The organism is Chelatococcus sp. XZ-Ab1, from assembly GCF_029309855.1.
GTDB classification, from domain to species: Bacteria; Pseudomonadota; Alphaproteobacteria; order Rhizobiales; family Beijerinckiaceae; genus Chelatococcus_A; species Chelatococcus_A sambhunathii.
Genome location: NZ_JARKII010000004.1, coordinates 169,941 through 227,042 on the forward strand (window position 1 = coordinate 169,941; position 57,102 = coordinate 227,042).

At 67.0% G+C, this 57,102-nt stretch carries 47 protein-coding genes, 1 tRNA gene and 1 pseudogene (2 of these 49 running past the window's edge); 33 read left to right on the top strand and 16 right to left on the bottom strand.

The window, feature by feature from the left end:
- The 9 genes from mfd to P2T65_RS08600 form a co-directional block, all read left to right on the top strand.
- Positions 1-1,389, top strand: partial view of a transcription-repair coupling factor gene (gene mfd / locus P2T65_RS08560; protein WP_276199587.1) — the final stretch only. Its footprint begins 2,133 nt before the window's first position; the window shows 1,389 of its 3,522 coding nt (coding positions 2,134-3,522); its start codon lies off the left edge, out of view; its stop codon occupies positions 1,387-1,389.
- Positions 1,390-1,700: 311 nt separating this feature from the next.
- The gene (locus P2T65_RS08565; protein WP_055458226.1) at positions 1,701-2,957 is read left to right on the top strand and encodes an ROK family protein; all 1,257 of its coding nucleotides are present in this window, start codon (positions 1,701-1,703) and stop codon (positions 2,955-2,957) included.
- The gene (locus P2T65_RS08570) at positions 2,944-4,476 is read left to right on the top strand and encodes a sugar ABC transporter ATP-binding protein (protein ID WP_055458225.1); all 1,533 of its coding nucleotides are present in this window, start codon (positions 2,944-2,946) and stop codon (positions 4,474-4,476) included. Before P2T65_RS08565 ends, P2T65_RS08570 begins: the two co-directional genes overlap by 14 nt.
- Positions 4,477-4,502: 26 nt before the next feature.
- Positions 4,503-5,519 (top strand): ribose ABC transporter permease, encoded by a 1,017-nt coding sequence (locus P2T65_RS08575; RefSeq protein WP_096335198.1) that lies wholly within the window; start codon positions 4,503-4,505, stop codon positions 5,517-5,519.
- A gap of 80 nt (positions 5,520-5,599) precedes the next feature.
- The gene (locus P2T65_RS08580; RefSeq protein WP_055458223.1) at positions 5,600-6,532 is read left to right on the top strand and encodes an ABC transporter substrate-binding protein; all 933 of its coding nucleotides are present in this window, start codon (positions 5,600-5,602) and stop codon (positions 6,530-6,532) included.
- 64 nt (positions 6,533-6,596) lie between these two features.
- On the top strand, positions 6,597-7,553 hold the full coding sequence (locus P2T65_RS08585; protein ID WP_055458222.1) for a carbohydrate kinase: 957 nt from the start codon (positions 6,597-6,599) through the stop codon (positions 7,551-7,553).
- The gene (gene zwf / locus P2T65_RS08590) at positions 7,550-9,031 is read left to right on the top strand and encodes a glucose-6-phosphate dehydrogenase (protein WP_276199588.1); all 1,482 of its coding nucleotides are present in this window, start codon (positions 7,550-7,552) and stop codon (positions 9,029-9,031) included. The genes P2T65_RS08585 and zwf overlap by 4 nt, the downstream gene beginning before the upstream one ends.
- Before the next feature lie 25 nt (positions 9,032-9,056).
- On the top strand, positions 9,057-10,877 hold the full coding sequence (gene edd, locus P2T65_RS08595) for a phosphogluconate dehydratase (protein WP_276199589.1): 1,821 nt from the start codon (positions 9,057-9,059) through the stop codon (positions 10,875-10,877).
- A gap of 55 nt (positions 10,878-10,932) precedes the next feature.
- The gene (locus P2T65_RS08600; RefSeq protein WP_245280469.1) at positions 10,933-11,649 is read left to right on the top strand and encodes a DUF1003 domain-containing protein; all 717 of its coding nucleotides are present in this window, start codon (positions 10,933-10,935) and stop codon (positions 11,647-11,649) included.
- Between the two features lie 55 nt (positions 11,650-11,704).
- On the opposite strand, the gene xylB is transcribed toward P2T65_RS08600, so the two are convergent.
- The 5 genes from xylB to eda form a co-directional block, all read right to left on the bottom strand.
- Positions 11,705-13,174: a xylulokinase gene (gene xylB, locus P2T65_RS08605; RefSeq protein ID WP_276199590.1), complete on the bottom strand. Its 1,470-nt coding sequence runs from the start codon at positions 13,172-13,174 to the stop codon at positions 11,705-11,707.
- 45 nt (positions 13,175-13,219) lie between these two features.
- Positions 13,220-13,711 (bottom strand): DUF192 domain-containing protein, encoded by a 492-nt coding sequence (locus P2T65_RS08610; protein ID WP_063186446.1) that lies wholly within the window; start codon positions 13,709-13,711, stop codon positions 13,220-13,222.
- Positions 13,692-14,306, bottom strand: coding sequence for a cold-shock protein (locus P2T65_RS08615; protein WP_055458217.1), 615 nt, complete (start codon positions 14,304-14,306; stop codon positions 13,692-13,694). The genes P2T65_RS08610 and P2T65_RS08615 overlap by 20 nt, the downstream gene beginning before the upstream one ends.
- Before the next feature lie 76 nt (positions 14,307-14,382).
- A complete protein-coding gene (locus tag P2T65_RS08620; protein ID WP_276199591.1) occupies positions 14,383-15,186 on the bottom strand; it encodes a Sir2 family NAD-dependent protein deacetylase in 804 nt (267 codons plus the stop codon).
- Between the two features lie 65 nt (positions 15,187-15,251).
- Positions 15,252-15,896: a bifunctional 4-hydroxy-2-oxoglutarate aldolase/2-dehydro-3-deoxy-phosphogluconate aldolase gene (gene eda / locus P2T65_RS08625; RefSeq protein ID WP_055458215.1), complete on the bottom strand. Its 645-nt coding sequence runs from the start codon at positions 15,894-15,896 to the stop codon at positions 15,252-15,254.
- Positions 15,897-16,091: 195 nt separating this feature from the next.
- Here eda and P2T65_RS08630 point away from each other — a divergent pair, with 195 nt between their 5' ends.
- The gene (locus P2T65_RS08630) at positions 16,092-17,105 is read left to right on the top strand and encodes a heparan-alpha-glucosaminide N-acetyltransferase (protein ID WP_082464729.1); all 1,014 of its coding nucleotides are present in this window, start codon (positions 16,092-16,094) and stop codon (positions 17,103-17,105) included.
- Between the two features lie 62 nt (positions 17,106-17,167).
- Here the strand turns inward: P2T65_RS08630 and P2T65_RS08635 are convergent, their stop codons facing one another.
- Positions 17,168-19,573 (bottom strand): ribonuclease E/G, encoded by a 2,406-nt coding sequence (locus P2T65_RS08635; protein WP_071923815.1) that lies wholly within the window; start codon positions 19,571-19,573, stop codon positions 17,168-17,170.
- A gap of 692 nt (positions 19,574-20,265) precedes the next feature.
- Between P2T65_RS08635 and P2T65_RS08640 the strand changes: the two genes are divergently transcribed.
- The 3 genes from P2T65_RS08640 (at position 20,266) to prfB (ending at position 25,370) form a co-directional block, all read left to right on the top strand.
- The gene (locus P2T65_RS08640; RefSeq protein WP_055458484.1) at positions 20,266-21,531 is read left to right on the top strand and encodes an N-acetylmuramoyl-L-alanine amidase; all 1,266 of its coding nucleotides are present in this window, start codon (positions 20,266-20,268) and stop codon (positions 21,529-21,531) included.
- Between the two features lie 169 nt (positions 21,532-21,700).
- On the top strand, positions 21,701-24,115 hold the full coding sequence (locus P2T65_RS08645) for a penicillin-binding protein 1A (protein WP_055458212.1): 2,415 nt from the start codon (positions 21,701-21,703) through the stop codon (positions 24,113-24,115).
- 126 nt (positions 24,116-24,241) lie between these two features.
- Positions 24,242-25,370 (top strand): peptide chain release factor 2 gene (gene prfB / locus P2T65_RS08650; RefSeq protein WP_276199592.1). Its coding sequence is split into 2 segments (ribosomal slippage): positions 24,242-24,310 and positions 24,312-25,370, totalling 1,128 coding nucleotides; the frame shifts between segments, so codons are not numbered across the junction.
- Here the strand turns inward: prfB and P2T65_RS08655 are convergent.
- Positions 25,334-26,449: a peptidoglycan DD-metalloendopeptidase family protein gene (locus tag P2T65_RS08655; RefSeq protein WP_276199593.1), complete on the bottom strand. Its 1,116-nt coding sequence runs from the start codon at positions 26,447-26,449 to the stop codon at positions 25,334-25,336. The two genes, prfB and P2T65_RS08655, sit on opposite strands and share 37 nt — an antisense overlap.
- 212 nt (positions 26,450-26,661) lie before the next feature.
- Positions 26,662-27,123 carry a thioredoxin-dependent thiol peroxidase gene (gene bcp / locus P2T65_RS08660; protein ID WP_055458209.1) on the bottom strand — a complete coding sequence of 154 codons (462 nt, stop codon included), beginning with the start codon at positions 27,121-27,123 and terminating at the stop codon, positions 26,662-26,664.
- Between the two features lie 254 nt (positions 27,124-27,377).
- Here bcp and P2T65_RS08665 point away from each other — a divergent pair, with 254 nt between their 5' ends.
- On the top strand, positions 27,378-30,818 hold the full coding sequence (locus tag P2T65_RS08665) for a DUF3971 domain-containing protein (RefSeq protein WP_063186456.1): 3,441 nt from the start codon (positions 27,378-27,380) through the stop codon (positions 30,816-30,818).
- 126 nt (positions 30,819-30,944) lie between these two features.
- Here P2T65_RS08665 and tyrS read toward each other — a convergent pair whose 3' ends face one another.
- Both tyrS and P2T65_RS08675 read right to left on the bottom strand, forming a co-directional pair.
- The gene (tyrS, locus tag P2T65_RS08670; RefSeq protein WP_276199594.1) at positions 30,945-32,198 is read right to left on the bottom strand and encodes a tyrosine--tRNA ligase; all 1,254 of its coding nucleotides are present in this window, start codon (positions 32,196-32,198) and stop codon (positions 30,945-30,947) included.
- Positions 32,199-32,275: 77 nt separating this feature from the next.
- Complete coding sequence (locus P2T65_RS08675; protein WP_055458206.1) at positions 32,276-32,935, bottom strand: alpha/beta hydrolase; 660 nt, start codon at positions 32,933-32,935, stop codon at positions 32,276-32,278.
- Positions 32,936-33,194: 259 nt separating this feature from the next.
- On the opposite strand from P2T65_RS08675, the gene P2T65_RS08680 reads away from it, so the two are divergent.
- The 9 genes from P2T65_RS08680 (at position 33,195) to P2T65_RS08720 (ending at position 41,109) form a co-directional block, all read left to right on the top strand.
- A complete protein-coding gene (locus P2T65_RS08680) occupies positions 33,195-34,379 on the top strand; it encodes a cysteine desulfurase family protein (protein ID WP_276199595.1) in 1,185 nt (394 codons plus the stop codon).
- 54 nt (positions 34,380-34,433) lie between these two features.
- Positions 34,434-35,909, top strand: coding sequence for a Fe-S cluster assembly protein SufB (sufB, locus tag P2T65_RS08685; RefSeq protein WP_055458204.1), 1,476 nt, complete (start codon positions 34,434-34,436; stop codon positions 35,907-35,909).
- A gap of 94 nt (positions 35,910-36,003) precedes the next feature.
- Positions 36,004-36,753, top strand: a complete 750-nt coding sequence (sufC, locus tag P2T65_RS08690) for a Fe-S cluster assembly ATPase SufC (RefSeq protein WP_055458203.1) — start codon at positions 36,004-36,006, stop codon at positions 36,751-36,753.
- Between the two features lie 10 nt (positions 36,754-36,763).
- Positions 36,764-38,086: a Fe-S cluster assembly protein SufD gene (sufD, locus tag P2T65_RS08695; RefSeq protein ID WP_055458202.1), complete on the top strand. Its 1,323-nt coding sequence runs from the start codon at positions 36,764-36,766 to the stop codon at positions 38,084-38,086.
- An 87-nt stretch (positions 38,087-38,173) separates the two neighbouring features.
- Positions 38,174-39,418 carry a cysteine desulfurase gene (locus tag P2T65_RS08700; RefSeq protein ID WP_276199596.1) on the top strand — a complete coding sequence of 415 codons (1,245 nt, stop codon included), beginning with the start codon at positions 38,174-38,176 and terminating at the stop codon, positions 39,416-39,418.
- Between the two features lie 55 nt (positions 39,419-39,473).
- Entirely contained in the window at positions 39,474-39,812 is a 339-nt protein-coding gene (locus tag P2T65_RS08705; protein WP_055458483.1) for an SUF system Fe-S cluster assembly protein, read from the top strand.
- 7 nt (positions 39,813-39,819) lie between these two features.
- Positions 39,820-40,248: a VOC family protein gene (locus P2T65_RS08710; protein ID WP_063186471.1), complete on the top strand. Its 429-nt coding sequence runs from the start codon at positions 39,820-39,822 to the stop codon at positions 40,246-40,248.
- Positions 40,249-40,407: 159 nt separating this feature from the next.
- Entirely contained in the window at positions 40,408-40,788 is a 381-nt protein-coding gene (locus P2T65_RS08715; protein WP_186437973.1) for an iron-sulfur cluster assembly accessory protein, read from the top strand.
- Positions 40,789-41,109 (top strand): TfoX/Sxy family protein, encoded by a 321-nt coding sequence (locus P2T65_RS08720; protein ID WP_071923821.1) that lies wholly within the window; start codon positions 40,789-40,791, stop codon positions 41,107-41,109.
- 860 nt (positions 41,110-41,969) lie between these two features.
- Here P2T65_RS08720 and P2T65_RS08725 read toward each other — a convergent pair.
- A pseudogene (locus tag P2T65_RS08725) lies at positions 41,970-43,394 on the bottom strand (DEAD/DEAH box helicase); the annotation flags it as partial.
- Positions 43,395-43,526: 132 nt separating this feature from the next.
- Here P2T65_RS08725 and P2T65_RS08730 point away from each other — a divergent pair.
- A complete protein-coding gene (locus tag P2T65_RS08730) occupies positions 43,527-44,264 on the top strand; it encodes an alpha/beta fold hydrolase (protein ID WP_055458199.1) in 738 nt (245 codons plus the stop codon).
- 11 nt (positions 44,265-44,275) lie between these two features.
- On the opposite strand, the gene parE is transcribed toward P2T65_RS08730, so the two are convergent.
- On the bottom strand, positions 44,276-46,336 hold the full coding sequence (parE, locus tag P2T65_RS08735; RefSeq protein ID WP_055458198.1) for a DNA topoisomerase IV subunit B: 2,061 nt from the start codon (positions 46,334-46,336) through the stop codon (positions 44,276-44,278).
- 152 nt (positions 46,337-46,488) lie between these two features.
- On the bottom strand, positions 46,489-46,908 hold the full coding sequence (locus tag P2T65_RS08740; protein ID WP_063186483.1) for a hypothetical protein: 420 nt from the start codon (positions 46,906-46,908) through the stop codon (positions 46,489-46,491).
- A gap of 132 nt (positions 46,909-47,040) precedes the next feature.
- Between P2T65_RS08740 and P2T65_RS08745 the strand changes: the two genes are divergently transcribed.
- Positions 47,041-47,265 (top strand): hypothetical protein, encoded by a 225-nt coding sequence (locus P2T65_RS08745; RefSeq protein WP_055458196.1) that lies wholly within the window; start codon positions 47,041-47,043, stop codon positions 47,263-47,265.
- Between the two features lie 28 nt (positions 47,266-47,293).
- Here the strand turns inward: P2T65_RS08745 and P2T65_RS08750 are convergent, their stop codons facing one another.
- Complete coding sequence (locus P2T65_RS08750; RefSeq protein ID WP_276199597.1) at positions 47,294-47,893, bottom strand: class I SAM-dependent methyltransferase; 600 nt, start codon at positions 47,891-47,893, stop codon at positions 47,294-47,296.
- A gap of 130 nt (positions 47,894-48,023) precedes the next feature.
- On the opposite strand from P2T65_RS08750, the gene P2T65_RS08755 reads away from it, so the two are divergent.
- Positions 48,024-48,113 (top strand) — tRNA-Ser (locus tag P2T65_RS08755).
- A gap of 993 nt (positions 48,114-49,106) precedes the next feature.
- Here the strand turns inward: P2T65_RS08755 and P2T65_RS08760 are convergent.
- Complete coding sequence (locus P2T65_RS08760; protein ID WP_276199598.1) at positions 49,107-49,811, bottom strand: glutathione S-transferase family protein; 705 nt, start codon at positions 49,809-49,811, stop codon at positions 49,107-49,109.
- Between the two features lie 107 nt (positions 49,812-49,918).
- Here P2T65_RS08760 and P2T65_RS08765 point away from each other — a divergent pair, with 107 nt between their 5' ends.
- The 5 genes from P2T65_RS08765 to rimO all read left to right on the top strand — a co-directional run bounded on the left by P2T65_RS08765 (position 49,919) and on the right by rimO (position 54,514).
- Positions 49,919-50,287 (top strand): helix-turn-helix domain-containing protein, encoded by a 369-nt coding sequence (locus P2T65_RS08765; RefSeq protein ID WP_055458193.1) that lies wholly within the window; start codon positions 49,919-49,921, stop codon positions 50,285-50,287.
- A 133-nt stretch (positions 50,288-50,420) separates the two neighbouring features.
- Entirely contained in the window at positions 50,421-50,774 is a 354-nt protein-coding gene (locus P2T65_RS08770) for a DUF1428 family protein (protein ID WP_063185286.1), read from the top strand.
- Positions 50,775-50,966: 192 nt separating this feature from the next.
- On the top strand, positions 50,967-51,899 hold the full coding sequence (locus P2T65_RS08775) for an SMP-30/gluconolactonase/LRE family protein (protein WP_055458479.1): 933 nt from the start codon (positions 50,967-50,969) through the stop codon (positions 51,897-51,899).
- Between the two features lie 19 nt (positions 51,900-51,918).
- Entirely contained in the window at positions 51,919-52,746 is an 828-nt protein-coding gene (locus tag P2T65_RS08780) for a glucose 1-dehydrogenase (protein ID WP_071923824.1), read from the top strand.
- Between the two features lie 451 nt (positions 52,747-53,197).
- Positions 53,198-54,514, top strand: coding sequence for a 30S ribosomal protein S12 methylthiotransferase RimO (gene rimO / locus P2T65_RS08785; protein ID WP_276199599.1), 1,317 nt, complete (start codon positions 53,198-53,200; stop codon positions 54,512-54,514).
- Between the two features lie 6 nt (positions 54,515-54,520).
- On the opposite strand, the gene P2T65_RS08790 is transcribed toward rimO, so the two are convergent.
- Positions 54,521-55,132, bottom strand: coding sequence for a pyridoxamine 5'-phosphate oxidase family protein (locus P2T65_RS08790; protein ID WP_055458190.1), 612 nt, complete (start codon positions 55,130-55,132; stop codon positions 54,521-54,523).
- Between the two features lie 504 nt (positions 55,133-55,636).
- Here P2T65_RS08790 and P2T65_RS08795 point away from each other — a divergent pair.
- Both P2T65_RS08795 and P2T65_RS08800 read left to right on the top strand, forming a co-directional pair.
- Entirely contained in the window at positions 55,637-56,677 is a 1,041-nt protein-coding gene (locus P2T65_RS08795; RefSeq protein WP_276199600.1) for a septal ring lytic transglycosylase RlpA family protein, read from the top strand.
- Between the two features lie 79 nt (positions 56,678-56,756).
- Positions 56,757-57,102, top strand: the 5' portion of a protein-coding gene (locus P2T65_RS08800; RefSeq protein WP_276199638.1) for a D-alanyl-D-alanine carboxypeptidase family protein. The gene runs 860 nt beyond the window's last position; 346 of the gene's 1,206 nt are visible here — the first part of the coding sequence; its start codon is at positions 56,757-56,759; its stop codon lies beyond the right edge, outside the window.

Here is a 57,102-nt window from a genome sequence, read left to right on the forward strand (position 1 = left end):
GGCGAGATGAAGAAGGTCAAGGAGGGGCTCGCCGATGGCACCGTCGACATCGTCGTCGGCACCCATGCCCTGCTCGGCAAGGCCATCCGCTTCAAGGACCTCGGCCTCATCGTCGTCGACGAGGAGCAGCACTTCGGCGTCGCCCACAAGGAGCGGCTGAAGGAGTTGCGCACCGAGGTGCACGTGCTGACTCTGTCGGCGACGCCCATTCCGCGCACGCTGCAACTCGCACTCACCGGCGTGCGTGAACTGTCGCTCATCGCGACGCCGCCGGTCGATCGCCTCGCCGTGCGCACCTTCATCACGCCCTTCGATCCGCTCGTCATCCGAGAGGCGCTGCTGCGCGAGCGCTACCGCGGCGGCCAGGCCTTCTACGTCTGCCCGCGCATCGAGGACCTCGCGGAGGTGAAGGCCTTCCTCGACGCCGAGGTGCCGGAGGCGCGCGTCGTCGTCGCCCACGGGCAGATGCCCGCCGGCCAGCTCGAAGACGCCATGACGGCCTTCTACGAGGGCAAGTTCGACATCCTGCTCTCGACGACCATCGTCGAATCGGGCCTCGACATTCCGCGCGCCAACACGCTCATCGTGCACCGGGCGGACATGTTCGGCCTTGCCCAGCTCTACCAGCTGCGCGGACGCGTTGGCCGCTCGAAGACGCGGGCCTATGCGCTCTTCACCGTGCCGGCCAACCGCTCGCTGACGGCCACGGCCGAGCGCCGGCTCAAGGTGCTGCAGTCGCTCGACACGCTCGGGGCCGGCTTCCAGCTTGCCAGCCACGACCTCGACATCCGCGGCGCGGGCAACCTCCTCGGCGAGGAGCAGTCGGGCCACATCAAGGAGGTCGGCTACGAGCTCTACCAGCAGATGTTGGAGGAGGCGGTGGCCCAGCTCAAGGCCGGGGTGACGGACGAGGAGGCCGAGGAGCAATGGTCGCCATCGATCACCATCGGCACCCCGGTGATGATCCCGGAGGCGTATGTACCCGACCTGCAATTGCGTCTCGGCCTCTACAAGCGCCTGTCGATGCTGGAGCGCGACGACGAAATCGATGCCTTCGGCGCCGAGCTCATCGACCGCTTCGGGCCGCTGCCGGAGGAAGTCGACCAACTCCTCAAGCTCGTCGCCATCAAGGCCCTGTGCCGGCGCGCCAATGTCGAGAAGGTCGAGGCCGGGCCGAAGGGTCTCATCGTCGCCTTCCGTGACAATTCCTTCGCCAATCCGGAAGGCCTCATCGCCTATGTCGCCGGCGAGGGCACGCTCGCCAAGGTGCGGCCGGACATGCGCATCGTCTTCATCCAGGACATGGACAGCGCCGAGGCGCGCCTGAAGGGCACGGCCCGCGTGCTGCGCGACCTCGTGCGCATCGCCGAACAGCGCAAGGCGGCGTGATTTTCGCAGCCGCAGAAAACCGGGTCGCCGTCATGCCCGCGCCTGTCGCGGGCCACACCTTGAGAAGTTAAGCAGCGTCAAAAGCGTGGATGGCCGGACAAGCCCGACCATGACCAACTGGGCATGGGCGCAAAGATATCACGGCAATCCATTGTCATATATATAGATTTTATCGTCTGTGCGGTCATTCCGCCCCGAGGCTCTCCATCTTTGCACGGCAAACTTGACAGCGGCGGCGGAACGCTCCTTAATAAGTCAACGTGATTTATAAAAAGGTCGCCAAAGCGGCCGGGGAACGACAGGGACGGGCCATGCGTGCCATGCGGGCCGGGCAGGGGACGAATTCCCTGCAGATCCGGCAGTACAACCAGCGTCTCGTCTTGCGCTGCCTGCGCCGTCTCGGCGAGGCGTCCAAGGCTGACCTTGCCCGCGCCGCGGACCTCACCAGCACGGCTGTCGGCCAGATCGTCGACGAGTTGGACGCCCTCGGGCTCGTGGAGACCGTCGGCAAGCGCCACCGTGGACAGCGCGGCCAGCCGGCGACGATTATGCGCCTCAACAGGGCAGGAGCCTACGGCATCGGTGTGCGGCTCGACCGCAGCCGCATCGAGACGGTGCTCGTCGACCTCGGCGGCCATCTCCTCGCCCAGTACACGCACGACATCGACTTGCCGTCGCCTGCCGTGGCGCTCGACATCGTCCAGCGCGACGTGGAGCAGTTGCGCGCCTTCTGCACGCCGGAGATGCGCGAGCGCATCACCGGCATCGGCATCGGCCGCCCCTACAATCTCGGCAGTTGGTTGCAGCAACTCGACCTCGTCGAGGTACCCTCGCTGCACGAGTGGGACGAAACGGATTTCGCCGGCGACCTCGCCCGGGCCACGGGCCTCGCTACTGTAGAGGAGAACGACGGCGCTGCGGCGGCCATCGCCGAATTGTTCCACGGCCTCGGCCACGAGGCCGACAACTTCCTTTATCTTTTCATCGGGCCCTGCATCGGCGGCGGCCTCGCCATGGGCGGCGACTATCTGCGCGGCGAAACCGGAAACGCCGCCGACGTCGCGGTGATGCCCGCCGGGCCGAGCCGGCTGCCGTCGGCACCCCAAGGCCCGCATACGGATATTCTCCTGACGCGGGCCTCGCTCAATGCGCTCATCCGTCACCTGCGCCATCGCGGCGCGCATGTCACCGGCCTTGGCGACCTGCCGGGCGCGATGAACGGTCATCCCAAGGCGGTCGAGGAGTGGATGGACGACTGCGCCGATGCGCTGGCCGGGCCGCTGCTCGCCATGCGTGCCCTGCTCGACATCTCGCTCGTCGCCGTCGACAGCGACCTCGACCGGGTCTGGATCGACCGGCTGATCGCGCGGCTGGAGAAAGCGCTTGTGGCAGGTGTCGCCGAGGCGCGCACGCCGCCCGTCGTGCGGGCCGGGCACTTCGGCCCCTATGCCGGCGCGCTCGGTGCGGCGAGCCTGCCACTCTTCGTCCATTTCAGCCCGCGGACGGGCATCCTGACCGGCGAGGCAGCCGTCAGCGTCAAGGGAGGGAGCGAGCATGTATTCGCCTGAGCCCATTCTCGAAATGCGCGGCATCTCCAAGACCTTCCCGGGAGTCAAGGCGCTCAACGACGTCCAGCTGACGATCTATCCGGGCGAGATTCACGCGCTGATGGGCGAGAACGGCGCCGGCAAGTCGACACTCATGAAGGTGCTGTCCGGCGCCTATCAGGCGGATCCGGGAGGCGAGATCCGCATCGATGGCGAGCCCGTGGTGATCGACGGCCCGCTCGCCGCGAAGGCCTGCGGCATCGCCATCATCTACCAGGAGCTGGCGCTCGCCCCCAACCTGACGGTGGCCGAGAACATCCATCTCGGCATGGAGATTGGCCGCCGCGGCATGATCGACCGCCAGGCGATGGCCGAGGGCTGCGGCGAGATCCTCAAGCGCCTCGGCGCCACCTTCGGCCCGCGCACGCTGGTCGCGGACCTCTCGATCGCCGAGCGCCAGCTCGTCGAGATCGCTCGCGCGGTGCACGCCAGGTCGCGCATCCTCGTCATGGACGAGCCGACCACGGCGCTGTCCTCGCGCGAGACGGACCGGCTGTTCGCGCTCGTGCGCCAGCTGAGGGCCGAGGGGCTCGCCATCATCTACATCTCGCACCGCATGGCCGAGGTCTACGAATTGTCGGACCGGGTCTCGGTGCTGCGTGACGGCACCTATGTCGGCACGCTCGGCCGCGACGAGATCCGGCCGGAGACCATCGTGCGCATGATGGTGGGACGCGACCTGTCGTCCTTCTACAAGAAGGACCACGTGCCGGGCGTGCGCAACGCGCCCGTGCTCGAGGTGCGCAACGTGGGCGATGGCGCGCGCGTCAGGGGCTGTTCCTTCACGCTCCATGCCGGCGAGGTGCTCGGCCTTGCCGGCCTGGTCGGTGCGGGGCGGACGGAATTGGCTCGTCTCGTCTATGGCGCCGACACGCGCACGAGCGGGGAGATCGTCATCGCCGGCAAGCCGGCCGATATCCGCCGGCCGCAGGATGCCATCGACGCCGGGCTTGTCTATCTGACGGAGGACCGCAAGGCCCAGGGCGTCTTTCTCGACATGACGGTGGCCGAGAACCTGAACCTCGGGGTCATCGGCCGCGACGCCAGGGCGGGCATCCTCAACCGCGGCAAGGGCAGGTGGCGGGCGGCGAGGGCCATCAAGTCGCTCACCATCCGTGTCGCGAGCCCAGACGTGACGGTCGGCTCGCTCTCGGGCGGCAACCAGCAAAAGGTGCTGCTCTCGCGCCTCCTCGAGACGGAGCCCAAGGTACTCATCCTCGACGAACCGACGCGGGGCGTCGACATCGGCGCCAAGTCCGAAATCTACCGCATCATCGACCAGCTGGCGAAAACCGGCGTCGGCATCCTCGTCATCTCCTCGGAACTGCCCGAGATTGTCGGCATCGCCGACCGTGTCCTCGTCATGCGTGAGGGCGAGATCGCGGGCGAGGTCGGCGGGGAGACCGGCTACGCCATCACCCAGGAAAACATCATCGCGCTCGCAACCGGTGTTGACCGCTCGCTCATGGCGGCGGAATGAGCGACCAGACGAGAGGGAACGTCCCCATGTCCGCAGCCGAAGAAGCCGCGCTCGCCACACATCGGCGCATCATGTTGCAAGGGTTGTTGCGCACCGTCGGCATGCTGCCGGTGCTCGTCATCCTGTGCATCCTCATTCACGTGCTCACCCTCTATGTCACCGGGGAGGGGCGCTTCCTGACGGCGCAGAACCTGTCCATCGTCGCCCAGCAAGCGGCAATCAACACGGTGCTCGCCGCGGGCATGACCTTCGTCATCCTGACAGGCGGCATCGACCTGTCCGTCGGCTCGATACTCGCTGCCTCGGCGATGGTCGCCGTCATCGCCTCGCAGGACTTCGGCGTCCTCGGCGTGCCGGCCGCCATGGCCACCGGCCTCTTCTTCGGCCTCCTCAACGGCGCACTCATCGCCTTCGTGCGGCTGCCGCCCTTCATCGTCACGCTCGGCTCGCTCACGGCCGTACGCGGTGTTGCGCGCCTCCTCGGCAACGACACGACGGTGTTCAACCCGGAACTGCCCTTCGCCTTCATCGGCAACGGCTCGCTCGTCATCATTCCGGGCGTCCTCTCGATCCCGTGGCTCGCGGTCATCGCCATCGCGGTGATCCTCGCCTCCTGGTTCATCCTGCGGCGCACCGTGCTCGGCGTTCACATCTATGCCGTCGGCGGCAACGCCGATGCGGCGCGCCTGTCCGGCATCAAGGTCTGGGCCGTGCTGCTCTTCGTCTATGCCGTCTCCGGCCTCCTCGCCGGCCTTGGCGGAGCCATGTCGGCGGCGCGGCTCTATGCCGCCAACGGTCTGCAGCTCGGCCAGTCGTACGAGCTCGATGCCATCGCGGCGGTCATCCTCGGCGGCACGAGCTTCGTCGGCGGCATCGGCTCCATCTGGGGCACGCTCATCGGCGCGCTGATCATCGCCGTGCTGTCGAACGGCCTCATCCTGCTCGGCGTGTCCGACATCTGGCAGTTCATCATCAAGGGCCTCGTCATCATCGGTGCCGTGGCGCTCGACCGCTTCCGCCTGCAGGGCAGCGCCCGCACCTGACAGGCCGTCCGGCTCACGATCGGCGCCGTTCTGGTCCGGCGCCACGGACGCTCAACGACAGGACCAGGGAGGGAAATATCATGCTGAAACGCGTTCTGCTTGCCGGTGCCGCTCTCGCGCTCGCGACCTCCGTCGCCAGCGCCAAGGACCTCAAGGCGGTCGGCATCACGCTCGGCTCGCTCGGTAACCCGTTCTTCGTCACGCTGGCCAAGGGCGCCGAAGCCAAGGCCAAGGAGATCAACCCGGCCGTGCGCGTCACCGCGGTTTCGGCCGACTACGACCTCAACAAGCAGTTCACCCAGATCGACAATTTCATCGCCTCGGGCGTCGACCTCATCCTCCTCAATGCGGTCGATCCCAAGGCCATCGAGCCGGCGGTGAAGAAGGCGCAGGCAGCCGGCATCGTCGTGATGGCGGTGGACGTCGCAGCATCCGGCGCGGATGCGACAGTGCAGACCAACAATGTCCAAGCCGGCGAGATCGCCTGCCAATACATCGTCGACAAGCTCGGCGGCAAGGGCGACGTCATCATCCAGAACGGCCCGCAAGTTTCGGCCGTCATCGACCGTGTCAACGGCTGCAAGGCGGTGTTCGAGAAGGCACCGGGCATCAAGGTGCTGTCCTCGGATCAGGACGGCAAGGGCTCACGCGAGGGCGGCCTCAATGTCATGCAGGGGCATCTCACGCGCTTCCCGAAGATCGATGCCGTCTTCGCCATCAACGACCCGCAAGCGATCGGCACGGATCTCGCCGCCAAGCAGTTGAACCGCACGGGCATCGTCATCACGTCCGTGGACGGCGCGCCCGACATCGAGGCCGCCCTCAAGGGCAACACGATGGTCGAGGCCTCCGCCAGCCAGGATCCATATGCCATGGCGCAGCAGGCGGTCGAGGTTGGCTACGGCATCATGAACGGCAAGAAGCCGGAGCAGCCGATGGTGCTCATGCCCTCGACGCTCGTCACGCGCGACAACGTGAAGGACTACAAGGGCTGGTCGGCGCCGCGCAGCTGAGCCGTCTCACCCGGAGGCGGGCGCCGATAGCCGGCGCCCGCACAACAAGAGGCATGCCAGAGTCATGATTCTCGTTTGCGGCGAGGCGCTCGTCGATCTCTTCATCAAGGCGCGCGGTGCGGGGGGGCTCGATGCCGAAGCCGTCGTCGGTGGCTCGCCCTTCAACGTCGCGGTCGGCCTTGCGCGCCTCGGCTGCCCGGCCGCCTTCTGCGGCGCTATCGCCCGTGATCCACTTGGCGAGGAACTTGTCGCCACGCTGGTGCGCAACGGCATCGATGTCGCCCACGTGCGGCGCAGTGACCGGCCGACGACCTTGTCGGTGGCGACCGCGACCCAAGACGGCAGTGTGCATTACCGCTTCTATGGGGAGGAGGCGGCGGACCGCGACCTGCCGGCCGACGCGCTGCCGGACTGCAGCGGTTTTTCCGCCATCGCCGTCGGCTCCTACAGCCTCGGCGTGGAGCCGGTGGGTGCGACCATCGAGACGCTTCTGGCGCGCGAGGGCGCGCGCCGCGTCGTCAGCATCGATCCCAACCTGAGGCCGGACCTCATCAGCGACATGGGCGTCTGGCGGGAGCGCTTCGCACGGCTCGTCACCCATGCGACCATCGTCAAGGCGAGCGTCGAGGACATCGCCACTGCTTATGGTGAGGGGGTCGATGTCGACGAGATGGCAGCGTCCTGGCTCGCGGCAGGGGTGAAGCTCGTCGCGGTGACGCGGGGCGAGAAAGGCGCCAGCGCCTATCTCGCCGACGGCACCGTTCTCGACGTGCCGGCGCGGCCGATTCGGCTCGTCGATGCCGTCGGCGCGGGCGACACCTTCCATGCCGCGCTTCTTGCCTTCCTCGCCGGACGCGGCAAGCTCGACCGGCAGGCGATCGCGACGATCGACCACGAGACCGTCACGCAAGCGCTGCACTATGCCGTGAGCGCCGCCTCGATCACCTGCAGCCGACGCGGCGCCGATTTGCCCTCGCAGCAGGACGTGGAGGCAATTTTGCACGAAAGAACAATGGCATGACGAGCCGTGTTATTCCTGTTTCTCCGTTCGTGCTCGTGGTCTTCGGGGCAACGGGCGATCTCTCCCAGCGCAAGCTGCTGCCGGCGCTCTACCACCGCGACCAGGCCGGGCAGCTGCCGGACGAGGCACGGATCGTCGGCACCTCGCGCCGCAGCCTGAGCGAGGATGCGTTTCGTGCGCTGGCGAAGAAGGCGATCGAGGAACACGTCGCGGCGCGCGATATCGAACCCGTGGCGCTTGAGCGGTTCCTTGCCCGGTTAAGCTATGTCGCGGCAGATGCCGGCGGCAAGGAGGGCTGGGACGCCCTTGCTCGCGCCGCCGAGGCCGAAGAGCATTTCGTCCGCGTCTTCTATCTCGCGACCTCGCCCGATCTGTTCGGCCCGATCTGCGAGCGCATCGGCGCGCACGGCCTCGTCGACGGGCGCTCCCGTGTCGTGGTCGAGAAGCCGCTCGGCAAGGACCTTGCCTCGGCGCAGCGGCTGAACGAGGCCATCGGCCGCGTGTTTCCCGAAGAGAGCATCTACCGCATCGACCACTATCTCGGGAAAGAAACGGTCCAGAACCTGATGGCGCTGCGCTTCGCCAATGCGCTGTTCGAGCCGTTGTGGAACGCTGCGCACATCGACCATGTGCAGATCACGGTGGCCGAATCCCTCGGCGTCGAGGGGCGGGCGGGCTATTACGACACCGCCGGTGCCATGCGCGACATGGTGCAGAACCACATCCTGCAGTTGCTCTGCCTCGTCGCAATGGAGACGCCGACATCGATCGCGGCCGATCCCGTCCGCGACGAGAAGCTCAAGGTTCTCAAGGCGCTGGTGCCGATCGGCCCGCACAATGCCGGTCAGCTCACGGTGCGCGGCCAGTACCGCGCCGGCGCGTCGGCCGGCGGCGCGGTGCCGGGCTATCTCGAGGAGCTCGGCGCCCATGTCAGCAACACGGAGACCTTCGTCGCCCTGAAGGCCGAGATCGCCAACTGGCGCTGGGCCGGCGTGCCGTTCTACCTGCGCACGGGCAAGAGGCTCGCCACGCGCGTATCGGAGATCGTCGTCACCTTCCGCGCCATTCCCCATTCGGTCTTCGATGCCGGCGCCGGGCCGATCACACCCAACCGCCTGGTCATCCGGCTGCAGCCGGACGAAGGCGTGAAGCTGTGGCTGATGATCAAGGATCCCGGCCCCGGCGGCATGCGTCTGCAGCACCTGCCGCTCGACATGAGCTTCGCCGAGGCCTTCGGCGTGCGCAATCCGGACGCCTACGAGCGCCTGATCCTCGACGTTGTGCGCGGCAACCAGACGCTGTTCATGCGCCGCGACGAGGTGGAGGCGGCCTGGACCTGGATCGACCCCATCATCGAGACCTGGCAGGAGACGCGCGACGCCCCCAAGTCCTACACGGCGGGCACGTGGGGCCCCTCCGCGTCGATCGCTCTCATCGAGCGCGACGGCCGCACCTGGTACGAAGACGGCGCGCTGTAGCGCAAGCGGATCAACGGAGATTGCCATGACCGTTCAAGCGCGCATCGGTGAAGTCACCGAACGCATCGCAAGGCGCAGCCGCGACGCGCGCACGCGCTATCTCGAACGCATCGCCGCCGCGGCCGAGGCCAAACCGCGGCGCGGCCATCTCGGCTGTGCCAATCTCGCGCACGGCTTTGCCGCCTGCGGGCCGCAGGACAAGGAGCGGCTCGCCGGCTCGGACGCGCCGAACCTCGGCATCGTCACCGCCTACAACGACATGCTCTCGGCGCACCAGCCGTTCGAGCGCTTCCCCGAGCTCATCCGCGCCGCCGTGCGCGAGGCGGGCGGCACTGCCCAGGTCGCCGGCGGCGTGCCGGCCATGTGCGACGGCGTCACCCAGGGCGAGGCCGGCATGGAGCTGTCGCTGTTCTCGCGCGACGTCATCGCGCTGTCGACCGCGGTCGCCCTGTCGCACCAGATGTTCGACGCCGCCGTCTTCCTCGGCGTCTGCGACAAGATCGTGCCCGGGCTCGTCATCGGCGCCTTGTCCTTCGGCCATCTGCCGGCCGTCTTCGTGCCGGCGGGGCCGATGACCTCGGGCCTCTCCAACGACGAGAAGGCCAAGACCCGCCAGCTCTACGCCGAGGGCAAGGTGGGGCGCGACGCGCTGCTCGAATCCGAGATGAAGTCTTATCACGGGCCCGGCACCTGCACCTTCTACGGCACGGCCAATTCCAACCAGATGCTCATGGAGATCATGGGCCTGCACCTGCCCGGCGCGTCCTTCGTCAACCCGAACACCAGCCTGCGCGATGCCCTGACGCAGGCGGCCGCCAGGCGCGCCATCGCCATCACGGCGCTCGGCAACGAATACACGCCGGTCGGGCGCATCATCGACGAGAAGGCCGTGGTCAATGGCGTGGTCGGCCTGCACGCGACGGGCGGCTCGACCAACCACACCCTGCATCTTGTCGCCATGGCGGCGGCCGCCGGCATCACGCTCACCTGGGACGACTTCGCCGATCTCGCCGAGGTGACGCCGCTGCTGGCGCGCGTCTATCCGAACGGCAAGGCGGACGTGAACCATTTCCACGCCGCCGGCGGCATGGGCTTCCTCATTCGCGAGCTCCTCGGCGGCGGTCTGCTGCACCGGGACGTCACCACCGTCTGGGGCACGGGGCTCGACGGTTATCTTGTGGAGCCCGGCCTCGACGAGAACGGCGGCATCGCCTGGCGCGAAGCGGCGAGCGAGAGCGGCAACACCGACATCCTGCGCGGCGTCGGGGAGCCTTTCCAGCCCACGGGCGGGCTCAGGGTACTGGATGGCCCGCTCGGCCGGGCCGTGATCAAGACCTCTGCGGTGGCGCCCGAGCGCCACGTGGTCGAGGCTCCGGCTCGGGTCTTCCACAGCCAGGAGGAACTGCAAGCCGCCTTCAAGGCGGGGGTGCTGACGGGCGACTTCGTCGCCGTGGTGCGTTACCAGGGGCCGAAGGCGAATGGCATGCCGGAGTTGCACAAGCTGACGCCGCCCCTCACCGTGCTGCAAGACCGCGGCCAGCGGGTCGCCCTCGTCACCGACGGGCGGATGTCGGGCGCTTCGGGCAAGGTGCCGGCTGCGATCCATGTCACGCCCGAAGCCGCTGACGGCGGCGCCATCGCAAGGATCCGCGACGGTGATATCATTCGTGTAGATGCCCTCAGCGGTCGCCTCGATGTTCTGGTCGATGCGACGGAGTTTGCAGCTCGCGCTCCGGTGGAGGCGGATCTGTCGGCCTCGCACGTCGGGGTCGGGCGGGAGCTTTTCGCCGGCTTCCGTCACCTGGTTGGCACAGCCGACAAGGGGGCAACCGTCTTCCCGGCTTGAGGGGACAGGCTGCGCACGGATAGTGTGACGGCGAATGGCTCCGTGGAGGTGCAGCATGGCCGGGCGCAACGACCGCATGCGTGGGCAGGGGCTGCGGCGAGAACAGCGGGCGGCGAAGAAGGCCGACGCCGTGCCGCTCGACGTCGTCAGCCCCCAGTTGCTGCAGCGCGTGCTGCGCGAGCAGCCGCAGCTTGCCGAGACTGGTACCATCGATCGGCTGGACCTTGCGCGCCATCGCGCCGGCTATGTCGAGGACCTGCTCCGGCAGGAGCGGGGGGAGCTTTCGGATCTCGACCGGCGCGTCGCCGAAAGCATGACGAGCGAGACGACGCTTGCCGCCAATATCGAGCATGAATACAGCGGCCAGCGCACGTTTGGCGAGCGTATGGCCGACAATCTCGCACGCTTCGGCGGCAGCTGGACCTTCATCATCGTCTTCGGCATCATGCTCGCCGGCTGGATCACCATCAACGCGCGCTCGGCCGGCGGGGAAGCCTTCGATCCTTATCCCTTCATCCTGCTCAACCTGGTGCTGTCGTGCCTTGCCGCCGTGCAGGCGCCGATCATCATGATGAGCCAGAAGCGGCAGGAGGCGAAGGACCGGCTGCGGTCCCGCAACGACTATCTCATCAATCTCAAGGCCGAGCTCGAGATTCGCCACCTGCACGAGAAAATCGACCACCTTCTCACCCGGCAATGGCAGCGGCTGACCGAACTGCAGACACTGCAGATCGAGCTGATGGAGGAGATCAGCGCCCTTCGCCGCACATAGCCGGCCGCAGAGAAGATGGTTTAATTCGACCGCTCGATGCGCTGATAAATCTCATTTAATCCGTTCTGAATTCGCTCTTGAGCGCCTGATAGAGTCGCTTGAAACGCGCGAAGGCCGGCCGATAGGCCGCTGCGAGATTCCGGTCCGGCTCGATCATCTCAGCCACCGCCGGTGTCCGGCAAACGGCGGCCGGATCTTCGCCTGTCGTCGCGATCCGGGCGAGCCTGGCGGCGCCGAAGGCCGGGCCCTTCGCGCCGCCGCTGTAGAGCGTGATGGGACGCTCGAGCGCGCTCGCCATCAGGCGCATCCAGAACCGGCTGCGCGAGCCGCCACCGATCGCGGCGACCGCTTTGGCATGCGTCCCGGCATGGGCAAGGCATTCCTGCGCCTCGGCGAAGGAGAAGGCGACGCCTTCGAGCACCGCCTGGACCATTTCTTCGCGCGTCACGTCCGGCGCGAGGCCGAAGAACACGCCGCGGGCATGCGGATCGTTGTGCGGCGTGCGCTCGCCCGTGAGATAGGGCAGGAACAGGGGACGGGCCGGCCGGCCCGAAAAGGCGGCTTCGGTGCTGGCAAGGAGAGCGCCGATATCGTCGGCTGCGAGGATCTTCGCCGCCCAGCCGAGCGCGCTCGCGCCGTTCAGCAGCGCCGCCATCTGGAACCAGCGGCCGGGCAGGGCGTGGCAGAAGGCATGCACATAGGCCTCCGGATAAGGCCGGAAGCTGCCGGTGGTGACGAAATACTGCCCCGAGGTGCCGAGCGAGAGGAAGGCATCGCCGTCATTGACGGCGCCAATGCCAATGCCTCCCGCTGCAGCATCGCCCGCGCCTCCGGCAACCGGCAGGCCGGCGGGCAGGCCGAGTGCCTGCGCCATAGTGGCCTGCAGGCTGCCGGCCAAGGCCGTGCCTTCGACGAGGCGCGGCATGTGCGCCCGCGTGAGGCCGGTCGCCGCAAGAATGTCGTCGGACCAGTCGCGCCGGGCTTCGTCGAGCCACAGCGTGCCGGCCGCGTCCGACATGTCGGTGACCGCCTCGCCCGTGAGCCGAAACCGAACATAGTCCTTGGGCAAAAGGATCCTGGCCACCCTGCGGAAGGTCTCGGGTTCGTTCGTTGCCAGCCACAGAAGCTTCGGCGCCGTGAAACCGGGCATGGCTGGCACTCCGGCGACGTGGCCAAGCGTCGGCAGGCGGCGGGCCAGCGCGGCGCATTCCGCATGGGCGCGACCGTCGTTCCAGAGGATGGCCGGGCGCAGCACATCGCCGGCCGCATCGAGCAGTACCGCCCCATGCATCTGGCCGGACAGGCCGAGGCCGCGGACAGCCGCGAAGGCGCGGGGTGCGGCGCACCGCAGCCGGCCCAGAACCGTTACCGTCGCCTGCCACCAGTCCTGCGGGTCCTGCTCGGCCCAGAGCGGGTGCGGACGCGCGATGGCGAGCGCCTCCTCCGCCTCGGCGAGGAGCGCTTCGTTCTCGCCGACCAGAACGGCCTTCACAGCCGATGTGCCGATGTCGATGCCGAGGTACATGCGTTCACCGGGCGCGGAACCGCCCGTCCTCGTCGCTGCCGCGTCCTACCGGCCGGAGAACAGCGGGTGTTCCACTTTATCCCCGGGCCTTGCACCGATACGCGCCGCCGTGCCGGCATTGAGCTCCAACACCGACAGGACGGGCTCACCGGACGGCACGATGCGGGTCGACAGCGGTTCGGTGCGCTGGGCGATTCGCGCAATGGTGCCGTCGGCCCGGATAAACAGCATGTCGAGCGAGATATAGGTGTTCTTCATCCACATCGAGACCGGGGCTGCCTCGCCGAAGTCGAAGAGCATGCCGCGATCGGCCGGCAGGAACCGGCGGTTCATGAGGCCGATGGCCCGCTCCTCCGGCGTGCGCACAACCTCGACGGCGAAGGCGTGGCTGCCGCTCGCCGTCCGGATCGTCAGGTTCTCGAGGGATTGCGCCAACGCGGCCGTGGCCGAGGCGAGCCAAACGACAGCGGCCAGGCCGAGCCGAAGGCGCCGCCACGGGCTCTCGGCAGCACCGGCCTCAATGGGTGGCAGGCGCATGGCCCCCGTCCGCCGGGCGCACTTCTGCCGCCATGAGGCCCTTCGGCCCGTTGCCGAAGCGCACGAGCAGCTGCTGGCCGGGCTTCACCTCGGTGATGCCGAAGCGCCGCAGGGTTTCCATATGAATGAAGATGTCCGGGGTGCCTTCCCCGCGCGTGACGAAGCCGAAGCCGCGTAGCCGGTTAAACCACTTCACGGTGACGGCTTCGAGCGCGCTCGTCGGCACGACAGTGACGTGCGTGCGCGGCGGCGGCAGTTCGCTCGGATGCAGCGCCGTCGATTCGTCGAGCGAGATGATGCGCACCGCCTGCAGGCCACGTGCGCGGCGCGCCACCTCGCAGACCACGCGTGCACCTTCACTCGCGGTCTCGTAGCCCTCCCGCTTCAGGCATGTGACGTGCACCAGCACATCCGGCAGGCCGTTGTCGGGCACGATGAAGCCGAAGCCCTTGGCGACATCAAACCACTTGATGTGACCAGCGAGCTCGACGAGCGGCTCGGCCACCGTTTCCAGATCAGCACTGCCCGTCAGGCGCGCTTCAACGGCTGCGCCGACCTTGGAGCCGAAACCATTTGAAGAAAATTCGTCGGACATGAAACCACCAGCCGAATCGTAGAGAACGATTCCCCAGACAAGGATAACACTCACAGACGCAGCGCAAAGTCAGAATTCATGAATAATTAATGCTCCGCCCGGCGTCGCCGGACAGTTCGACGAGTCGCGTGCAGATTGCGCCGATCTCGCCGTTGAAAACAAGGTCGGCAATGTCGTCGAGCGGTGTTGCCTCACGGTTGATGATGACGAGGCGAGCCCCATGCCGCTTCGCCAGCACCGGCAGACCCGCCGCCGGATGGACCAACAGCGACGAGCCGATGGCGATGAATAGATCGCTCGTGCGCGCCAGCGCCTGGGCCCGCTGCAGCGCCTGCTGCGGCAAGGCCTGACCGAAGGAGATGGTGGCGGATTTGACCATGCCGCCGCAATGCGGGCAGGTGGGCGGCAGCCCGCTCGCTTCGAAGACCGAGCGGATATCCGCCAGTTCCTGCCTCTCGGCACAGTCGAGGCAGGCTGCATAGGTTCCGTTGCCGTGAAGTTCGATCACCCGCTCCTCCGGCACGCCGGCGGCCTGCTGCAGGCCGTCGATGTTCTGGGTGATGATGGCCGGCGCCTTGCCAGCGGCGACGAGACCGGCAAGGAAATGATGCCCACGACCGGGAGTCGCGCCCGCATAGAGATCGTCCATGGCGAACTTCCGCCGCCACGCCTCCCGCCGTGCCTCCGCACTCGCCAGGAAGGCATCGAAGGCAATGGGCCGGTTCGCGAGCCAGGGACTGCCCGGCGAGCGAAAATCGGGCACACCGCTCTCCGTCGAGATCCCCGCGCCGGTGAAGGGCGCGACGACCTCCGCCGAGACCAGCCATTCGGCCAGAACCTCGAGATCCTCGTCGAGATCTGCAGGATCAGATGCAGTCATCGCCCACGGCCGCATTCACGCACGCGGGCTCATTGAAGCAGTCGGCGAGGGCAGCCGCAACCGGCTCAGGCTGCACGCAGTTCGTCGACCCTCCTGCGGGCCTTGGCGGCCTCGTCGCGGATCGCGGCCCAGTCGCCGGCCGAGACCGCCGCTGGCGGCGTCAGCCATGTCCCGCCGACGCACATCACCATCTTCTGGGAGAGGTAGTCGCCGAGATTGGCCGTGTTGACGCCGCCCGTCGGGCAGAAGACGACCTTGGGAAAGGGGCCGGCGAGCGCCTTGATCATGGCGATGCCGCCGGCCTGCTCGGCCGGGAAGAACTTCAGGGCCGTGCGGCCGCGCTCGCCCGCGCGCATCACTTCCGAGGCCGTGGCGACGCCGGGCAGCCAGGGCAGGCCGGCAGCCTTGGCCGCATCGTCCAGCGTCTCGCTGAACCCGGGGCTGACGACGGCCTTGGCGCCGGCATCGCGCACCTGAGCGAACTGGGCCGGCTGCACGACCGTGCCGGCAATGACGAACATCTGCGGGCATTCCCGGGCCACCGCCTCGATGGCGGCGAGACCGGCCTCGGTGCGCAGCGTGAGCTCGATCACGTCGATGCCGCCGTCGAGGAGGGCGCGGGCCAGCGACACGGCGGCGGCCGCGTCCGGCACCGAGACGACCGGGATGACGCCGCAGGCCTTCATTCGCTCGATATGGATGTCGCTCATTGCTGGCTCCATGGCTCACCGATCTTGCCCTTGCTTTTGACGCGAAGCGCAGACGGCCGCAAGTCCGTTTCAAACGATTTAGCAGAAAGGTTCGTCCGCGGCATTCACCGGTCGGCCCATTCTCGCTGAGGGCAAAAGGGGCTATGAGCGAGGAAACCCGCGCGGCAGATGCGCGAAGCAGCCGGAGGTGAATGCATGACGTCCGCCCGAGACGGGTCGTCCCTGTCCGCGACCTTGGAGGACGAGGCCTCCCCGGGCAACGCCGGCATCCATGGCCACGGCCGGCTTCTTGGCATCGACCTGGCGCGGGGCATCGCGCTCCTCGCCATGGCGGTCTATCACGGCGCATGGGACGCGAGCCATCTCGGTCTCACGAGCGTCGACGTCGTCAACGATCCAGGCTGGCGGCTCTTTGCCCGGGCCATCGCCGCCTCGTTCCTCCTGCTCGTCGGCTTCAGCCTCGTGCTCGCCCATGGAAGCAGGATTCGCTGGCAGGCCTTCCTGCGGCGGCTCGCGGTGATCGTCGCGGCGGCGGCGGCGATCACCATCGTGACCTTCTTCGCCTTTCCGCAGAGCTACATCTTCTTCGGCATCCTGCATTGCATCGCCCTCTCGAGCCTGCTTGCCCTGCCGTTCCTGCGGCTGCCGCCGGCCGTCGCTGCGGCCGCCGGCATCGCCGTCGTGGCGGCTCCGGGGCTCGTCGCATCGCCGCTGTTCGACCTGCCGGCGCTCGCCTTCGTCGGCCTCGGCACGCAGGTACCGGTGTCGAACGACTACGTGCCGCTCTTCCCGTGGTTCGGGCCGGTCCTGCTCGGCATGGCCGCCGGCCGCCTTGCGGTCGACCGAAATCTGACGGCATGGCTGCAGACCAGCCGGACGCCGGGCCTGGCCGGACGTCTCATTGCCTGGACAGGCCGGCACAGCCTGGCCTTCTATCTCGTTCACCAGCCCGTGCTGTTCGGCCTCATGTTCCTTGCCGCCCACGCACTCGGCATCACCCGCCAGCCCTCCGTGGCGGCAGGCTTCGTCCCCCAGTGCCGCGCGAGCTGCGAGCAGACCGGTGTCGCAGCGGCCGCGTGCAAGCGCTATTGCACCTGTGCCGACGCGGCGATCCGGCAAGAGCGTATCGATCTCGCGGACGCGTCGGCAGACACCCGGGGGCGTGTCACCGCCATCGTCAATCGCTGCCGGACAGGCGCGAGGCAGTAGCCAAGATGGCAGCGGCGGGCCTTGGCCCGCCGCTTCTTGATACCGACATTTGCTCGTGGGGCTCAGCCACCGGTGAGGCTGGCCTTGGCGCGGGCCCACCAGCCCGTGCGCTTCGGCCGGTTGGCGTCCTCCTCCACCGGCTCCGGCTCGGCCGGCTTCTGCGGCGCCGGAGTGGGTGCCGCTTCCACGACGGGGAGGGGCTGCTCGGGCGGCACGGCCGCCGCTTGCTCTTCTACCGCATCGGCCGGAGACTCTGTCTCGGCCTCGACAGCAGCTTCCGCTGCGTTTCCGGCCTCGTCGGCCGCGCGCTTGCCCCGTGCGGGGCGGCGCGTGCGGCGTCGCTTGGCCGGCGCAGACTCCTCCGTCTCCTCGGCAGGTGTCTCGGTCGGCAGTCCGACGGCTGCTTCGGCCACGATCTGCGCGGGATCTTCGGTGCCGGCGGTCTGAGAACCCGATTCCTCATCGTCCTGAGATTCGAGCGCGGTCGCCGGCTCGGCACCGGCAGGCGCTGCCGCCTCGCGGCCCTCGCCACCGCGTCCACCGCGACGGCGACGGCGGCGGCGGCGGCGTTTGCCGTTACCGTCCTCGGTGCCATCCTGCGGGCCGCGGGCCTGCTGCGGCGCCTCCTCGGTCACCTCCTCGTCCTCGTCGGCGACCTCCGCCTCCTCCTCGATGGCCGGCGCGCTCTCGATGCGGATGCCTGTCGCAGGCGCGCGCGCTTCGCTGCGCAGGACGGCCTCGCCGCGCTCGATGGTGAAGTTCGTGGTGCCGGAAAGCGTATCGTCACCGAAGATGGCGATTCCGACGTCGAAGCGGGTTTCGAGCTCGCGCAGATGCACGCGCTTCTGATTGAGGATGTAAAGCGCAACTTCAGTCCGCGTCTTGACGACGACGTTGTGCGCGGCGCTCTTGAGCAGCGCCTCCTCGATGGAGCGCAGGATGTGCAACGCGACCGACGCCGTGGCGCGGACGAAGCCCGAGCCGCCGCAGTGGTGGCAGACTACGGTGGAACTTTCCAGCACGCCCGTGCGGATGCGCTGGCGCGACATCTCGAGCAGGCCGAAGGCCGATATGCGGCCGACCTGAATGCGAGCCCGGTCGTTCTTCAGGCACTCCTTCAGCTTCTTCTCGACGGCGCGGTTGTTGCGCTTTTCCTCCATGTCGATGAAGTCGATGACGATAAGGCCGGCAAGGTCGCGCAGGCGCAACTGGCGCGATATCTCCTCGGCCGCCTCCAGATTCGTCTTGAGCGCCGTGTCCTCGATGTTGTGCTCGCGCGTCGAGCGGCCCGAGTTCACGTCGATGGAGACGAGCGCTTCCGTCGGGTTGATGACGATGTAGCCGCCCGACTTCAGCGTGACCTGGTTGGAGAACATCGCGTCGAGCTGCGCCTCGACACCGAACTTGGCGAAAAGCGGCTGCGGATCCCTGTAGGGCTTCACGACCTTGGCATGGCTCGGCATGAGCATGCGCATGAAGTCCTTGGCCTCGCGATAGCCATCATCGCCGGAGACCTGAACCTCGTCGATGTCCTTGTTGTAGAGATCGCGGATGGCGCGCTTGATGAGCGAGCCTTCCTCATAGACAAGCGCCGGAGCGGTAGACTTCAGCGTCAGCTCGCGCACGCTCTCCCACATGCGTAGCAGATATTCGAAGTCCCGCTTGATCTCCGCCTTGGTGCGCGAAGCCCCCGCCGTGCGCAGGATGACGCCCATGCCCTCGGGCACATCGAGCTCCTGGGCGATGGTCTTGAGGCGCTTGCGGTCGGTGACGTTGGTGATCTTGCGCGAGATGCCGCCGCCGCGCGCGGTGTTGGGCATCAGCACAGAATAGCGCCCGGCGAGCGAGAGATAGGTCGTTAGCGCCGCGCCCTTGTTGCCGCGCTCTTCCTTGACCACCTGAACGAGCAATACCTGACGGCGCTTGATCACCTCCTGGATCTTGTACTGGCGACGCAGCGGACGGTGCCGGCGGTCCGGCACCTCCTCGCCGACGTCGGCGCCGCCGAGGTGCTCAATCACCTCTTCCTCGCCGTTCGCCTCAGCCCCTTCGCTGTCGTGGGCGGCTGCGCCGTCGTCCGCCCCGGGCTCGGCGCTCACGATCGCGTCGTCGCCTTTGCGCGAGCGCTTGGCCTGGCGGCGGCGGGCGGCGCGCTCCTCGTCCTTTTCGGCCTCGCGCTCGGCCTGAGCCTCCTCGGCGAGCAAGGCCTGCCGATCGGCCACGGGAATCTGGTAATAGTCGGGATGGATCTCGCTGAAGGCGAGAAAGCCGTGACGATTGCCGCCGTACTCGACGAAGGCGGCCTGCAGGGACGGTTCGACCCGCGTGACTTTGGCGAGATAGATATTGCCGCGAAGCTGCTTGCGATTGGCGGATTCGAAGTCGAACTCTTCGACGCGGTTACCGCGGACGACCACCACCCGGGTTTCTTCCGGGTGGGAGGCGTCGATGAGCATCTTGTTTGCCATGTTGAACTCTCATACGGGCGACCTCCGGCGCATGCCGCTGGGCAATTCCGTGCGAAACAACGTCTGCTCCGCCAGCCGGAAGGCGGCAGGCGGCGTCCGTCGACAGGTCGCGGGCGCACCGCTGGATGCGGGCGCAGGGGGTGATGGGAATGCAGTGGTGTGGAAGAGCCGGAGCAGGCCGTACGAATATCCCCCGACCATCGCGCCGCGTCCTGCGGTCGGCGATGGAGCAAGCCGGGCGATCGCTGTCGGGCTGCCCATAGTCCTCCGATCCTTAGCCTCGAAACGCCGGCGTCGCGGAAAGAGCCGGGGCCGACGTGAAAGCGTTGCGGACGATACCGCAACGTGAATGACAACCGCCGCTCCGGCACGCCGCTTCAGGGCCGCGCCCGCCTGCCCATGGGGAGGGGGGACTGCCGCGGCACAGCCGCCCGGTTGAAAGAGGCGACCAACGGCGACGCCGAAAACAGAGTCGCCTTTTCATTACAGACGCATGCGGCTGTTTGGCAAGGGTCATGCGCGATTGTGGCAGGAAGGCCACGCATGGAATGCGAGCGTCGCTGCGCTGGTGAAGAAGTGTTAACCAAGGCCTTCCTATCTCTTAATGGATGGTTTCGTGAAGAATGGCGGTGGGACAGGGGCCGCTCCCAATGGCGCGCATCGGCATCGAGGCAGGCGGGAAGGGCAGGGCCATGAGGCACCGCGCCGCGCAGCCCTTCTTGGTCTGCCTGGCCGCCATCGGCCTGCTCCTCGCGCACCCGGCCACTGCCCGGGATTCTGCCCCCCAAGATGCCGTCGCGCAGGATCCTGCGACGCCCCCCGGAGCGGCCGTCGCCGTGGCTGCCGATGTCAGGGCCGAAGGCGCGGTGACCCGTCTCAGCCTGACCCTGTCGCGCCCCGTCGATGCCAAGGCCTTCCTGCTCGAGCGACCCGACCGGGTCATCGTCGACCTGCCCGAGGTGAATTTCCAACTGCCGGCCAATGCCGGCCGCAAGGGCGCGGGAGTCATCTCCTCCTATCGCTTCGGCCTCTTCGCGCCGGGCCGCTCGCGCATCGTCATCGATCTTGCGCAGCCGGCCCTCGTCGAGCGCATCGACAGCCGGGCCTTGGGAGAGGGCGCGCTGCTCGTCATCGAGCTGTCACGCACCGACCGGGCCAGCTACCGCAAGACGGCCCTCAAGCCGATGGTGGAGCCCGAACCGCTGCCTGCCAGCACGGCACAGCAGCCGGTTCCGCCCGTGGGCGACAAGCCACTGATCGTCATCGATCCCGGTCACGGCGGCGTCGACCCCGGCGCGATCGGCGTCAACGGCGTGGCCGAGAAGGACGTTGTCTTCGCCTTCGCCGAACGTTTCAGGCAGCGGTTGGAGGAGACGGGACGCTACAGGGTCATGCTGACGCGCACGAGCGACACCTTTGTCTCGCTCGGCGGGCGCTGGCGCATGGCCCAGAAGGCGGGGGCTTCGCTGTTCATCTCCATCCATGCCGACACGCTGTCCGACAGCAGCCGCGTTCGCGGGGCGACCATCTACACCGGCTCGGCCTTCGCCAGCGATGCCGAGGCCGAGCGCCTCGCCGCCAAGGAGAACCTGGCCGACCAGATCGCCGGCGTCGACGTGGTCGAGGATCCGAACGAGATTGCCGGCATCCTCGCCGAACTGACCAAGCGCGAGACGCGGGTCTTCTCGCTCGATTTTGCCAACAAGGTGGTGAACAGCCTGCGCGACGTCGTGGCGCTCAACAAGAACCCGCTGCGCTCGGCCGGCTTCATCGTCCTCAAGGCGCCGGACATCCCCTCCGCGCTTATCGAACTCGGCTACCTGTCGAGCGCCAAGGACGCCGACCTCCTCGTGTCCGACGCCTGGCGCGACAAATCGAGCGCCGCGCTCGTGGAGGCCGTCGACCGCTTCTTTGCGACCCGCCTTGCGGCTCAGCCCGACGCCGCAGTTTCTCCATAGATGCGCGGGATAAGAACCGAATCGTTCGGCTTTCCGCCCCGTTCCCGCTTTCCGTTTCTGGTCACGTGGGGCCGGCTCATGTTAGGGAGGGAGCGCCGGCGCACCGGGGAACGACCACCGGCGCTGCTGCGGCGGCGGGAAGAAGCAACGGGCGACGGGCCTTCAACGGATGCGTTTGATAGTTCGCTTTCTTGGATTTCTGTTTGCTGCCGGGGCGATTCTTTTCGTCATCGGAGCTTCCATCGTCGGCTTCTTCGTCTGGAAATATTCCCAGGACCTGCCGGACCACAAGCAGCTCGCCAATTACGAGCCGCCGGTGATGACGCGCGTCCACGCCAGCGACGGCAGTCTGGTGGCCGAATATTCGCGCGAGAAGCGACTTTTCCTCCCCATCCAAGCCGTTCCCAATCTCGTCATCGAGGCCTTCCTGTCGGCTGAGGACAAGAACTTCTATCGGCACAACGGTGTCGATCCCGAAGGTATCGCCCGGGCGGTCGTCACCAATTTGCGCGCGTCCGGACGGCGCCAGCAGGGCGCCTCGACCATCACGCAGCAGGTCGCCAAGAACTTCCTGCTCACCAACGAGCAGACCTACGAGCGCAAGATCAAGGAAGCGCTGATCGCCCTGCGAATCGAGGCGGTCTATTCGAAGGACAAGATCCTCGAGCTCTATCTCAACGAGATCTACCTCGGCCTCGGCAACTACGGCATAGCGGCCGCCGCGCTGAACTATTTCGGCAAGTCGGTGCACGAACTGACGCTGCCGGAGATCGCCTATCTTGCGGCGCTGCCGAAGGCGCCGAACAACTATCACCCCTTCCGCCAGCGCGAGGCGGCCATCGAGCGGCGGAACTGGGTGCTCGACCGCATGCTCGACAACGGCTACATCACGCGCGCGGAGGCGGAGGCCGCCAAGCGCCAGCCGCTTGAGGTCAATCCCCGCACGCTCTCGCCCAACACCTATTCGGCCGGCTTCTTTGCCGAGGAGATCCGGCGCGAGATTGTCGAGCGCTACGGTGAGAAGGCGCTCTATGACGGCGGCCTGTCCGTGCGCTCGACCTTCGACCCGAAGATCCAGGCGATGGCGCGCAAGACCCTGGTGGACGGCCTCGTGCGCTACGACGAGGCGAGGGGGCTGCGTGATCCGGTCGACACGATCGACCTCGCCAGCGGTGAATGGGGGGCAGCCCTCGCGGACATTCCAGCGCTCGGAGACGTGCAGCCGTGGCGACTCGCCGTCGTGCTCGAGGTCAGCGACCGTGAGGCCACCATCGGGCTGCAGCCGGCACGCGAGATCTCGGGCAAGCTGTCGAGCGAGCGCCAAACCGGCAAGATCCTGCCGGACGGTATCAAGTGGACGCGCAAGGGCCGTCTCACGCAGGCGCTCAAGCCCGGCCATGTCGTCTATGTGGAACCCGTCGCCGACAAGCCCGGACAATATCGCTTGCGCCAGATCCCCGAGGTGTCCGGCGCCATGGTGGTGATGGACCCCAATACCGGGCGCGTCTTCGCCATGGTCGGCGGCTTCTCCTTCGACCAGAGCGAGTTCAACCGCGCAACGCAAGCGCTGCGCCAGCCGGGGTCCTCGTTCAAGCCATTTGTCTACGCGGCCGCGATCGACAATGGCTACACGCCGTCCTCCATCATCGTCGACGGTCCGATCGAGATCACGTCCGGCACCGAGGTCTGGCGGCCGAAGAACTATGACGGCAAGTCGACCGGACCGCACACCCTGCGCTATGGCATCGAGCGGTCTAAGAACCTGATGACCGTGCGCCTCGCGCGTGACGTCGGCATGCCGCTGATCGGCGAATACGCGAAGCGCTTCGGCATCTACGACGATCTTGCGCCCTACCTGCCGATGTCGCTGGGTGCCGGCGAGACCACCGTGCTGCGCATGACGACCGCCTATTCGATGTTCGTCAATGGCGGCAAGCGCATCAAGCCGACACTCATCGACCGCATCCAGGACCGGTGGGGCCACACCATCTACAAGCACGACGAGCGCATCTGCCAGGGATGCGACGCCGAGGAGTGGCGCAACCAGCCGGAGCCGCGGCTCATCGACAACCGGGAGCAGGTCATCGATCCGATGACCGCCTACCAGATGGTCTCGATCCTCGAAGGCGTCGTGCAGCGGGGCACCGCGACCGTGGTCAAGAGCGTCGGCAAGCCGCTTGCCGGCAAGACCGGCACGACGAACGAGGCCAAGGACGTCTGGTTCGTCGGTTTCTCGCCCGATCTGGCGGTGGGCATCTATCTCGGCTACGATCGTCCGCGCTCGCTCGGCAATTCGGCGACGGCCGGCCAATATGCCGCGCCCATCTTCCGCGACTTCATGACGCTCGCGCTCGACGGCAAGCCGGCGACGCCATTCCGCGTGCCGCCGGGCATCAAACTCATCCGCGTCGATCTTGCCTCGGGCCAGCGCGCCGGATCAGGCGGACGCACCATCCTCGAAGCGTTCAAGCCCGGGACGGCGCCCCCGGACGGCTATCTTGTCGGCTACAGCGACACGGCCCCTGAAAGCTACGGCGCAGCCCCGCCCGCCGGCGTCGGCAGCGGTTCGGGCGGCCTCTATTGACGCCTGATCGATCCTTGTCGGCTTGCCCGGTTTACATCCGGGGCCGGGCTGGCTAAGAGCCTCCTGTGTCCGGCGTGAACGGCATGGCCGGGCCAATCTTCCATCGATTGCAGGACGAAGGCGGGCATGCGCGCCGAAATCGAGACGTTGGTTGATGCCGTCAAGCAGTCTGTCGGGCTGCTGAGGAGGCATCTTTGACTGGGATCAGGCCAAACGCCGGCTCGCCGAGCTGAACAGCCTCGCCGAGGATCCCTCGCTGTGGAACGACGCGGAAGCTGCGCAGAAGATCATGCGCGAACGCACCGCCCTCGAGGAGAACATCGCGGCCATCGAGCAGATCGAACGTGATCTTGCCGATGCCGTCGAACTCATCGCGCTCGGCGAGGCCGAAGGCGATGCTTCGGTCGTCGAGGAGGCGGAGGAGAGCATCCGGTCCCTGCAGGCGGAGGCCGCCAGGCGCCAGATCGAGGCCTTGCTGTCCGGCGAAGCGGACCAGAACGACACCTATATCGAGATCCACTCGGGCGCCGGCGGCACCGAGAGCCAGGACTGGGCGCAGATGCTCATGCGGATGTACATCCGCTGGGCCGAACGGCGCCGGTTCAAGGTCGAGGTCATGGAAGTGACCGAAGGTGAAGAGGCGGGCATCAAGTCGGCCACGCTTCTCATCAAGGGCCACAACGCCTATGGATGGGCGAAGACCGAATCGGGCGTCCACCGTCTCGTCCGTATCTCGCCGTTCGATTCGAATGCGCGTCGGCATACGAGCTTCGCCTCCGTCTGGGTCTATCCCGTCGTCGACGACCGTATCGATATCGCCGTCAACGAGTCGGAGTGTCGGATCGACACCTTCCGCGCTTCGGGCGCCGGTGGCCAGCACGTCAACACCACGGATTCGGCTGTCCGCATCACCCATATCCCGACCGGCATCGTCGTCGCGTGCCAGGCGGAACGGTCCCAACACAAGAACCGGGCCACCGCCTGGGCGATGCTGCGGGCCCGTCTTTACGAACTCGAACTGCAGAAGCGCGAGGAGAAGGCGATGGCTGAGGCGGCGTCGAAAACCGACATCGGCTGGGGCCATCAGATCCGCTCCTACGTGCTGCAACCCTACCAGCTGGTGAAGGACCTGCGCACGGGCGTCCAGTCGACGAACCCGCAGGAGGTTCTGGACGGCAGGCTCGATCCCTTCATCGAGGCGTCGCTCGCCCAGCGCGTCTATGGCGGCGAGGTGGAGGTCGAGGATATCGACTGAACGGGCGCGGGAGCCGGCCAGCGCATGCCGTGGAGGCGCGCGCCGGCTGCGATGAAGCGCTGCGGATCGACGGGATTGCCGTCGATCCGCGTTTCATAATGGATGTGCGACCCCGTGGACCGACCCGTGCTGCCGGCGCGCCCCACGACGTCACCGGCGGCGATCGTATCGCCCTCCGTGACGGCAAAGGCGGAAAGATGCGCATAGCGCGTCGTCACACCGCTGATGTGCTCGATCTCCACCATGTTGCCATAGCCGCCGCTGTAGCCTGCAAAGATGACGTTGCCTGCTCCTGTGGCGCGAACGGGCGCGCCGTAGGCGGCACGGAAGTCCAGGCCCGTGTGCAGGGCGGGCGCACGCAGGAAAGGATCCATACGGATGCCGAAGGGGCTCGTCTCGTCCTCCTCCGCGGGCCGGCCGAGAGGCAGCCCGGCAACGACCTGCGCGGCGCGCGCGGAAAGGGTCAGGCTGTCTTTGATGCTATCCGCGAGACTACCGAAATGGAACGGCGCACCGGCCTGCGCCGGGACGTAGGGGCCGCCGACGCTCTCCGATGTCGCAGGACCAGGCAGGCGGGTGAGCGGCTCGGTCGGAAGGCCGACGGAGGCGACGATGTCGAGATAGCGGTCCAGCCGGTGCTGGGAGAGCGCAAGCATGGCGGAGAGGACCGACGTCTGCCGATGTGTCAGCCTCTCGAGTGCCTTGTCCATGCGGGCGAGGCGTTCCGCGACCGGCAGGTAGCGCAACGCGCCGAGCCGATCCCTCGCCGCCTCGCCGCGCCACGGCCGGTCTGTTGCGGACAAGGACGGCACTGGGCCGGCGCCTGCGGCGATCGGCAGTGCGATGCCGGTCGCCTGCTTCTGCAGCGCTTCGACCACCGATTGGCGGCGCTCGAGCTCGTCCTGGCGCTCAAGAACCTGCGCAACGCGCGCCTCCACGCGCTCCTGCTCGAGATATTGCCGGCTGGCGAGGAGGTCGACGTGCCGACGCACCGCTGCTATCTGATCCTCATAGGCGAGGGTGATGCGCTGGTGGCGCGCGAGGAGGCCGGCGACGACCTCGTCGCGAAAGAAGAGCATCCATGTCGCCGCCCCTGCCCAGGCGAGCACCGCCAAAAAGACGACAACAGCCGCGACCCGCAAATGGCCATGCGGCGTCCCGACATGACTTGGTTCGGAGCGACACGTCAGGCTGGGCAGAAAGAGGCGGTGTCGCAAGTCGAGGCTCTCCAGAGTGCCGGCACCCTGAAGATTAGGACCCGTTAGGGTTAAGCATTCGCAAACGGGCGCGTCTACAGTTCGCGTGCGGCCGCAAGGACGGTTTCCGCATGGCCGTCGACCTTCACCTGCCGCCAGACGCGGGCGATACGGCCGTCCGGTCCGATGAGGAAGGTGGTGCGCAGGATGCCCATGAACTTGCGGCCGTACATGGTCTTCTCGCCCCAGACGCCGTAGTCCTCGATCGCCTTGCGGTCCTCGTCGGAGGCGAGCGTGATCGCGAGATCGTGCTTGGCGCGGAACCTGTCGTGGCGGGCGACGCTGTCGGCGGAGATGCCGATGACATGCGTGTCGGTGGCCTCGAATTCCCGGCGCAGGCCATTGAAGGCAATGGCCTCCTTGGTGCAGCCGCTGGTGTCGTCCTTCGGATAGAAATAGACTACGACCTTCCTGCCGGCCAACGCCGACAGGCGCACTTCTGTGCCGCCAGCGCCGGGCAGGGTGAAATCGGGCGCCTTGTCGCCTTCCTGGACCATCGTCTCGCCTTCCTTTCGTCTGATTCTTTGCGCTAAGCCTTTCGTGAGGCGGCGAAGCGTCCGCCCGCCCGTCCACCGATTGCTTGCAGTGGAGCAGGCTGGTCGTTCTGTCCGCCTCGTCAAGGGCGGCACGGACAATGTCCACGCGATCACGAGGATGCCTATCCTTTTCGGCCGCGGCGGGACCGGGCCGGCGTTCCCGTGTCGCACGAATCGTGGGAGACGAATGGAACGCCCAAGGGGAACGGACCGGAGTGACCAAGCTGTTCGCCAGGAGACGTAACGAGGCCGGCGGCGGCGAAGGGCAGGTGCAACGTGCGCCCTCGCTCCGCCGCCGCAGAGCCCAGCGCGTGCTCATTGTGCTCGTCGCGCTCGTCCTCTTGCTCGTCGGCGGTCTTGCCGGGCGAATCGCCTGGTCGCCCGTCGAGATCGACGGATTGCCGGAGCGCATCGAAGCGGCGCTCTCGGAGCGCGTCGGCAGCGGCTGGAACGTCGGCATCGCCAGCGCCGCCATCGACTACACGCGCTATGGCCCGACCCTGCGCGTCTCCGGCATCGATATCCGCAATGCCGATGGCGCAAGCGTTCTGAAGGCACAGGCGGGCGAGATATCGGTCAGCGCCCTGGGGTTGATGGTCGGGCGGGTGAGCCCGAGTGCCGTTGTCTTCAGCGGGCTCGACCTGCGCCTCAACGTTTCGCCGACGGGTGAGCTGTCCTTCGCCGCGACCGACGAGGAGACCGCCGTCTCGCCGGCGCAGCCGCAAGCGCAGCCTCCCGTGGTGGCGGAAGGGGCGGCGCAGGAGGATCTGCCGCTTGCGGCAGCCGTCGTCTCGCTCGTCGACCTCATCACCGACCGGGAGGGCCTCTTCGGCACGATCGACCATTTCGGCCTGAGCGATGCGCGGCTGACGATTGTCGACGCCCAGCGGCGGCCACGCGCGCGCTTCGCCGACGTGTCGCTGCAGTTCACCCGCGCCAAGGCGACGCTGACCCATTTCAATTTCGGGCTGCGCGGCGAGCACGGGCCATGGAGCGTCTCGGGGGTCGTGCGCGGCGAGCAGAAGGGCGCCCGTCAGGCCCAGGTGCATCTGGCGCGCGCGCCGGTGTCGGACCTGCTCCTGTTCGGCGGGCTCAGCCATTCACTCGTGACGACGCGCATGCCGCTCTCGGGCGAGGTCTCGCTGTCGATCGATGGTGAAGGCCATCTCGAAGCGCTCGATGCGAGCTTGGCCGGCGACGCCGCCATCGTCTACATCGACGATCCGGACCAGCCGCCGATCGAGGTGGACGACATCGGCCTGCGCCTGAGCTGGAACCCCGCCACGCGGGCCTTCGATCTGCCCTCGGCATCCTTCACCGCAGGAGAGACCCGCATCAATCTCGCCGGCCGACTCTCCTCGGGCGAAGGGAAGGGGGTGCCATGGCGGCTTGAGCTTGCCGGCAAGGCTGCCGTGATCGAGCGCCTGACGGGCGACGAAGAGCCGCTCACCATCGATGACATCGCCGGCGAGATCGTCGGCGGGGAGGGCGGCGGTGTCATCGTGCGACGGTTCTCGGTGACCGGCGAGCGTCTGGCCGTCACACTGTCCGGTAGCGCCGGCACGCCCGATGACCGCGGCGGCCTGCGCGTTGCGGTATCGAGCACGGAATCGGACGCTCGCGCACTTCTCAGGCTGTGGCCGGCCTTCGTCGCCTCCGGTGTCCGGCGCCACCTCATCGACAACCTGCAGGCCGGAACGGTCCATGATCTGTCGGTCAACGTCAATCTCGACGCCGAGGAACTCGCCGCCTCACGGCAGAAGAAGCCGCTGCCGCGCGAGACGGTCGATGTCCGGTTCCGGATGTCCGGCGCCGCGCTCCTGCCCGCGAAAGGCTTGCCGGTGCTGACGGATACGGCAGCGCGCGGAACCGTGGACGGCAACAGCGTCAGCATCTACCTGCCACGCTCCGAGGTATCCCTGGAAGGCGAGCGCAAGCTTTCCCTGTCGGAGGGCTTTTTTGCGGTCGATGATCTGCGCAAGCCGGCCCAGGCGCGCATCAGTCTGCGCATCCAAGGCGGTGCCGACGCGGTCCTCGCGCTCGCCCGCAGCGAGGCCGTGCGCGACCGGATGGCGATCGAACTCGACCCGGAGAAAGTGTCCGGCACTGCGGACATTCGCCTCGAACTGTCTCTCCCGCTCATCGACGAACTGACGATGCGTGACGTCACGGCGGAAGCGAGCGGCCAGTTGAGCAACCTCGTCGTGACCGGCATTGCGGGCGACAAGAGCATCGAGAAGGGCAGCTTCGCGCTCACGCTCGAAGGCGATCTCCTCACGCTCGACGGAGATGCGCGCCTCGCGGACCTGCCCGCGACCGTCTCGCTAAGGCAGCCCCTCACCGGAGCGGGCGGGCAGGCAGCCATCAAAGTCACCGCCGACGACGCGGCGCGTACGCGGCTCGGTTTCGATTTCGGGCGGAAGCTCACCGGCCCCATAACGGTTGCGGCCGACCTGTCGCTGAGCGAGGCGGCCAAGCGGCCGAAGAGCATCACCGTCGATCTCAGCAAGGCAGCGATCAACGAGCTGCTGCCCGGCTGGACGAAGGCCGCGGGGCGCGAGGCGGGCCTGTCGTTCGACCTGATCGAGAAGGGCGACGGCTATATCCTCGAGAAGCTCACGCTTGACGGCGCAGGCGCCTCGGCAAAGGGCGGCCGGGTCATTCTGCGCGGCGACGGCAGCTTCAGCGAGGCCGAGTTCTCGCAGATCAAACTGTCGCCGGGGGACGACGTGCGCCTGCAGGTAGCCCGTGCGCGGGACGGATTCAGGGTGACGGTGCGCGGCAACGTGCTTGATGCGCGGCCGTTCCTGCGCCAGGTTTTCGGCCGTGGCGGCGGAGACGACGCCACCGACGTCGATCTCGACGTCGCCGTGGACATCCTCGGCGGCTTCAACAACGAACTCGTCTCCAATGCGGCGCTGAAGCTCGCCATGCGTGGCGGCAACGTGTCCGGCCTCGCCTTCAACGGCTCGTTCGGCCGCTCGCCCGTCACTGCCTCCCTGTCACGCGGAAGCTCGGGCGAATCCTTCACCATCGTCCAGACGGCGGATGCGGGCGCCGCGCTGCGCTTCGTGGACATCTACCAGCGCATGGCCGGTGGTCAGCTCGTACTCCAGCTACCACCGGCCAACGGCAGCGCAGCCGGCATCCTCAACATCCGGGACTTCTCGCTGGTGGACGAGCCGGCCCTGCGCCGCATCGTCTCGGCCCAGCCCCGCGAGGGCGAGCGGGTCACCATCAACGACGTGCCCTTCACCAAGCTCAAGGTGGACTTCACGCGCGCGAGCGGGCGCATCAACATGCGCGAGGCGGTGATCTGGGGGCCACAGGTCGGCATCAGCCTCGAGGGCCATCTCGACCTCGGCAACGAGACGCTCGACCTTTCCGGCACCTACGTGCCGGCCTATGCCCTCAACAACATCTTCAGCCAGCTGCCGGTGATCGGCCTGCTGCTCGGCGGCGGGCAATACGAGGGGCTCTTCGCCGTCAACTTCCGCGTGCGCGGCCCAATGGCGGGGCCGACCATGACCATCAACCCCCTGTCGGCCATCGCGCCCGGTTTCCTGCGCAAGTTCTTCGACGCGGGACGGGCAGACAGCGGGCAGGGCGGAGCGACCCCGCTTCCGCCAGCGCCGATCGGTCAGGGCCAGCGCTGAGTGGCGAGGGTCGCCAGCCTTCGGGCGGCTTTCACTGGCGTCAGACTGGATTTTTCCGACGCCGGTCATCGCAGAAGGGGCCGACGATCATCATCGGCGACCGAAGAGCAGCCGCTCCGGACTGGCTCACTCAACCCGCAGCAGCACGTGCTTCTTCTTGCCGAGCGATAGCTTGACGACGCCGTCGGCCGTCAGGTTGCCGGCGTCGAGGACCGCCCGTTCGTCGCTCACGACCTCGTCGTTGACCTTGAGACCGCCGCCCTTGATCTGGCGCCGCGCCTCACTGGTGGAGGCGACGAGGCCGGCCTTGACGAAGGCGGCGAGCACGCCGAGCCCGGCCTGCAGCTCGGCCGCGGGCACGTCGATGCTCGGCAGGTTCTCGGCCACCGCCCCTTCCTCGAAGGTCTTGCGTGCCGTCTCGGCCGCCATCTCGGCCGCCGCGCGGCCGTGGACGAGCGCGGTGATCTCGGTGGCGAGGACCTTCTTGGCCTCGTTGAGCTCGGCGCCCTCGAGCCGCTCGAGCCGCGCGATCTCGTCGAGCGGCAGGTCCGTGAAGATCCTGAGGAAGCGGCCGACGTCAGCGTCCTCCGAGTTGCGCCAGTACTGCCACAGCCCGTAGGGCGGCAGCATGTCCTCGTTGAGCCAGACGGCGCCGGCGGCCGACTTGCCCATCTTGGCGCCGGAGGCGGTGGTCAGCAGCGGGCAGGTGAGGGCGAAGACCTGGGTGGCGTCGACGCGGCGGGCGAGCTCGATGCCGTTGACGATGTTGCCCCACTGGTCGGAGCCGCCCATCTGCAGGCGGCAGCCGTAGCGGCGGCTGAGCTCCAGGAAGTCGTAGGCCTGGAGGATCATGTAGTTGAACTCGAGGAAGGAGAGCGGCTCCTCCTTGTCGAGGCGCGCCTTCACCGATTCGAAGCTCAGCATGCGGTTGACGGTGAAGTGCCGGCCGATGTCGCGCAGGAAGGGAATGTACTCGAGCTTGTCGAGCCATTCGGCATTGTCGACCATGATGGCGTCGCTCGGGCCGTCGCCGAAGGTGAGGAACTTCGAGAAGACCTTGCGGATGCCCTCCTTGTTGGTGGCGATCTGCGCATCGTCGAGCAGCGGGCGCGCCTCGTTGCGGAACGAGGGGTCGCCGATGCGCGTCGTGCCGCCGCCCATCAGCACGATGGGCTTGTGGCCGGCCTGCTGCAGGCGGCGCAGCATCATGATGTTGGTCATGTGCCCGACATGCAGGCTCGGCGCCGTCAGGTCATAGCCGATATAGGCGACGATCCGTTCCTTCACGGCGAGGTCGTCGAGCGCCTCGGCATCCGAGATCTGGTGGATGAGCCCGCGCGCGTCGAGCGTGCGCAGGAAATCGGAACGGTACGTCGTCATGTCGGTCAGTCTTGCGTTGGAATGGGACGGGGCGCCGTGAGGCGCCCCGCGATCTGAAGCCTGTTTGCGTCGTCGCGTCAGGCGGCATCTTCGTGCGGGGTGCCGATGCGCTTGTCGAGATAGGCATCGACCGTCTGCATCAGTTCCTCGATCTTGCCGTCGAAGAAGTGGTTGGCGCCGTCGATGACCGCGTGTTCCAACACGATGCCCTTCTGAGTCTTGACCTTCTCGATGACGCTGATGACGTCCTTCGCCGGCGCGACGCGATCCTCGGACCCGTGCACGAAGAGGCCCGAGGAGGGACAGGGCGCAAGGAAGGAGAAGTCGTAGCGATTGGCCATCGCCGCGATGGAGAGGAAGCCCTCGATCTCCGGCCGGCGCATGAGCAACTGCATGCCGATCCATGCCCCAAAGGACACGCCGGCGATCCAGCAGCTGCGCGCATCCGGATTGAGCGACTGCACCCAGTCGAGCGCCGCCGCCGCATCCGACAACTCGCCGTGGCCGTGATCGAAGGAGCCCTGGCTGCGCCCGACACCACGGAAGTTGAAGCGCAGCACCGCAAACCCACGGTTCACATAGGTGTAGAACAGGCTGTACACGATCTGGTTGTTCATCGTGCCGCCGAACTGCGGATGCGGATGAAGAATGATCGCGATGGGCGCACCCTTCTTCTTCGCGGGCTGGTAGCGGCCTTCGAGACGCCCGGCAGGGCCGTTGAAAATGACTTCAGGCATGATCCGGCACCGTTACCGCGATAGGATCGGCGCTGCCGGGAGCCACACCTGTGGCCGTGCAAATCTTGACATGCCGGTCGCGCACTTCTAAATCACGGTTAGAACTGTTCTAAGAGCCAACTTATACATGCATCGAGTTGCATATGCAACCGCACAACGCGGATAGCGGCTCCGGTGATGTGGTCGCACTTCTCTACCACATCAACAGGGGCAAAAAGCAAGGTTTGTGATCGGCGCACGGGAGGCCGGTGGGAACAGCATGGCGGGCATGCGTCATTACCTCGACTACAACGCCTCGGCGCCCCTGCGGCCGGCCGTGCGCGAGGTGGTCCTGCGTGCCTTCGAGGAGGTCGGCAATCCCTCGTCCGTGCATGCGGAAGGGCGCAGGGCTCACGCGCTGATCGAGGCGGCGCGGGAAGAGGTCGCGGCTCTTGCCGGCGCGCGCCCCCGCGATGTTGTCTTCACGAGCGGTGGCTCGGAGGCCAACAATACCGTGATGACGCCGTCGCTGCGACGCGAGCCATCCTTCACGACGCTGGCGCTCCATCTCATGGGCGCGGGCGAGCATGCGAGCGTCCTTTCGGGCAGCCGCTTCCCAGAGAATGCCCGCGAGACGATCCCCATCGACGGCAACGGCGTCGTGGATATCGATTTCATCGACGCGCGGCTGCGCCGCCTGGCGAACGAAAGTGGAGCGACGGCCCTCGTCAGCCTGCAGGCGGCCAACAGCGAGACCGGCGTCGTCCAACCGCTCGCCGGGGTGGCCGAGGTCGTGCATCGCCATGGCGGGCTGCTGCATGTCGACGCCGTGCAGGCGGCGGGCAAGCTGTCCGTCGACATGGCTGCCTGGGGCGCGGACGTTATCACCTTGTCCGCCCACAAGATCGGCGGGCCGAAGGGTGTCGGTGCCTTCGTCACCCGGCCCGGCGTCGAGGTACGCGAGCGGCTGGTTCGCGGCGGCGGCCAAGAGGGCGGCTACCGCGCCGGCACGGAGAATGTTGCGGGCATAGCAGGCTTCGGGAAGGCCTGCACGCTTGCGCGGGACGAACTTGCGGATTATGCCGCCTTGACGGGTGCCTTGCGCGACGGTCTCGAGGCCCGCCTTCGCCTGGTTGAGCCCGGGGTGGTGGTTTTAGGAGCCGGAGCATCGCGACTGCCGAACACGAGCGCCTTCGCAATCGACGGCCTGAAGGCGGAGACGTTGCTCATGATGCTCGATCTCGAGGGCATGGCCGTCTCGTCCGGTTCCGCCTGCTCGTCCGGTAAGGTGAGGCGCTCGCATGTGCTCACGGCGATGGGTATCGCGCCCTCGCTCGCCGAGGGGGCGCTGCGCGTGAGCTTCGGCTGGGGCTCGACCGAGGCGGACATGGAATCCTTTGCGACGGCCTTTCGGAAAGTGGTCGGCGCACTCATCTCTCGTCGCAAGGGGCTGAACGCCGCCTGAGGACGAGTAGGTCACCAACCCGCGGCCCTTGAAGCCGTGAGAGGAGGTCGTGCAATGCCTGCGGTGCAGGAAACGGTAGAACGTGTCAAGGCGATCGACGTCGAGCAGTACAAGTACGGCTTCGAGACAACGATCGAGATGGACAAGGCCCCCAAGGGCCTCAGCGAGGATATCGTCCGCCTCATTTCGTCCAAGAAGGGCGAACCGGAGTGGATGACGGAGTGGCGCCTCGAGGCGTTTCGCCGCTGGCAGACGATGCGCGAGCCCAAGTGGGCGCGCGTCAACTACCCGCCGATCGACTATCAGGAGCTCTACTACTATGCCGCGCCGAAGAAGAATCCGGCGCCGAAGTCGCTCGACGAGGTCGATCCGGAGATCCTCAAGACCTACGAGAAGCTCGGCATTCCGCTGCGCGAGCAGGAGATCCTCGCCGGCGTCGAGGGCGCTGGCTCGCGCGTGGCGGTCGACGCCGTGTTCGATTCCGTGTCGGTGGTGACGACCTTCAAGGAGGAGTTGAAGAAGGCCGGCGTTATCTTCTGCTCCATCTCCGAAGCGATCCGCGAATATCCGGATCTGGTGCGCAAGTACCTCGGCTCGGTCGTGCCGGTGTCGGACAACTTCTTCGCGACGCTCAACAGCGCCGTGTTCACGGACGGATCCTTCGTCTACGTACCGGAGGGCGTGCGCTGCCCGATGGAGCTGTCAACCTATTTCCGCATCAACGAGCGCAACACCGGCCAGTTCGAGCGCACGCTGATCATCGCGGACAAGGGCTCCTACGTCAGCTATCTCGAAGGCTGCACGGCGCCGGCACGTGACGAGAACCAGCTGCACGCGGCGGTGGTCGAGCTGATCGCGCTCGACGATGCGGAGATCAAGTACTCGACGGTCCAGAACTGGTATCCGGGCGACGCCGAGGGCAAGGGCGGCGTCTACAACTTCGTGACCAAACGCGGCGACTGCCGCGGCGCCAATTCGAAGATCTCGTGGACGCAGGTCGAGACGGGCTCGGCCATCACCTGGAAGTATCCATCCTGCATCCTGCGCGGCGACAACTCCCGCGGAGAGTTCTACTCGATCGCCATCTCCAACGGCTATCAGCAGGTCGACAGCGGCACCAAGATGATCCATCTCGGCAAGAACACGACGAGCCGGATCATCTCCAAGGGCATCGCCGCCGGACGCTCCGAGAACACCTATCGCGGGCTCGTCTCGGCACACCGCAAGGCGAGCGGGGCGCGCAACTTCACGAACTGCGATTCCCTGTTGATCGGCGACAAGTGCGGCGCGCACACGGTGCCTTACATCGAGTCGAAGAATGCCTCGGCGGTCTTCGAGCATGAGGCGACGACGTCGAAGATCTCGGACGACCAGATGTTCTACTGCCTGCAGCGGGGTCTCGACGAGGAGGAGGCGGTGGCGCTCATCGTCAACGGCTTCGTCAAGGATGTCCTGCAGCAGCTGCCGATGGAATTCGCGGTCGAGGCCCAGAAGCTCATCTCCATCAGCCTCGAAGGCTCGGTGGGCTGACACGCAACGCAACCCGGGCCGGAAACAACGGGCGACGTGGAACGATCCTTCCCGCCCGCACCCCACCGGCGCCACGAACGGACGGAACAAAGACATGCTTCAGATCAACAACCTCGTCGTCGAAATCGAGGGCAAGCGCATCCTCAACGGGCTCGATCTTACCGTGAAGGCGGGCGAGGTCGCTGCCATCATGGGCCCGAACGGTTCGGGCAAGTCGACGCTGTCCTATGTCATCGCCGGCAAGGAGGAGTACGAGGTCCTCGACGGCGAGATCCTCGTCGACGGCGAGAACATCCTCGAGCTCGAGCCGAACGAGCGCGCGGCCCGGGGCGTGTTCCTCGCCTTCCAGTACCCGCTCGAGATCCCGGGCGTCTCGACCATGACCTTCCTCAAGGCGATCATGAACGCCCAGCGCAAGGCGCGCGAGGAGGCGGAACTGACGACGCCCGAGTTCATGAAGCGTGTCAGGGCCGCTGCCGAAAAGCTTCATATCGATCAGGAAATGCTGCGCCGCGGCCTCAACGTCGGTTTTTCGGGCGGCGAGAAGAAGCGCATGGAGATCCTGCAGATGGCTCTCCTTGAGCCGCGCTTCTGCATCCTCGACGAGACGGATTCGGGACTGGATATCGATGCGCTCAAGATCGTCGCCGAGGGCGTCAATACGCTGCGCGATCCGGCCCGCGCCTTCCTCGTCATCACCCACTACCAGCGCCTGCTCAACCACATCGTGCCCGACACGGTGCACGTGATGGCGAACGGCCGCATCGTGCGCTCCGGCGGCAAGGAGCTTGCCCTTGAGCTCGAGGCGAGCGGCTATGCGGATTACCGCGAGCAGGCGGCGTGAGGGCGGCACGATGGCTGAAGTCACACCGATCAGGACTGCCGCCGAGGTGGCACTCATAGAGCGTTTCGAAGGCCTTAAGAACAAGCTGCCGGGCTCGGGCGAGATCGCGCGCGGGCGCGACGAGGCCTTCGCCCTCATCGCCGCCGCCGGCCTTCCCAACCGGCGCGTGGAGGAGTGGAAGTACACCGATCTGCGCAACGCCGTGCGCGAGGCGGCCCCGCTTGCCGAGCGCCCCGCCGATGCGGCCGCGCTCGTCGACAAGGCCAGCGCCTTCGCCAAGGCCGATGCGGTGCGGCTGTCCTTCGCCAACGGCCATTTCGTGGCCGAGCGCTCGGACCTCGCCGCGCTGCCGGCCGGGATCGCGGTGACGCCGCTCGCGGCGGCGCTCGCCGAGGGACATCCGCTCCTCGCCGAGATGGGCAAGGTGGCGGTCGCCAAGGGCAACTTCGCCCTGGCACTGAACAGCGCCTTCATGATGGACGGCGCGCTCATCAGGGTTGCGGCCGGCACCGCCGTGGACAAGGCGCTTCACCTCAGGTTCGTCAACGGGGGCGCTAGCCCCTTCGCCACGGCGCCGCGCGTCGTGATCCTCGTCGAGGATGGCGCCTCGGTCACCGTCCACGAGAGCCACGAGGGCGTTGGCACGGCGGCCTACCAGGCCAATTCCGTGGTCGAAATCGTCGCCGGCAACGGCACGACGATCACCCATGCGCGCCTCAACGCCGAACAGGCCGATGCCATTGCGCTCTCGACGCTCGCCGTGACGCTGGGGGCCAAGGCGAAGCTGACCTCGCTCGGCGCGGTGACAGGCGGCAGCCTGTCACGGCATCAGGTGTTCCTTGCCTTCGCGGGCGAGCATTCCAGTCTGACTCTCGGCGGCGCGACCATGCTGCGCGGCCGCCAGCATGCGGACACGACGCTGGTCGTCGACCATGCGGTGCCGCATTGCGACAGCCGCGAGCTGTTCAAAACCGTGATCGACGGGGAGGCGACAGGCGTCTTCCAGGGCAAGATCATCGTGCGCCCGGATGCACAGAAGACCGACGGGCGCATGATGTCCGCCGCGCTGCTGCTCTCCGAGACGGCGACGATGAACAATAAGCCGGAGCTGGAGATCTTCGCCGACGACGTGCAGTGCGCCCATGGCGCCACCTGTGGCCAGCTTGACGAGGACCTCTTGTTCTACCTCACCGCCCGCGGCCTGCCGCGCGCGATGGCCGAGGCGCTCCTGGTGCAGGCCTTCCTCGGCGAAGCACTGGAACTCGTCGAGGACGAAGCCGTGCGCGAAGAACTCGTCGCGCGGGCGGAAGGCTGGCTCGGCGAGCGCGCGTGACAGACGGGCGCGGCGCAGGCCGCGCCCCTCACTCTTTCGAGGCGCCGACGTCCTGCGGCGGACGGAGCCAATGCGAGTGATGCGACCATGAACAGGATCGAACCGATCGGCATCTTCGACGTCGCGGCCGTGCGCCGCGAGTTCCCGATCCTCGCCCGCGAGGTCTACGGCAAGCCGCTCGTCTATCTCGACAGTGCCGCCTCGGCCCAGAAGCCCCGCGCCGTCATCGAGGCGATGACGTACAGCTTCGAGAACGCCTACGCCAACGTCCATCGTGGCCTGCACTACATGGCCAATGCGACGACCGAGGCCTTCGAGGATGCGCGTGAGGCGGTCCGCGGCTATCTCAATGCCGAGAGCACGGACGAGATCGTCTTCACCCGCTCGGCGACGGAGGCCATCAATCTCGTCGCCGCGTCCTACGGACGCATGGCGGGGATTGGCGAGGGCGACGAGATCGTGATCTCCATCATGGAGCATCACTCCAACATTGTGCCGTGGCACTTCCACCGCGAGCGCAGCGGCGCCGTCATCAAATGGGCGCCGGTGGACGAGGAGGGCAACTTCCTCCTCGACGAATTCGAGAAGCTGCTCACCGAGCGCACGAAGATCGTCGCGATCACGCATATGTCGAACGTGCTCGGCACGGTGACGCCGGTGAAGGACATCGTGCGCATCGCCCATGCCCGTGGCATCCCCGTGCTGGTCGACGGCAGCCAGGGCGCCGTGCACCTGCCGGTTGACGTGCGCGACCTCGATGCCGACTTCTACGTCTTTACCGGGCACAAGGTGTACGGGCCGACGGGCATCGGCGTGCTCTACGGCAAGCGCAAGTGGCTCGAAGCTATGCCGCCGTTCAACGGCGGCGGCGAGATGATCGAGACCGTGACGACCGACACCGTCACCTACAACGCCCCGCCGCATCGCTTCGAGGCGGGTACGCCGCCGATCGTCGAGGCGATCGGCCTTGGCGCCGCGGTACGCTTCGTCGAGAAGCTCGGGCGCACGGCGATCCTCGCCCATGAGGAGAGGCTGCGCGACTATGCCCATGAGCGGCTCGGCGCCCTGAACGCCCTGCGCATCATTGGCCGCGCGGCGCACAAGGGGGCCATCGTGTCCTTTGAGATGAAGGGAGCGCATGCCCATGACGTCGCCACCGTCATCGATCGCGCCGGGGTTGCGGTTCGCGCAGGCACGCATTGCGCCATGCCGCTGCTCGCGCGCTTCGGGACGACGTCGACATGCCGCGCCTCATTTGCCCTGTACAATACGCTCGAGGAGGTCGATAACCTCGCCGACGCATTGATGAAGGCCGAACGGCTGTTCGCCTGAGGAGGCATTCGTGACGCAAGCCGACAGCAGCGACGTGAAGCCGAACGCGCCCGAGATGGAGCTCGCCGACCAGTTGCCGCCCGACGAGGTGGACCGGCTGACCGACGACATCGTGGCGGCGCTGAAGACGGTGTACGACCCCGAGATCCCGGCCGACATCTACGAGCTCGGCCTGATCTATCGCGTCGATATCGATGACGGGCGCAATGTGACGATCGACATGACGCTGACGGCGCCGGGCTGCCCGGTAGCCGGCGAGATGCCGGGCTGGGTGGAGGGGGCGGTCGCGGCCGTGCCCGGCGTGCAGTCCGTCGTCGTCAACATGGTCTTCGATCCGCCGTGGGACCAGAGCCGCATGTCCGACGAGGCGCGCATCGCGCTCGACATGTGGTGAGGCCGATATGGCGGGCGAAGCAGAGCCGCGGATCACGGCGGTCGTCGAGACGGCGCTCTACGTGGACGATCTAGACCGGGCGCGCAGGTTCTACGAGAAAGTGCTGGGGCTCGAGGCTCAGGTAAGCGACCAGCGCTTCGCGGCCTATCCGCTCGGACCGGCGAGCGTCTTGCTGCTCTTCAAACGAGGCGAGACGCTGACGACCGTGACGCTTCCCGGCGGCACCATCCCGCCGCACGACGGGCAGGGGCCGCTCCACGTGGGCCTTGGTGTGCCTGCTGAACACATGGCGGCCTGGGAAGCGCGGCTCGCGACTCACGGCGTCGCCATCGAAGGGCGGACGGAATGGCCGCGCGGCGGGCGCAGCATCTATTTCCGCGACCCGGACGGGCATCTCGTCGAACTGCTCACGCCCGGCGTCTGGACGGTCTACTGAGGCGCCTCGCCGCCATCCCGTCGAAGCAGGATGGGCGGTAGGCATGACGCCGGATGAGACCGGCGACGGGCGCCGTGCCCTCGACGTTGTGCCGCCCAATGACTATCTTTGGTGGGAATCTCGACCTCAGGGCCTTGAACCCTGCAAGGAGGAGCCGGAATGGGTGCAATTCGCTCCCTCAAGATCATGAGCATGAGCGACGCGGCCGCCGAGCGCGTCAAGGCGATCATCGCCAACGCCGACAGGCCGATCGTCGGCGTGCGCGTCGGCGTCAAGAACGGCGGCTGCGCCGGCATGGAATACACGATGGAATATGCCGAGGCGATCAAGCCCGGTGATGAGGTGATCGAGGACAAGGGCGTCACCATCCTTGTCGATCCCAAGGCCGTCCTGTTCCTGCTCGGCACGCAGATGGACTACAAGGTCGACAAGCTGTCGGCTCAGTTCGTCTTCAACAATCCAAACCAGACCTCGGCCTGCGGATGCGGCGAATCCGTCGCCATCACCCCCGCGCGGCCGGAGCAGCTCGCTGGCGCCTGATTGCGCGCCGCGGACGACATCGCCGAACTCTTCGCGCCTTTCCGCCCGGTCTGCATCAGGCGCATGTTCGGCGGTCTCGGCATCTATGCCGAAGGGAAGATGTTCGCGCTCGCGGTGGACGGCGAGGTCTATCTCAAGACGGACGCCGCCTTTGCTGAGGCCCTCAGGCATCTCGGCTCGCGGCCGTTCGCCTATGCGCGCAAGGACGGCCGGGTAGTGACCCTGTCCTACTGGCTGCTGCCGGACGCCGCCTATGACGAGCCGGACATGCTGGCGGATCTCTCCGCCCGTGCCTTGGGCATCGCCGGAGCGCAGCCTTAGCGTCGCGCTCCTGCATCGTACGCTCAGTCGCCCGCCTCGACGACCTCGGCCTTCTTGCTGCGCGGCTTCCTCGCAGCCGGCTTGCCGGCAGGCGCTTCCGCGTCCTTGGACGCAGGCTTCTTGGCGGCAGGCTTTCTCGAAGCTGTCTTCTTCGCGTCCGTGGCCCCAGCCGCTGGTGCCTTCCTGGACGCCGTTTTGCCGGCAGGCGCGGCTTCGCTGGCCGCCTCTCCATCCGCAGCCTTGCGGGCGGCGGCCTTCTTCGGCTTGGCCGCCTCGGCCGGAGCCGCGGCGTCGGCCTTCTTCCGACGGGACGTTGTGGACGATCGCGCCGGAGCTTCGGCCGTCACCGCTTCAGCGGCGCCCGTGCGGGACGACTTTCGGCCGGCCGCCTTGGAAGGCGCGGGAGGCGCGGCTTCGGCTTCAGCTGCAGGCTCCGTCGTGGTCTTGCGGGCGCGCTTCTTCGGCGCCGGCTGCTCGTCCGCGACGTCCGGGCTCGCCGCAGCCTTGCGCGGCGCACGCTTGCGGGTCTTGCCAGCCGGATCAGCTTCCGTCGCCGGCTCCTCCTTCGCCGTGCGACGCGAGGCGGCCTTGCGCGGGACAGGGGCTTCCTCGGGCTGCACGACCTCCGTCACGGGCGGCGCCAGCTCTTCGGCCTTACCGGGGGCTTCCGGCGTAGCGGAGGCCGGAACCTCGACCGGCTGCGCAGCCTCCGCCGCGGCGGGCCTGTCTTGCCTGCGGCCACGACGCCGGCGGCCCGACGTGCGCTCAGCCCTGGCTTCCGACACGGTCTCGACCGGCACCGCGGTCTCCTCGACCACCGGGGCAGCCGTGCCTTCGTCGTCGCTGCTGACCGAGATGACGACCGGCCGCAGGATGAAGCTCGGCACGTGCTCGCCGAAGCCGACGATCGTCTCGTCGTCCCTGTCGGCATAGCGCCGCTGTTGGTGCTGCCGATCGCCCCGCCGCTCTTCGGGACGCTGCGAGGGGCGTCCGTCCGGCGTGATCGGCGCGTGCTGCTGCGGAGCCTCGGCGGCTCGGCCGCGCTCGCCGCGTCCACGCCCCCTGTCACGGTCACGCTCGCGATCCCGGCTGCCGCGTCTGCCGCGGTGGCGGTCGCCATCCTCCGGCGCATGGCCGACCGAGGCGATGAATTCGCTGAGGGTCGGCCCCTCCCAGGCAACAGTTTGGCCCGTCAGGGTTTCGATGGCGGCAAGGGCCTTCTCGTCGCCGGGGGCGACGATCGTGGTCGCATAGCCGGTGCGGCCGGCGCGGCCCGTGCGGCCGATGCGGTGCACGTAATCCTCGGCGTGATGGGGCACGTCGAAATTGAAGACGTGGCTCACGGCCGGAATGTCGAGACCGCGCGCCGCGACGTCGCTCGCAACGAGCAGCTTGGTGCTGCCGTTACGGAAGCTGTCGAGCGCCTGCATGCGCGAGCGCTGGTCCATGTCGCCGTGCAGGGCGACGACGCTGAAACCGTGCCGCTCCAGCGAGCGCAGGACGATGGCCACGTCACGCTTGCGGTTGCAGAAGATGATCGCGTTCTGCAATTCGTCGCCGGCGCCGCGGATCAGCCGCCGCAGCGTCTCGCGCTTGTGGTGCGGCTCGCTGCCGGAGGCGACGAGGCGCTGGGTGATGGTCGCGGCCGTCGAGGCCGCGCGAGCCACTTCCACCTTCACGGGATTGTGCAGGAAGGTGTCCGTCAGGCGCTGGATCTCCGGCGGCATGGTGGCCGAGAAGAACAGGGTCTGGCGCGTGAAGGGGACGAGGCGGCAGATGCGCTCGATGTCCGGGATGAAGCCCATGTCGAGCATGCGGTCGGCCTCGTCGATGACGAGGATCTCGATGCCGGTGAGCAGCAGCTTGCCGCGCTCGAAATGGTCGAGCAGTCGTCCGGGCGTGGCGATCAGCACATCGACGCCCCGGGTGATCTTGGCGTCCTGATCGCCGAAGGAGACGCCGCCGATCAGCAGCGCCACCGACAGCTTGTGGTTGGTGCCGTACTTCTCGAAGCTCTCTTCCACCTGCGCCGCAAGCTCGCGCGTCGGCTCGAGGATGAGCGTGCGCGGCATGCGCGCCCGGGCCCGACCATGCTCCAGCAGCGTCAGCATCGGCAGCGTGAAAGCCGCCGTCTTGCCGGTGCCGGTCTGGGCGATGCCGAGGACGTCCCGGCGCTGCAACACATGCGGGATCGCTTTCGCCTGGATGGGAGTCGGCGTGTTGTAGCCTGCGGCCGCGACGGCTTGTTGAACCTTCTCGCTCAGGCCAAGATCAGAAAATGACATCGACGTCCGTGATTATGCGTCTGCGGATGGGGTTTAAGGCCAAGGGAGACCTCGTGACGCGTACGGCGCGTCAGTCGCCGCTCACTGCCCGCTACGCTTGCGCGGACCATAAGAGGATCACGGGCAAAGTCAATGTCGCAAAGGCCGGTTGTCGAACGATTGCATAGCATTGGCGGTGAGCCGCTGGTGCTTGTGCCTGGGCTCAACTGTACGGGGACGCTCTTCGCCCCGCAAATACGCGCTCTCTCCGGGAAACGCACCGTCACGGTGGCGGAAAACCGGCTCGACGACACGCTCGAAGGCATGGCACGACGCCTCCTCGCCGCAGCGCCGGAGCGCTTCGCCCTCGGCGGTCTGTCCATGGGCGGCTATGTGGCGCTTGCAGTCATGCGCCTGGCGCCTGAGCGCGTGACGCGGCTTGCATTGCTCGACACGACGGCGCGGCCGGACACCGAGGAAGCGAGCGCCAACCGTCGGCGCCTCATCGCGCTCGCGGAGCAGGGGCGCTTCGAGGAGGTGCATCCCGTGCTCTGGCAGCGCCTCGTCGCGCGGAGGCGGCTCGCGGACAAGCTTCTCGAAGGGGAGGTGCGGCGCATGATGGTCGAGACGGGCGCACAGGCCTTCATCCGCCAGCAGCGCGCCATCATGGCGCGGCCCGACGCGCGGCCCGACCTGCCGCTGATCACCGTACCGACGCTCGTTCTCGTCGGGGAGGAGGATGAGATCACGCCGCCATCGGTCGCAGAAGAGATGGCGACGGCCATCCCCGCGTCGTCGCTCGTCGTCGTGCCCGGCTGCGGTCATCTCTCGACGATGGAGCGGCCGGATGCGGTCAATGCGGCCCTCGCCGCCTGGCTGCAGCGCAACTGATCTTCCAGGGGTCAGATATCGAGTTCGCGCGCGAAAGCAGCGCGCTCCTGGATGAAGGCGAAGCGCGCCTCAGGCTTGTTGCCCATGAGCCGGTCGACTGTGTCCGTCGTGTCGCCTTTGGCCTCGGCCAGCACGACGACCTTGTAGAGGAGGCGCTTGGCCGGAGCCATGGTCGTCTCCTTGAGCTGCGCCGGCAGCATCTCGCCGAGGCCCTTGAAGCGCCCGATCTCGACCTTTTTGCCCCTGAACACGCTGTCCATCAGCTCCTGGCGATGGGCATCATCGCGGGCATAGACCGTCTTGCCGCCGTGCGTCAGCCGATAGAGGGGCGGCACGGCAAGATAGAGGTGGCCGTTGTCGATCAGCCGCGGCATCTGCTGCCAGAAGAAAGTGATGAGCAGCGATGCGATGTGGGCGCCGTCGACGTCGGCGTCCGTCATGATGATGATCTTTTCGTAGCGCAGGTCGTCGTCGCGGTAGTGCGAGCCGGTACCGCAGCCGAGCGCTTGCACGAGATCAGTGAGTTGCTGGTTCTGTGCCAGCTTTTCGCGGCCGGCCGAGGCGACGTTGAGGATCTTTCCGCGCAGCGGCAGGACGGCCTGGGTGGCGCGGTCGCGCGCCTGCTTGGCGCTGCCACCGGCCGAGTCGCCCTCGACGATGAAGAGCTCGGAGCCCGCCGCGCCGGCATTGGTGCAATCCGCGAGCTTGCCGGGCAGGCGTAGCTTGCGCGTCGCGGTCTTGCGCGCCACCTCCTTCTCGGCGCGGCGGCGCAGGCGCTCCTCGGCACGTTCGATGGTCCAGTCGAGAAGGCGTGAGGCCTGCTGGGGCGCTGCCGCCAGCCAGTGGTCGAAGGCATCGCGCACAGCGCCCTCGACGATGCGCGATGCTTCCAGCGTCGCCAGCTTGTCTTTCGTCTGGCCCTGGAATTCCGGCTCGCGGATAAAGACCGAGAGCATGCCGGCGCAGGTTGCCATCACGTCGTCGGTGGTAACCTGGCTGGCGCGCTTGGCCTGGCCGACACGCTCGGCATGGTCGCGCAGGCCGCGCAGCAGGGCCATGCGCAGGCCCGACTCATGCGTGCCCCCCTCAGGCGTGGGGATGGTGTTGCAGTAGGAAGATACGAAGCCGTCGTCGCGTGACAGCCACGCCACCGCCCATTCGAGCGAGCCGTGCCCGCCCGGCTTGTCGACGCGGCCGGAGAAGATCTGGTCGCAGACAAGTTCGCTGCCGTCGATCTCGCGGGCGAGATAGTCCTTGAGGCCGCCGGGAAACTTGAAGGTCGCTTCGCTCGGCACGCCTTCCTGCTTCTCGGCGAGGGAGGGGGCGCAGCGCCAGCGGATCTCCACGCCGCCGAAGAGATAGGCCTTGGAGCGCGCCATCTTGAACAGGCGGCGCGGATTGAACGTCGCGCCTTCCTTGAAGATGGCCGCATCGGGCTTGAAGCGCACCGTGGTGCCGCGCCGGTTCTGCACCCGCCCGACGGTCTCCAGCGGCCCCATGGCGACGCCGCGCGCATAGACCTGGCGATAGAGCATCTGGCTGCGCGCCACCTCCACCTCGAGCCGCTCGGCCAGCGCGTTGACCACGGAGACGCCGACACCATGCAGGCCGCCGGAGGTTTCGTAGACCTTGGAGTCGAACTTGCCGCCTGCGTGCAGCGTCGTGAGGATGACCTCAAGCGCCGACTTCTCGGGGAACTTCGGGTGCGGATCGATGGGGATGCCGCGACCGTTGTCCGTCACGCGCAGGAAGCCGCTCTCCTCGAGCTCGACCTCGATGAAGGTCGCATGGCCGGCCACGGCCTCGTCCATTGCATTGTCGATAACCTCCGCGAAGAGGTGATGCAGTGCCTTCTCGTCCGTGCCGCCGATGTACATGCCGGGGCGCCGACGCACCGGCTCCAGCCCCTCGAGCACCTCGATGGAGGCGGCGGTGTAGCCGGCCTCGGTGGGCGTGCCGTTGGCACGGCCGGGCGAGGGCGCCTCGTCCACCGGGAGCTTCGCGGACGGGCGTGACTTGCGGGCCGCCACTGCGTTGCCGCCACCGCCGAACAGATCGCCCGAATCCGTCATTGCCGCCGTCCAAACCCTCGTGGAAAACCGATTCGCCCCGCCGGCAGTATCGCATGGCTGCCGCAGGGACGGGAACGGATCGGAAACACCACGTCGGCAGGGGCGCGGTCAAGGTTGTTTTTCCCAGACCGGCGCCAATCCCGCGGGGCCAGCTAGCCTGCGGCGGGATTCGCCGCCTCGCCGGCCGTGAAGACCACATAGGCGAAGAGCGCCATGGAAAACAGGGTCGCAAAGGACGCCAGGATCGCGACCGGCTCACCCCAGGGCAGCCCTAGGGCGATGCTGGGAAGGCCGACTGCGAACAGGATGAGCCCGCCGGTCGCCAACCCGTAATGGATCTTCGCCAGGCGGGTCGAAGCCGTTCCCAGCAGCGCGTAGAACAACCCGAACAGGAAGAGTGAGACCCAGCCGACGAGATTGATGTGCGCGTGCACGGTGCGGAAGGTGTGGTCGTGCGACGCGCCCATGAAGATGCCGAGGCTGAGGCCGGCCAGGCCGGCGACGACGGCGGTACGCAGGAACAGGCGCCCGACGGCTCGCGTCGGGGTCGTGGATGTGGTGCCGGCGATCATGGCTGTTGTCCCCTCGGTGCTGCCCGGTGACAGAATGACGCGCCGGCGGCCGTTTGGCCATGGGCGCGGGGGCGAGCGCCTTCAGGAAGCGTTAACCATGATGATCTCTCATGGCGACAGTCGGAGGGTGCCATGATCGCTGCCGCACTGCTCAAGGAGATGCACGAGGCCCACCTTGTCCGGGCCGCCGAGGCTGCCGGCCGCGCCTTCGGGCGCTGCTGCGACAGTGACGAGCCCTGGCTGCTCGCGCCGGACCCCGTCCCCGTCGTCTGGGGCCGGATCGTGGCTCCCGAGCCACGGCCGGAACCATTGAAGCATTCCGCCGTCCGCAGGCGCCCGGCTTCCAGGGCAGCCTGAAGCCATCCGCCGGCTTCGGCCGGACCGTTCAGCGCGCGGCGAGCCAGACGGTGTGGCCGCTGCAGAATGGGTCGTCCACCTCATGGTCGAGCACCCGGAAGCCGGCAGCGGCGAGGCGGGCCTCGTATTCCGCGCCGTCGAGGCTGGCGTGGTAGAGCGGCTCGCCCTCGAAGGTGCCGAGAACCTCGCCGCGCGCCGGGCCGCTCGTGAACATCAGCGCCGTGCCCTTGCGCGCATGCGCCGTGAAGACGCCGAACATGGCGCGCTTGTCGTCCGGCTGCAGGTGAAAGAAACGGTCACAGGCGAGAATGCCGCCGAATGTCCTGCCGAGGGCGAGGCAGCGCATGTCGGCGACGAGCCATTGCTGCGCAGGGAAGCGCGTGCGGCAGCGCCCGATGAGGCTCGGCGCGGAATCGACGCCGGTGACGGCGCAGCCGCTCGCCGCGGGATAGCAGGCCAGCGGCTCGCCCGCGCCGCAGCCGAGGTCGAGCACGCTCCGCTCCCCGCCGACGGCGGCGAGGCAGTGGTCGAGCCAGCCGCGCTCGAGGAGGCTGCGGCCGCGCGAGCGGTCGAAGGGGTGGGCATGGCGCTCGTAGAGGCTTGCGACAGCTTCGCCAGCATCGTCCATGCCGCCATCTTCCACGCCGCCCGCGGGCGGCAAGGCCGCGCCGGCGCGCCTTGCATGGATCGACCGACCCGGATGCGCCCTTGGCCCTTGTCAACGGCGGCCTCTGCCGTCAGAAGAATGCAGTCGGCGAGGATGGGTGGCCGAGTGGTTTAAGGCAGCGGTCTTGAAAACCGCCGTGCGGGCAACCGTACCGTGGGTTCGAATCCCACCCCATCCGCCATTATGCATTGATTTTATTGTCATTTTTCGGTTTTATGAAAATCCGGCTCACGGGCAACTATCAGGAACTCGGGCGGTAGGCTCCGGGCTTTATGCCCACGCTTGGCGGCGCGCACGGGCCTGACGATCACGCGGACGTGAACGGCCAGCGAGGCTCGCGGCGGACTCCTGAAAGCCTGCATCACCGAAAGTGCGGGCTGAACGAGATAGCGGATGCGGCGATTCACCGCCCAACTTCGCTACATGATCGGCTTTCCCGGCCCTGCGGCGCTGGGAAACTGCCAACCCATATGCGTCACGGTGTCGATGACGCTGCGAATCAATCCTACGACATGCCCCTGAACCTGCCTCAAACATGCAAGGTCAATTGCTGCATCAACTTTCTTTCGTTTGATTAATAGCGACATGGACGCGCCGTTTACATCCGACATTCGCCATGAGACATGAGACATGAGACATGAGACATGATAAAGCACGCTACGAATTAACGGTTAACTTCTTAATGTTTTCGCTCGGCTCGTCTATGTTTTCGGTTTGCAGTATCCGGGGCTTATCGCGCGGCCCTTCCATAGTATTAAGCCAAATTCAAAATCTGATCCGTCAAGGATCGCTCAAGCTGCAGCAGCGAAGCTTTATAGGCCGTGTCGATTTCTTCGACGCCCTATTGTCGGGTTGCCGTAAACGCAAATATTTTTCCCCAATATTTCTTCCAGAAAGCTGAATATGGTGATGGAGCGGCCAATCTATTCCCAAAACTGCGGCGAATGCCTATGTGTAGGGAACATGGGTGGCAAGTTATCCGGATCAATAATTGCGCTTCACTTCGGCGTGGTTCATCCCAAGAACTTCCGTATCGTTCATCTTATCTTCCCTGAAACATGGTACCTAAAAAAACGCCAGCTTTTCTGGCTGGCGGGCAAGGAATGGCGTGCCCGATCGCGGGCAGGACCGGGCCGTAGACAGGGCGCCGCCTTTTCCCGGGCTGCGCGCTGGCCTACCCGCCGAACCTCTCGATCACCTCGTCAAGCGGCATGTGGCCGAGGAGGGCGCCCGTGCCGGATGAGGCTTCGCCATTCTCCAGCTTCGTGGCGTGGATGACGGCGGGATCGCCTTCCAGCCGCTCGCGCAGGGCGGACAGCTTCGGCCAGCGTCCGCGGTCGGCGACTTTGTGGAAGTCGAGCCAGCGGGCGACGCCGACGAGGACGGCGTCCGCGAGGCTCGGCCGCTCACCGACGAGGAACGGGCCTTGCCCGATCATGCCTTCCAGCTTGTCGTGGCGCTCGATGACGGCGCGGCGGCCGAAGTCGCGCAGCGCCGTCTGCACGGCGGGGTCGGGATCTTCCATCTCGAGGGCGGCCCACAGCGGCGAGAAGGCGCCGGTAAAACCCGTGTTCACGAAGGCCATCAGCTGGTGCATCCGGTCCGCCTCACGCGACAGGGGGGCGAAGCTGATGCGCCGGTCGCTATCCCGCGCCTCGAGCCAGGCGGCGATGGCCATGGTCTCCGTCAGCAACTCACCCTTGTCCGTGATGAAGACCGGGGTCTCATGGCGCGGATTGAGCCGGGCGTACGACGGCTCGCGCATGTCGCCGAGCATGTCCACCCGGCACAGCCGGTAGGGCTTGCCCAGCCATTCGAGCGCCGCGACAAGTCCCATGGAGCTTCCCGAGGGGAAGCCGTAAAGTAGGATCGGCTCCAAGATCGATCTCCCGTGATTTCTCGTGATCACGCTGCGCAGCGAGCCCGGACCCTACTCGACCGGAGAGCCGTGTAAATTACGCACTTTTTTGCAACCACGAGGCGCCGATGAAGGATCTTGTCTCCCGTTGCCCCATCGAGGAGGTGATGCAGGTGCTCAGCGGGCGCTGGCCGACCCTCCTGATCTACTACCTGAAGGATGGCACGAAGCGTTTCAGCGACCTGCGCCGGGACAACCCCACGATCTCGCACAAGATGCTGTCGTTCGAACTGCGCAAGCTCGAGGCGGCCGGCATCGTCAAGCGCACGGAGTTCGACGGCTATCCCCTGCGCGTCGAATATGACCTCACGCCCGCGGGGGAGAGGCTCGTGCCGCTGATCGATGCCCTCGGCGACTGGTGGGAAGCTGCCGCCGGCGCCGGCACGGAACCGGGCGCATCGAAAACCCGGAGCGTCGGCATGCTGCAAGGAGGGTAACGGCGGGCATCGCGCCCGACAATGCGCCGCCCACGTCCCTGACTTTGACAACGCCAGATTATGTTGATATCAACTGATTTATTGGTACGCTGCGGGCCGGATGGTCAGCGCTGCCACGAAGGAGGACATCGCGATGCCTTATGTGGAAGGATTCGTTGCGGCCGTGCCGGCCGAGAACAAGGAAATCTACCGCAAACATGCCGCGGAGGCGGCGGTGCTGTTCAAGGAGCTCGGCGCCACCCGTGTCGTCGAATGCTGGGGCGACGACGTGCCGGAGGGCAAGGTCACCGATTTCCGCCGGGCCGTGCAGGCCAAGGACAACGAGGTCGTGGTCTTCAGCTGGGTGGAATATCCCACGCGGGCGGCGCGCGATGCCGCCAATGAGAAGATCATGACGGATCCGCGCATGCGCGCCATGGGCGAGCAGATGCCTTTCGACGGCAAGCGTATGATCTTTGGCGGCTTTGAGGGGATCCTCGACAGCTAGCAGCTCATCTCCGGCCGCTCCTGCCTCCAAGTTCTGCCGGACGGAGCGGTCCGGAGCCGGCCTTGCATTCCGCCGGCAAGTCTCCCAATCTCGCCTCGTTCACGCCTCTTGCGTCCCGTGCGCCGATCGTCTGAGCCGATGGCGGGCCGGGCGCGCCTTCTCGAGAACAACGGCGATCGGGAGAAAATGCCCATGCTGAGCAATGATTTCGAGGTGATCGACCCGCGCTTCTTGCGCCTCGTCTTCGGCAATGTCCATCTCGAAAAGCTCTATACAGGATGCCGCTGGGCCGAGGGGCCGGCCTATTTCCCGGCGGGGCGCTATCTCATCTGGTCGGATATTCCCAACAACCGCATCATGCGCTGGGACGAGACGGACGGGTCCGTCTCCGTCTTCCGCCAACCGGCCCGAAACACCAACGGCCATACGGTGGACAGGGAAGGGCGCCTCGTTTCCTGCGAGCATCAGGGACGCTGCATCTCGCGCACCGAGCCGGACGGCTCCGTGCGGATCCTGGTCGACCGTTTCGAGGGCAAGCGGCTCAACTCGCCGAACGATGTGGTCGTGAAATCGGACGGCACGATCTGGTTCACGGACCCGACCTACGGCATCGATTCCGACTACGAGGGCGATGCGGCACCATCCGAGATCGGCGCATCATACGTCTATCGCTTCGATCCGGCGGACGGCACGATCGCTGCCGTGGCAACAGATTTCGTAAAGCCCAACGGCATCGCCTTCTCGCCGGATGAGCAGTTGCTCTATGTGGTCGACACCGGCGCGACCCACGTCGACGACGGTCCGCGTCACATCCGCCGCTTCAACGTTGGCGCGGGTGGGAGGCTCAGCGGCGGAGAGATCTTCGCCACCTGTAGCCACGGCCTCTTCGACGGCCTGCGCATCGACGTGCACGGCAATGTATGGACGAGCGCCGGCGACGGCGTCCATTGCTTTGACCCCGACGGCTCGCTTATCGGCAAGATCCGGGTACCGGAGGTGGTGGCCAATGTCTGCTTCGGCGGTCCTAAGCGTAACCGCCTCTTCATCTGCGGAACGACGTCGCTCTACGCGGTCTACCTCAACACGAGGGGCGCTTCCCGGCCCGGCGAGTCGCACGCGTTCTGACGCCAGGACCTGACGCATCATGACCTTTCACGCTCTCAATCCGCAGCGTCTCGAAGGGCGCACGGCCATCGTGACAGGCGGCGCGCGGGGCATTGGCCTCGCCGTCGCGCGCCGCTTCGCCGCCGAGGGAGCGACGGTCGCCGTCAACGACCTGGCGGATGCCGACGCGATGGCAGCAGCGCTGGCGGCGGTGCGGACCGCTGCGACGGATGCCGGGCACGGCGAGCGGCCGCATCTGGCACTCGCAGCGGACGTATCCCTGCCGCGCGCGGTCGACGCGATGGTCGAGGAGGCGGTCTCCGCCTGGGGGCATGTCGACATCCTCGTCAACAATGCCGGCATCCAGGCGCCGACGCCGGGGGACGCCTTCGAGGATGAACGGCTCGCGCGCATCCTCGCGGTCAACCTCGTCGGCGCGGCCAATTGCGCCCGCGCCGTGGCGCGTCATCTCCTCGCGCGCAAGGCTCCCGGCGCGATCATCAACACGACGAGCGTGCACGAGATCATCCCCAAGCCCGGCTATCTCGCCTATTCCATCAGCAAGGGCGGGCTCGCCAACCTGACGCGGACGCTGGCGCTGGAGTTCGCTGCCCGGGGGATCCGCGTCAATGCCGTCGGACCGGGCGCCACGGCGACCGAGCTGAACAGGGGCTGGGTCGAGGATCCGGCGTCGCGAGCGGCGGTCGAAAGTCACATCCCCATGGGTTTCGCCGCTGATGCCGATGATATGGCGCCCGTCTTCGCCTTTCTCGCCTCGGAGGAGGCCCGCTACATCACGGGCCAGACGATCTTTGCCTGCGGCGGCCTGACCCTTTATGCCGATTTCCAGCACAACTGGGCGTCGTAGCAGGTCGCAGAAGAATAAAATTGAATCGATCCTGAGGCGCCGCGCAGTGCACGCGGGCGTTGCGAGGAAGCTGTCTTTCGGATGCGGTATTTTCGTGAGGCAAGAGCGGCGCGAATCTGTTATGAATATTGCACGTGATGAGGCCTTCGTCTGGCTGGCTGCTTCGGCAACGGGCCGATGTAGTCTTCTTCCACGCGGTCTTGGCAGGCTCCTCCCGAAGCCTTGAGCCCGGCAGTCAGGTACTGCCGGGCTTCTCTTGTGAAACCTTGCGGCATCAAGACCGTTGCGTCGGCGCCCTTTCCGTGCCAATCGAGGCCCCGGATTTTGGCTGGAGCCGTTTCAGGGTGGCGAAGGCCCGGCCCGCGATCCGAGAATACGATCATTATCAAGGACATGATGCGTCGTCCGCGGCTCTCGTCGCGATGCCGGCGCTCAAGCGGTGGCGACAGGCATGGGCGAGCACGCTCCCAAGATCAGTTTCGTTTCCCTCGGCTGCCCGAAGGCGCTCGTCGATTCCGAGCGCATCGTCACGCGCCTCAGGGCCGAGGGCTATGAACTGACGAAGACGCACGAGGGCGCGGATGTCGTCATCGTCAACACCTGCGGTTTCCTCGATTCGGCCAAAGCGGAATCGCTCGGCGCCATCGGCGAGGCCATGGCCAAGAACGGCAAGGTCATCGTCACGGGCTGCATGGGCGCCGAGCCGGGCCAGATCCGCGATCAGTTCCCCGATGTCCTCGCCATCACCGGGCCGCAGCAATATGAGACCGTGGTCGATGCGGTGCACAAGGCTGTGCCGCCGGCGCATGATCCGTTTATCGATCTCGTCCCCGAGCAGGGCATCAAGTTCACGCCGCGCCACTACGCCTATCTGAAGATCTCCGAAGGCTGCAACAACCGCTGCACCTTCTGCATCATCCCGAAGCTGCGCGGCGACCTCGTCAGCCGTCCGGCCGCGGATGTGCTGCGGGAAGCCGAGCGCCTGGTGAAGGCCGGCGTGAAGGAACTGCTCGTCATTTCGCAGGACACGAGCGCCTATGGCCTCGATCTCAAATATGCGCCGAGCACCCATGGCGGCAGAGAGGTGAGGGCGCGTTTCCTCGACCTTTCGGCGGCCCTCGGCGAACTCGGCGTCTGGGTGCGACTGCACTATGTCTATCCCTATCCGCATGTCGACGAGGTCGTCGGCCTCATGGCGGAAGGCAAAGTGCTCCCCTACCTCGACATTCCTTTCCAGCACGCCGCCCCGGCGGTGCTGCGAAACATGCGCCGTCCGGCGCATCAGGAGAAGACGCTCGACCGTATCCGCCGCTGGCGCGAGGAGTGCCCGGACCTTGCCATCCGCTCGACCTTCATCGTCGGCTTCCCGGGCGAGACGGACGAGGATTTCGACTTCCTGCTCGAATGGCTGCAGGAGGCCAAGCTCGACCGGGTCGGCTGCTTCCGCTACGAGCCGGTGACGGGGGCGCCCGCCAACGAGATCGCCGCGCCGGTGCCGGACGAGGTCAAGGAAGAGCGTTGGCACCGCTTCATGCAGGCCCAGGCCAAGGTCAGCGCCCAGCGCCTGAAGGGCCGCATCGGCCGGCGCATTCCCGTCATCATCGACGAGGCGGGACCAACGGTCGCCAAGGGGCGCTCCAAGTGGGATGCGCCGGAGATCGACGGCAATGTCTACGTCGCCTCGCGCCGTCCGCTGCGCGTCGGCGACATCGTCACTGTGAAGGTCGAGCGCTCGGACGCCTACGACCTGCACGGCACCGCGGTCTGAGCCTTCTCACCACATCGATTGTCTGGCCCGCTCCGGCCAGGCCTTGTCGTATTCATCACCGCCGACACGGTCCTGCGACAGGGCGGCGAGGATGGCGCCCGGCGTTGGCAGCGCGTCCGGCGCCACGTGCCTGGACGGATCCCACAGGCCGGCGCGGATGATGGCGCGGGCGCACTGGAAATAGACCTCGCGCACCTCGATGACGACGACCGTCCGCGGCTGCTTTCCTTCGACGGCGAAGGAAGCGCGCAGAGTTTCGTCCACTGTCAGCCGGGCATGGCCATTGACGCGCAGCGTGTTGCCGGCACCGGGAATGAGGAAGAGCAGGGCCACGCGCGGGTCGCGCACGATGTTGCGCAGGGAATCGATGCGGTTGTTGCCGTGCCGGTCCGGCAGCATGAGGGTGCGCGGATCGTGGAGGCGCACGAAGCCGCGGCCGTCGCCGCGCGGCGAACAATCGAGCCCCTCCGGACCGACCGTCGCAAGGGCGACAAAGGGCGATGCCTCGATGAAGGCGGCATAATGGGGCGTGACATAATCGGTCACTTTGACGGTCGACGTCTCGCCGGGCTGTCCATAGATGGCCTCGAGTTCGGCGATGGTCACGATGGTCTTCATGAGGTCTCCCGGTTCGCCGATGCCCAAGACGGATGACGAGGCTATAGTCGATCAGACAGTCGCTACACGACAGCTTTACTGCTGAACGACGCGGCCGGCACGACACCCTGCAACGCACGACACGACGACAATGGGGCAGAGGCGCCGCAATTTCGTCGCATTCCGAAGGCTCGTTTCGCCTTCGGAATGTGGGTTGCACTTTCGCATTGCAAGCTTGCTTTGTCGGATGTGAGGCCTTAACGCTCCATTCATCGGATTACAGCGACACTTCGGTGGTGTTCAAGTCCAAGGTCCGGCGCATCGGTCGCGCCCTTCCGACGGCAGCGTGCGGCCACCGACAGGCAAGAACGGAACGAGCCGATGCAGCAGATGGATCGTGCGACAACTGAGCTTGGCGCCACCAAAGCGAACGTTTCCCCGTCCATCTCATCGGCATTTTCCAGATCCGAAAGCTTCGACACGGGGCGGTCGCCCCTCCGCTTCGCGCTGCAGAGCGCTGGCATCGTGGTCTTGGCGCTCGGCCTCGCCAACTGCAGCAGCGCGACGCAGAAGGTGAGCTCTGCCAAGATCGACCCGAAATACGGCGTCGCCCCCAGTCCGCGTGTCGTCGCCGACGGCAAGCCGGTCCCCAAGGGCGGTGGACGTGATCACACCGGCAAGCCCTACCAGGTGGCCGGCAAGACCTATGTCCCGAAGCTTAACGAGAAATACACGGCCACCGGCACGGCCTCCTGGTACGGCGCCGACTTCCACGGTCGTCTGACAGCGAATGGCGAGGTGTTCGACAAACACTCGATCGCCGCCGCCCATCCCACGCTGCCTCTGCCGAGCTACGTGCGCGTCACCAACCTTGCAAACAACCGATCGATGGTGGTGCGCGTCAACGATCGCGGCCCGTTCCACGGCGGCCGCATCATCGACGTCTCGCGCAGCGTCGCCGATGCGCTCGATTTCCGCCGCGCGGGCACGGCCCAGGTGAAGGTCGAATATGTCGGCCGCGCCTCGTTGCGCGGCAGCGATGACCGCAAGCTGCTCGCCACGCTGCAGATCGATGGCCGTCCGGCCGGCGGCGGTGCGCCGGTGGCGCCTGTCGCAGCACCGGTCATGGTCGCCTCGGCCGAGCCGGTCCAGCCGGCGCCCGCAGCCGCCGCGCCCAGCATGGCTTATGCGTCTCCCGCCGCCGCGCAGGCGCCGGTCGCGACCGCCGCGGCGAGCGCCATCCCGATGCCGGTGCCGCGTCCCGATTTCGGGCAGCAGGGCGTTGCGATGGCCGCCGCGGCTCCCACTCCCGCGGCGCCCGCGCCGGCGGTTCACCTCCAGCGGGCGGAGGTCGCCACCATCGACGACCTGCTCGACCTCAACACCATTCCGAACGCCGGCGTGCCGGTGGCGGTGGCCGTGCCGCCCGCCGGCAAGCCCGTCGTCGCCAGCCTCTTCTACGCGGCGCCGCAGAACGCCAACGCCCGCTTCGAGGCGGAGACGCCGTTCGCGCTCGTCAAGGAGCAGCGCTTCGTCTCGTTCCGCAAGGGAACGGCGGCCAACTGAGGGCAGCTCCGCCGCATACGTTGATTTTGCGGCGCCGGCATCGCACATTCCCCCTCCATATGGGGGAGCGATGTCGGTTTTGTTGTCCGTATCGGGTTTCGGCCGGAGCATCGGCCGGCGTCTGATTGCCGTTTTCCTGGCGCTCGCGTGCCTTGCCGCCGCAGGAACCGCCGCGGCGCAGACTTTCCAGACCTCGGCCGATTTCGCCATCCTGATGGATGCGCGCACGCGCGGCATCCTGTTCGCCAAGGCGCCCGATGCGCCAATGGTCCCGGCCAGCCTCGTCAAGGTCATGACCGCGGCCGTCGTCTTCGAGGAGATCAAGGCCGGCCGCCTGTCGCTCGAGGACACGTTCGCCGTCTCCGAGAACGCCTGGCGGCGGGGCGGGGCGCCGTCCGGCGGCTCGACGATGTTCGCCATCGTCA

What these genes read in the sequence shown, in the direction of transcription:
- P2T65_RS08565 (WP_055458226.1), top strand. Translation starts at nt 1,701, where the DNA reads ATGCGTGCCATGCGGGCCGGGCAGGGGACGAATTCCCTGCAGATCCGG.
- P2T65_RS08570 (WP_055458225.1), top strand. Translation starts at nt 2,944, where the DNA reads ATGTATTCGCCTGAGCCCATTCTCGAAATGCGCGGCATCTCCAAGACC.
- P2T65_RS08575 (WP_096335198.1), top strand. Translation starts at nt 4,503, where the DNA reads ATGTCCGCAGCCGAAGAAGCCGCGCTCGCCACACATCGGCGCATCATG.
- P2T65_RS08580 (WP_055458223.1), top strand. Translation starts at nt 5,600, where the DNA reads ATGCTGAAACGCGTTCTGCTTGCCGGTGCCGCTCTCGCGCTCGCGACC.
- P2T65_RS08585 (WP_055458222.1), top strand. Translation starts at nt 6,597, where the DNA reads ATGATTCTCGTTTGCGGCGAGGCGCTCGTCGATCTCTTCATCAAGGCG.
- zwf (WP_276199588.1), top strand. Translation starts at nt 7,550, where the DNA reads ATGACGAGCCGTGTTATTCCTGTTTCTCCGTTCGTGCTCGTGGTCTTC.
- edd (WP_276199589.1), top strand. Translation starts at nt 9,057, where the DNA reads ATGACCGTTCAAGCGCGCATCGGTGAAGTCACCGAACGCATCGCAAGG.
- P2T65_RS08600 (WP_245280469.1), top strand. Translation starts at nt 10,933, where the DNA reads ATGGCCGGGCGCAACGACCGCATGCGTGGGCAGGGGCTGCGGCGAGAA.
- xylB (WP_276199590.1), bottom strand. Translation starts at nt 13,174, where the DNA reads ATGTACCTCGGCATCGACATCGGCACATCGGCTGTGAAGGCCGTTCTG.
- P2T65_RS08610 (WP_063186446.1), bottom strand. Translation starts at nt 13,711, where the DNA reads ATGCGCCTGCCACCCATTGAGGCCGGTGCTGCCGAGAGCCCGTGGCGG.
- P2T65_RS08615 (WP_055458217.1), bottom strand. Translation starts at nt 14,306, where the DNA reads ATGTCCGACGAATTTTCTTCAAATGGTTTCGGCTCCAAGGTCGGCGCA.
- P2T65_RS08620 (WP_276199591.1), bottom strand. Translation starts at nt 15,186, where the DNA reads ATGACTGCATCTGATCCTGCAGATCTCGACGAGGATCTCGAGGTTCTG.
- eda (WP_055458215.1), bottom strand. Translation starts at nt 15,896, where the DNA reads ATGAGCGACATCCATATCGAGCGAATGAAGGCCTGCGGCGTCATCCCG.
- P2T65_RS08630 (WP_082464729.1), top strand. Translation starts at nt 16,092, where the DNA reads ATGACGTCCGCCCGAGACGGGTCGTCCCTGTCCGCGACCTTGGAGGAC.
- P2T65_RS08635 (WP_071923815.1), bottom strand. Translation starts at nt 19,573, where the DNA reads ATGGCAAACAAGATGCTCATCGACGCCTCCCACCCGGAAGAAACCCGG.
- P2T65_RS08640 (WP_055458484.1), top strand. Translation starts at nt 20,266, where the DNA reads ATGAGGCACCGCGCCGCGCAGCCCTTCTTGGTCTGCCTGGCCGCCATC.
- P2T65_RS08645 (WP_055458212.1), top strand. Translation starts at nt 21,701, where the DNA reads ATGCGTTTGATAGTTCGCTTTCTTGGATTTCTGTTTGCTGCCGGGGCG.
- P2T65_RS08655 (WP_276199593.1), bottom strand. Translation starts at nt 26,449, where the DNA reads ATGCTCTTCTTTCGCGACGAGGTCGTCGCCGGCCTCCTCGCGCGCCAC.
- bcp (WP_055458209.1), bottom strand. Translation starts at nt 27,123, where the DNA reads ATGGTCCAGGAAGGCGACAAGGCGCCCGATTTCACCCTGCCCGGCGCT.
- tyrS (WP_276199594.1), bottom strand. Translation starts at nt 32,198, where the DNA reads ATGACGACGTACCGTTCCGATTTCCTGCGCACGCTCGACGCGCGCGGG.
- P2T65_RS08675 (WP_055458206.1), bottom strand. Translation starts at nt 32,935, where the DNA reads ATGCCTGAAGTCATTTTCAACGGCCCTGCCGGGCGTCTCGAAGGCCGC.
- P2T65_RS08680 (WP_276199595.1), top strand. Translation starts at nt 33,195, where the DNA reads ATGGCGGGCATGCGTCATTACCTCGACTACAACGCCTCGGCGCCCCTG.
- sufB (WP_055458204.1), top strand. Translation starts at nt 34,434, where the DNA reads ATGCCTGCGGTGCAGGAAACGGTAGAACGTGTCAAGGCGATCGACGTC.
- sufC (WP_055458203.1), top strand. Translation starts at nt 36,004, where the DNA reads ATGCTTCAGATCAACAACCTCGTCGTCGAAATCGAGGGCAAGCGCATC.
- sufD (WP_055458202.1), top strand. Translation starts at nt 36,764, where the DNA reads ATGGCTGAAGTCACACCGATCAGGACTGCCGCCGAGGTGGCACTCATA.
- P2T65_RS08700 (WP_276199596.1), top strand. Translation starts at nt 38,174, where the DNA reads ATGAACAGGATCGAACCGATCGGCATCTTCGACGTCGCGGCCGTGCGC.
- P2T65_RS08705 (WP_055458483.1), top strand. Translation starts at nt 39,474, where the DNA reads ATGGAGCTCGCCGACCAGTTGCCGCCCGACGAGGTGGACCGGCTGACC.
- P2T65_RS08710 (WP_063186471.1), top strand. Translation starts at nt 39,820, where the DNA reads ATGGCGGGCGAAGCAGAGCCGCGGATCACGGCGGTCGTCGAGACGGCG.
- P2T65_RS08715 (WP_186437973.1), top strand. Translation starts at nt 40,408, where the DNA reads ATGGGTGCAATTCGCTCCCTCAAGATCATGAGCATGAGCGACGCGGCC.
- P2T65_RS08730 (WP_055458199.1), top strand. Translation starts at nt 43,527, where the DNA reads ATGTCGCAAAGGCCGGTTGTCGAACGATTGCATAGCATTGGCGGTGAG.
- parE (WP_055458198.1), bottom strand. Translation starts at nt 46,336, where the DNA reads ATGACGGATTCGGGCGATCTGTTCGGCGGTGGCGGCAACGCAGTGGCG.
- P2T65_RS08740 (WP_063186483.1), bottom strand. Translation starts at nt 46,908, where the DNA reads ATGATCGCCGGCACCACATCCACGACCCCGACGCGAGCCGTCGGGCGC.
- P2T65_RS08745 (WP_055458196.1), top strand. Translation starts at nt 47,041, where the DNA reads ATGATCGCTGCCGCACTGCTCAAGGAGATGCACGAGGCCCACCTTGTC.
- P2T65_RS08750 (WP_276199597.1), bottom strand. Translation starts at nt 47,893, where the DNA reads ATGGACGATGCTGGCGAAGCTGTCGCAAGCCTCTACGAGCGCCATGCC.
- P2T65_RS08765 (WP_055458193.1), top strand. Translation starts at nt 49,919, where the DNA reads ATGAAGGATCTTGTCTCCCGTTGCCCCATCGAGGAGGTGATGCAGGTG.
- P2T65_RS08770 (WP_063185286.1), top strand. Translation starts at nt 50,421, where the DNA reads ATGCCTTATGTGGAAGGATTCGTTGCGGCCGTGCCGGCCGAGAACAAG.
- P2T65_RS08775 (WP_055458479.1), top strand. Translation starts at nt 50,967, where the DNA reads ATGCTGAGCAATGATTTCGAGGTGATCGACCCGCGCTTCTTGCGCCTC.
- P2T65_RS08780 (WP_071923824.1), top strand. Translation starts at nt 51,919, where the DNA reads ATGACCTTTCACGCTCTCAATCCGCAGCGTCTCGAAGGGCGCACGGCC.
- rimO (WP_276199599.1), top strand. Translation starts at nt 53,198, where the DNA reads ATGGGCGAGCACGCTCCCAAGATCAGTTTCGTTTCCCTCGGCTGCCCG.
- P2T65_RS08790 (WP_055458190.1), bottom strand. Translation starts at nt 55,132, where the DNA reads ATGAAGACCATCGTGACCATCGCCGAACTCGAGGCCATCTATGGACAG.